A 57,671-nucleotide genomic window follows, 5' to 3' on the forward strand; every position below is an offset into this window, starting at 1 on the left:
GCCGTGATCACGGCCCAGACAGGGCTGAACCGCTCGACCGTGTCCGACCTCGTCGCGACCCTGGTCACGGCCGGCCTCGTCGAGGAGCGGGATCCGGATCCGACCCGCCGCGTCGGCCGTCCGTCGCCGATCGTCGCGCCGTCCGAAGACGTGGTGACGATCGCCGTCAACCCCGAGGTCGATGCGCTGGAGGTCGGGGCGGTCACCCTCGGCGGCCGGGTGCGCGTGCGGATGCGCGCGGCCGTCGGCCTGTCGGTCGACGAGGTCGTCGCCGCGGTGGCGCGCATCGTCGACGAGTGGCGCACGGGAGTGCTCAGAGACTGCCGGATCGTGGGCGGCGGCGTCGCGGTGCCCGGTCTCGTGCGCGCCTCGGACGGTGTCGTGCGCCTCGCCCCGCATCTCGGCTGGCGCGATGAGGACGTCACGGTGCGCCTGACGGAGGCCACGGGGATCCCGTTCGTCATCGGCAACGACGCGTCGCTGGGCGCCCGCGCGGAGCGTCTGTTCGGCGCCGCGATCGACCACGCCGACGTCATCTACCTCAACGGAGGCGCCTCGGGCATCGGAGGCGGCCTCGTGCTGCAGGGCATGGCCATCGGCGGGGCCGACGGCTACGCGGGCGAGTGGGGCCAGAGCCGGCCGGGCATCGCGCGGGAATCGGATCGCCGCACGCAGAACGGCGTGCTCGAGGACGAGGTCAACCGCGCCCGCCTGCTCGGCGCCGTGGGCCTGACGGCGGCCGACGACGCGGAGCTCGCCGCCGCGCTCGCGGCGGTGACCGCGCCCGACGCCCTGGAGGAGATCGCGCGTCAGCGCCGCATCCTCGCCGCCGCGCTGGCCAACGCCGTGAACGCGCTCAATCCGTCGGCGATCGTGCTCGGCGGCTTCCTGGCGCTCCTGCTGGAGCACGACCCCGACGGCCTGCTCGAGCTGGTGCGCGAGCTGGCTCTCGCGGCCCCGGGCGAGCACCTGCGCATCCTGCCCGCGGCCCTCGGCGCCGATCGCCTGCTCATCGGCGCGGCCGAGGCCGCCCTCGAGCCGCTCCTGGCTGATCCGCTGGCCTGAGCCGGTCGCCGCGCCTCTGAAAACACGCAGAGGACGTGTTTTCAGAGGGAGGGCAGGTGGCCCGCAGGCCTACGGCAGCACGAGCACGCCGTCGACGCGGCGCGGGATGCCCAGGGGATTGTCCTCGCGCAGAGCGGCGGGGAGCAGCGAGGCCGGCGCGTCCTGGTAGGCGACGGGCCGCTGGAAACGGCGCACGGCGGTTGCGCCGACGGACGTGAAGTTCGCGTTGGTCGAGGGCCAGGGGCCACCGTGATGCTGCGCCCAGCTGACCGCGACGCCCGTGGGCCAGCCCGCGAACAGCACACGACCGGCGAGGCCTTCCAGCGTGCCGACGAGGCCCTCGACGTCCTCGGACTCCTCGTGGTGCACCGTGGCCGTGAGGTTGCCGGGCAGGGCGGCGATCACGGCGTCGCGCTCGGCCTCGTCCCGGTATCGCACGAGCAGGGTGAAGGGGCCGAAGACCTCCTCGAGCAGCTCGTCGGCGTGCTCCAGGAGGTTGGCGGCCGTCGTCGCGGCGACGAGCGGGGCGGTGCCGTCGGGCGCCGCGTCGCCCGCGACGACCTCGACACCCGGCACACCCGAGACGCGATCGACGCCCGACGAGAAGCCGGCGGAGATGGCCTCGGTCAGCAGGCGGCTCTGCGGTGCCAGCAGACCGGGGAGGGCGGACTCGACGGCGGAGCCCTCGGGAACCAGCACCACGCCCGGCTTGGTGCAGAACTGACCGGCACCGAGCTGGAAGGATCCGGCCAGGCCCTCCGCCAGCGCGCCGCCGCGCGCCGCGTCGGCTCCCGGCGTGATGACCACGGGGTTCAGCGAGCCGAGCTCGCCATAGAAGGGGATCGGCTCGGGCCGCGCCGCCGCGCGGTCGAGCAGCGCACGGCCGCCGCGGACGGATCCGGTGAAGCCGACCGCGCGGATCGCCGGGTGATCGACCAGCGCGAGTCCGGCCTCGAATCCCTCGATGAGTGCGAACGTGCCCTCGGGTGCCCCGGCCGCGGCCAGGGCTTCCGCCACCACGGCGGCCATACGGCGAGAGGTCTCGGGGTGGCCCGGGTGGGCCTTCACGACGACGGGACAGCCGACGGCCAGCGCCGAGGCGGTGTCGCCGCCGGCGACCGAGAACGCGAACGGGAAGTTCGACGCCGCGAACACCGCCACGGGACCGATCGGGCGCAGCACACGACGCAGATCCGGGATCGGGGGAGTCGCCGTGGCGTCGGGGTGGTCGATCGTCGCCTCGAGGTACGAGCCCTCCTCGATCACCTTCGCGAACAGGCGCAGCTGCGCCGTGGTGCGCGCGAGCTCGCCGCCCAGGCGCGGCGACGCGGGCAGCGCGGTCTCGGCGGCGGCCAGCTCGATCAGGCCGGCCGCATCGGCGTCGATGGCGTCGGCGACGCCGCGCAGCCATGCGGCGCGCGTGGTGTCATCCGTCTTCGAGACGAGCGCGAACGCGTCCTTCGCGGCGCGCGCGATCGCATCGACCTGATCCACGGTCGTATCCGTCATGAGGGGTCCTTTCGGGAGAGTCAGGCGAACTGCATGCCGAGGCCGAGGGAGGGGCCGCCGCTGACGACGCCGTCGGCGACGGAGACGCCCGTGGCTGCGACCAGCGCACCCAGCGCGCCGAAGCCGGCGTCCTCGACGTCTTCGATCCATACCGTCTCGGGAAGCGTATACGCCAGCTGGGCCGACAGCTCCGGAAGCAGATGGGGAGCGAGCTCGACACCGCGCTCGCGGGCCAGATCGGCGATCTCCCGGAACGGCGTGATGCCTCCCACGCGCACGATGTTCGGCTGCACGACCTGCAGCGCCCCCGCGTCGAGGAAGTCGCGGAAGCGGTGCACCGTGTGCAGGTTCTCGCCCGCCGCGATCGGCACACCGAGCGGCTCGAGGCGAGAGGCGAGCTCGCGGTATCCGGCGAGGTCGTCGGCGCGCAGGGGCTCCTCGATCCAGCCGATGTCGTATGCGGCGAGGGCCTCGATCGCCGTCGTCGCGGTGGCGAGGTCCCAGCGCTGGTTGGCGTCCACGAGCAGGCGGCGCTCCGGTCCCAGCACCGCACGCACGGCGGCGACGCGCTCGAGGTCGCGGGCGAGGTCGGCAGATCCGACCTTCATCTTGATCGCACCGAATCCCGCCGCGACCCAGCGCTCGGCCTGCGCGACGAGCTCGTCGAGCGTGTAGTGCAGGTTGACGCCGCTGCCGTACGCGGGCAGCCGCGTGTGGCGACGGCCGATGAGATCGGTCACGGAGCAGCCGCTGCGGCGGGCGCGCAGGTCCCACAGCGCGAGGTCGAGGCCGGCCAGCGCGATCGTCGTGATCCCGCCGCCGCCTGCCTCATGCACATGGCGCCACAGATCGATCCAGATGGACGGATCCGCGGGGCGGCCGATGGCTGCAGGGATCACGTCCTCGTCGAGCAGGGCCTTCACCGCCGCCCCGCCGATCGACGGCGTCCACGAGAACCCGTGCCCCTCGCCGCCCTCGGCATCGCGCACCGTGACCGCGACGACCCGGATGTCGGTGACATCCGGTCCCCACGGACGCGTGAGCGGGATCCGGATCAGCCGGGTCGCGACCGATTCGATCGCCGGGGCGTCGAGGGGGGCGGTCACTTGATCAGCTCGCGGCCCGCGGCGAGCAGCGCCTCGAGACGACCGACCTGCTCGGAGGTGGGGTCCATCAGCGGCGCGCGCACGGATCCGACGGGCAGACCGCCGAGGCGCACTCCCGCCTTGACGAGCGACACGGCGAAGCCCGGCGTCTCGTCGCGCAGGTCGACCAGCGGTGCGTAGAAGCCCTCGAGCAGGCGCGCCTGCGTCTGCGCGTCGCCCGCGCGGTGCGCCGCGAAGAACGCCACGGCGATGTCGGGCGCCATGGCGAACACGGCGGACGAGTAGAGCGGCACGCCGATCGCCGTGTAGGCCGCCTGGGTCATCTCGGCCGTCAGCAGCCCGTTGAAGAACAGGATGTCGCGACCGGAGCGAGCGGCGGCGTGCACAAAGCGCTGCGCGACGGCGAGGTCGCCCGCGCCGTCCTTGATGCCCACAACGCTCGGGATCTCGAGCACCTTCTCGATGGACGCCGGCGTGAACTGCGCGTTGCCGCGGTGGTACACGATGAGCGGCAGCTCGGTCGCCGCGGCGATGGCCTCGACATAGGCGATGAGCCCGGCCTGCGGACCCTGCACGAGGTAGGGCGGCATCACGAGCAGCCCCTCGGCGCCGAGGCGCTCGGCGGCGCGCGCCGAGGCGATCGCGTGACCGAGCGGGCCGCCGACGCCGGTGAGCACCGGCACGCGGCCGGCGGTGCCCCGGATGGAGGCCTCCACGACCGTCGAGTACTCGTCGATCCCGAGCGCGTGGTACTCGCCCGTGCCGCACGCCGCGAAGACGGCGCCCGGCTCGAACTCGATGCGCTCGGCGACGTGCTGCTCGACGAGCTCGGCGTCGACGCGCCCCGCCGCATCGAATGCCGTGACGGGGAAGAAGAGGACGCGATCGGGGATGGTGAGAGCGGACATCAGGCCTCCTGGTCGGCGGGGACAGCGGTGGACGGGACGAGGGTCCGCAGCTCGGTGCGCCAGGACCGCTGCGCCCGCCAGCCGAGCAGGCGCTCGGCGAGGGCGCTCGAGAACACGGGAGCGTCACCCTCGAGCGACGGTGCCGCGGCGGCCGCCTCGGGCACGTGCTCGGCGAGCAGCCCGGCGGTGGGTGCGTCGGCCAGCGCGTCGGCCGCGCCGACGAAGAACACCGTGCCGTTGGGCACGTCGCTGTCGGCGGGGGCGGCACGTTCGAGCCAGGCCGCCACGAACTCGCCGGCGTCGCGGGCATCGAGGTAGTTGAACAGGGCCACGGCCGAGAGGGAGGGATCGGCGATGCGCTCGGCGAGCGTGTGCCCCTGCTGGGTCGGTGCGCCCTCCCACTCCTCGGGGGCGATCACGAAGCACGGGCGGAACGCTCCGAGCCGCAGGCGATCGCCGTGCTTGCGCACGGCCATCTTCACGATCTCCTCGACCGCGACCTTCGACGCCGAGTAGCCGTTCCAGGGAGCGACAGGGTGATCCTCGTCGAGCGGCAGATAGGCGGGGGCCCAGCCCGACGGAGAGCCGTAGCCGATCACGGTCGGGCTCGACGCCACCAGGAGCGCGCCCGCGCCGGATCCGAGCGAGGCCTCGAGCACGTTCCAGACCAGACGCGTGTTGATGTCGAAGATCTCCGGATCCGGCAGCGCGCCCGGCACCGCGACGGCCGCCAGGTGCACCACCGCGTCGGGGCGGATCTCGGAGAACGCCGCCGCGGCCGCCGCGGCGTCGAGCAGGTCGATCGACAGCTGGCGCGCGGGGGATCCGACGATCTCGCCGCGGTCGATCGAGACGACCTCGTGGCCCGCGGCGGCGAGGGTCTCGACGACCGAGCGGCCGAGGCGGCCGGCGCCGCCGGTGACGACGACGCGGCTCACGACGAGACTCCCGCGAGCGCCGAGCCGGCCGATCCGAGCTCGAGATCGGCGATCCGCACGGCCTGACCCGTCTCGAGCGAACGGTTGCCCGCGAGGCCGACGACCATCGAGCGCACACCGTCCGACCAGTCGGCGGTGCGTCCGAGCGGATCGGGCTGCGCGCCGATGAAGACGTCGCGCAGCAGCACGGCGTCGCCGCCGCCGTGACCACCGACGCCCTCGGGGATCGGCACCTCGACGGCGGGCCGGAAGTGCTTCTGCACCACCAGGCGCTCGCCGACCGGACGCTCGGAGTCATCCGCGACGAGGTCGGGGCGCGCGCTCGGGTCGACGACGGTGCGTCCCTGCTCGTCCACCAGCACCGAGCCGCGCTCGATGACCGTGAGCTCGGCGCGGCCGAGTGTGCCGTTGACCGCGACCGTGTAGCCCTCCCACGGGGAGTGCGCGTTCAGCGAGTACGACATGGTCGCCCCCCGCGCGTAGTCGACGACCAGCGCGAGGTTGTCCTCGATCGTGATGCCCGGATCGAACACGTCGCGATCGCGCAGGTAGCCGTCGTGCTGCTCCTGGTCGAGGTAGAGGCCCTTCCAGGTGGGGTCGCTGCGCAGATCGAGGCTGAAGCTGTCGCGCAGCGGCGAGTCGGTCGTGCCCCGCTCGGGGCGCGGGCCGATGCCGCGGCGGGCCGCGTTCTCCGCGCCGTAGAAGCGCAGGCCGCCCGACGCGTACACGCGCGTGGGCACATCCGCGATCCACCAGCCGACGAGGTCGAAGTGGTGGCTCGCCTTGTGGATGAGCAGGCCGCCCGACTTGTCCTTGTACCGGTGCCACCGGCGGAAGTAGTCGGCGCCGTGCGCCGTGTCGAGCACCCACTCGAAGTGCACGCTCGTGACCTCTCCGATCTCGCCGGACGCGATCACGCGCTTGAGCTCGCTGTTGCGGGGCGAGTAACGGTAGTTGAACGTGATGGTCACGTCGCCGCCCGTGCGCTCGGCGGCGTCCGCGATGCGGCGCACGCCCTCCTCGTTCACCGTGAGCGGCTTCTCCACCACGACGTCGGCGCCGGCCTCGAGCGAGGTGACGATGTAGTCGGCGTGCGTGAAGTCGGGCGAGGTGATGATCACGCGGTCGATCGCGTGCTCCGCGATCGCCTGGCCCAGCTGATCCGGTTCGAACCGCACCGGCGAGCCCAGTCCCGCGTGCTGCGCGAGCGACCAGTCCTGGCGACCGGTGTTGGTGTCGGTCCAGGCGACGAGCTGGGCGACGTCCGAGTGGGTCTCGGCGATCGCGGTGAGGTACATCTGCGCACGGGATCCGGATCCCACGAGCGCGTAGCGGAGTCGAGTCATGACGGGGAGCCGATCACTTGATGCCGGACGTCGCGGATCCCTTGATGAGGAAGCGCTGGCCGAACAGGAAGACGAGGAACAGGGGGACGAGCGAGACGACGCTCATCGCGAACATGGAACCGTAGTCCGAGGAGGACTGCGCGTCGAGGAAGCCCTTCAGAGCCAGCGACGCGGGGAACAGCTCGGGGAGGCGCAGGTAGATCAGCGGGCCGAAGAAGTCGCCCCACGTCCAGATGAACGTGAAGATCGACGTGGTCGCGAGCGACGGGACGATCAGGGGCAGCGTGATCTGGAAGTAGCTGCGCACCTGACCCGCGCCGTCGATGCGGGCCGCCTCGAACAGCTCCTTCGGCAGGCCGCGGATGAACTGCACCATCAGGAAGATGAAGAAGGCCTCGGTGGCGAGGAACTTCGGCGCGATCAGCGGCAGGAAGGTGTTCAGCCAGTCCAGCTCCTTGTAGATCAGGAACTGGGGGACCAGCAGCACCTGGAAGGGCAGCATGATCGAGCCGAGCATCAGCGCGAACGTGAGGTTCTTGAACCGGAACTTCAGCCGGGCGAACGCGTACGCGGCCATCGAGCACGAGACCAGGTTGCCCAGGATCGCACCGAACGCGATGAGCGCCGAGTTGAGCAGGAAGGTGCCGAACGGGTGCTGCAGGTCGTTCCAGCCGTTGACGTAGTTCTCGGTCGTGAGGTTGGTGGTGAAGATGCTGAGGTCGCGGAAGATGTCGGCGTTCGGCTTGAACGAGGACACCACCAGCCAGATCAACGGGTAGAGCATCACGATCGCGGCGGCCGACAGCAGGATGTGCTTGCCGATCGAGCGCAGCGTGCTCAGTCCGGCGCCGGCACGGCGGCGGGGGAGCGGGCGCTTCCCAGCGCGCAGCAGGGTCTCGGTCTCAGTCGTCATAGTGCACCCAGAACTTGGAAAGCCAGAAGTTGAACGCGGTGAAGGCGCCGATCACGACGACGAGGAACCAGGCCATCGCCGAGGCGTAGCCCATGTCGAGCTCGGTGAACGCCTCCTTGTAGAGGAGGAGCGTGAAGAACATGGTCGAGTCGCCCGGACCGCCGGTGCCGCCGGAGACGACGTAGGCCTGCGTGAACGACTGGAACGCGAAGATGATCTGCAGCACGAGGTTGAAGAAGATCACGGGGGTGAGCAGCGGGAACGTGATCGAGAAGAACTGGCGCACCTTGCCGGCGCCGTCGATCGACGCGGCCTCGTAGTACATGTCGGGGATCTGGCGCAGACCGGCCAGGAAGATGACCATCGGGGATCCGAACGTCCACACGTGCAGGATGATGATCGTCCCGAGCGCGTAGTCGGGGTGTCCGATCCAGCCGGGCAGGTCGTGGAGGCCGAACATGCCCAGGAAGGCGTTGACCAGGCCCTCCTTGCCGAACACCTGGCGCCACAGGATCGCCACGGCGACGGATCCGCCCAGCAGCGAGGGCAGATAGAAGACCGAGCGATAGAAGGGGAGGCCCTTCATCCCCTTGTCGAGCAGCACGGCCAGCGCGAGGGCCAGCGCGAGCTGCAGGGGCACCGACACGACGACGTACGTGATGGTGACGCGGAAGGAGTTCCAGAAGCGCGGATCGGCGAACATCTTCTGGAAGTTCTCGAGGCCCGACCAGACCGGCGGCTGAAGCAGGTTGTAGTCCGTGAACGCCAGGTAGAGGGACGCCACGATCGGGCCGATCGTCAGACCGAGAATGCCCAGGATCCACGGCAGCAGGAAGACCAGCGCTGCCTTGTTGTCCGGGTACTTCTCCTTCAGACGCGGCCCGCCCTTCTTGCGCGACAGCGCAATGGTGCGGAGCTCGCTGATGCTGCTCACGTGACCTCCTCGTCAGTGGAAAGGCCAGCCCAACGTCGGGTCGAGGGCCTTTGGCGTGAAAGCGGTTTCACGGGTGACATGATTATGATCACGTCGTGGGGCGTTCGTCAAATGCTTCCGCGACCGCCGGATCCGTCGGGTCCGGCGCACTGACTCGAGGATGAGGAAGCATGGCGGCTAAGCGCAGCGGCGCGACGATCGCGGACGTGGCCCGCGCTGCGGGTGTGTCACCCGCGACGGTGTCGCGTGTGATGAACGACCGGTTCGCCGGCGAGCCCGAGATCGAGCAGCGCGTGCGCGCGGCCGCGGCCGACCTGCGCTACGCGCCCAGTCCGCTGGCCCGGAGCCTCGCCCTCGGCCAGACGCACGCGATCGCCTTCGTGGTGCCCGACCTCGGCAACCCCGCGTTCCAATCGGTGCTGGCCGGGCTCAGCAAGACGGCCGCGCATGACGGCTACCGCGTGCTCGTGGCCGACTCGGGCGAGTCGCCGGCCGACGAGCCCCTGCTCGCCGCAGAGATCCGCCGCCGCTGCGACGCGATCGTGCTCTGTGCCCCGCGTATGGCCGAGGAGGATCTCGTCGCGCTCACCGCCCAGCTGCAGCCGCTTGTGCTCATCAACCGCAACCTCCCCGTCGGCGCGACGCCGTCCCCGTCGCTGTCGATCGACTACCGGCGAGGGATCTTCGCCCTGGCCTCCCACCTGCATGGCCTCGGCCACCGGCGCTTCGCGTACGTGTACGGCCCCGAGCGGAGCGCCTCGAACGCCTTCCGCGAGCGGGGCCTCGACGACTTCGCTCGCGAGCACCCGGATGTGCAGATCGACCGGATCGCCGCCGGTGCGGCGTCCGAGGACGGCCGGGCGGCGGCTCCGCTCGTCGCGCGGTCGGGGGCCACGGCCGCGCTCGCCTTCAACGACCTGGTCGCCATCGGCCTCATCGGCGGACTGCGGGAGCAGGGCCTGCGCGTGCCGGACGACATCTCGGTCACGGGCTTCGACGACATCCCGCTCGCGCAGTATCTGGATCCCGCGCTGACGACCGCCTCGGTGCCGCACGGTGAGCTGGGCGTTGTCGCCTGGAACCGCATGCACGCGCTCATCAGGGGCGAGGACCCGGGGCACGACGTCGTCTTCCAGCCGCGCCTCGAGCTGCGCGCCTCCGCCGCGGCGCCCCGCGCCTGACGCGCCCCGAAGCGGCGGTCGGCCACCGTCGGAAAACGTTTCGCAACGGCCTGATCACGGCTTCCGATGAACGCATGATCCGCGTTGACACGATTCAGTCTGGATGCTACTTTCCCGTGAAAGCGGTTTCACCGGAAAATCGGAAAACTGCCCGGACGGTAACCCTGCGCCGTCCTGCACCGAGATCACGCGGCCCAGGGGGCCGCCTTCCCGAAACGAGGCGCAATGATGCGTATCACCCGGTCGCGCGCGACCCTGACTGCCGCGGGCGGGCTCGCCGCGGCGACCGCCCTGGTGCTGACCGGCTGCGCCGGCTCGAACCCGGCCGGCGGAAAAGCCGAGCCCGCGGGCGATGAGCCCGTCACCCTCGAGATGTCCTGGTGGGGTGACGACCAGCGTGCTGCGCTGTTCGGCGAGGTCATCGACCTCTTCGAAGAGGAGCACCCGAACATCACGGTGAAGCAGACGCCCGTCGGCGCCCCCGACGACCTGTTCAACCGACTCGCGACCGACTTCGGCGCCGGCGGCGACACCGCTCCCGACGTGTTCGCCCTCGGCGGGGCCAAGCCGCAGGAGTACGGCGAGCTCGGCGCGCTGCTCGACCTCTCCACGGTCTCCGACCAGCTCGACACGTCGGGGTACCCCGACTTCTCGCTCACCAACGCGACCGTGGACGACACGCTCTACGGTTTGCCGACCGGCGGCAACGCGACCGCCGCCTTCGTCAACACCGACATCCTCGAGCAGGCGGGCATCGAGAAGCCGGCCGAGGGCTGGAACTGGGACGACCTCGTCGAGATCGCCAACACGGTCGGATCCGCCGGCCTGACGAACGCGCAGGGGCAGCCCGTCTACGGCATCGATCTGCGCATCCACGACATCCTCGGCACCTACACCGGTCAGCTCACCGAGACCGGCATGTACGATTGGGATGGCCAGCTGGGCGTCGACGCCGACGACATCGCCTCGTGGTTCGAGATCGAGAAGGAGCTGCAGGACGGCAAGGGCCTGCCGGACGCCTCGGTCGTCACCGCCAACTGGGCCCTCCCGCCGGACCAGCAGCCGTTCACGCTGGGCCAGGCCGCCATCACCTTCGGCTACTCGAACCTGATGGCCGCCTACTCGGCCGCGGGCGAGGTCGAGATGATGCTCCCGCCGACCGACACCGACCTCTCGGGCGTCGCGCTGCTGCCGTCGGCCTTCTGGTCGATCAACGCCGCGTCGAAGCACCCCGCCGAGGCCGCGATGCTCATCGACTGGTTCCTGCACGAGCCGGCCGCGCTCGAGCTGATCAAGGACACCCGCGGTGTGCCGTTCAGCCCGGACGCGCTCGCCGCCGTGACCCCGGCTCTCGAGGGCCCCAACAAGATCGCGGCCGAGTACGTCGACGTGGTGCTCGACGGCGGCGTCGTCGCACCGCCCCAGCCCGCCGGCGGCTCGATGATGAACGAGCTCTCTCAGCGCATGGAGTCCGAGGTGCTCTTCGGCACCAAGACGCCCAAGGAGGCCGCGGAGCAGTGGATCTCCGAGCTGGACGCCGCTCTGCAGTAAGCCCTCGGTGAGTGCGCCCGAGCGCGCTCTCCCGCGTCCTCCGGACGCATCGGACGGGCGGCCCCTTTCTTTCGGGGCCGCCCGTCCTCACTTCCGCCGACGTCCTCCCGAGGAGAACCGCATGACCACCCCCGCCTCCGAGGCGCTCGCCCGCCTTCGCGCCGCCGCGCCGACCGACCGGATCGCCGGATCGCCGCTGGCGGACGGCATCGCCCGCGAGGGCGTGCGCTTCGCCGCGGTGGGCGGCCCGCTCGAGGATCGCTGGCACGACGCGCTGGCCGACCTGGCCCAGTGCATCTGGACCCTGGACGAGGGGCATCCGGGTGGGGGCGCGCCGGTGCTGAACGAGGGAGGCGTCTACCGCGGATCCTGGATCGAGTCGACGGGAACCATCAACACCGAGATCCTCGCTCGGTTCGCCCCGCAGGTCGCCCGCGACACCCTCCTGCTGTTCGCTCGGCACCAGCGCGAAGACGGAATGATCCCGTACAAGGTGACCGCCGACGGGCCGGCGTTCTCGCAGATCCAGATCGTCACGCCCCTGGCGCGTGTGGTCTGGAATCACTACCTGCTCACCGGGCACGAGGGCGGCCGCGACCGCGAGTTCCTGACCACCATGCAGTCGGCGATCGAGCGCATGGACTCGTGGCTTGCCGAGTACCGCGACACCCTCGGCACCGGCGGGGTCGAGGCCTTCTGCACCTTCGACACGGGCCATGACCTCTCGCCGCGGTTCTGGTTCGCCCCGGACCGCGCGTTCGGGAACGACGCGCGATTCGTCGATCCGGATCACCCGCTGCTGCCCTACGTGGCACCGGATCTGACGGCGAACGTCGCCGCGCAGCGCGCTTATCTCGGGCGGATCGCCGAGGAGCTCGGGGGAGACGCCGCCGTGTGGCAGTCCGCCGCCGAGCGCACGCTCGACGCCCTGTACACCCAGTGCTTCGACGAGGCCGACGGCTTCTTCTACGATCGCGACCGCAACGGCGACCTGCACCGCCTGCAGGGCGACGTGCTCGCGCGGGTGCTCGCGAACGAGGTGGGCGACGAGCAGTTCTTCGCGGCGTCGCTGCGGCGTTACCTGATGAACACGCGCAAGTTCCTGGCGCACTACGGCTTCACGACCATCGCCATGGACGATCCGCGCTTCGACCACGACGCCTCGCGCAACTCGTGGGGCGGGCCGGTGAACTTCCTCGCGCAGCTGCGGGCACCGCACGCGTTCGAGCGGCACGGCCATGTCGCCGAGCTCGCGCTCGCCTCTCAGCCCGTCATCGCCGCGCTGGCCGTCGCCGATCGCTTCCCGCAGTGCCTGGACCCCTGGTCGGGCGAGGCGGGATTCACGGAGGTCTACTCGCCGTCGATCCTGTGGTTCCTCGATGCGATCGAGCGGTACGCGGGCATCCTGCCCCGGCCCGACGGCGAGGTCTGGTTCACCGGCCTGGCCCCCACGCGCCTCGACCACGGCGCCGCCGCGCGCGCCGTGGCGTATGGGCGCCGTGTGGGCGGAGCCGACTTCGAGCTGGTCGCCGACGACGCGCGGGTGGAGGTGCGCCGCGACGGCGAGGTGCTCTTCGGGTTCCCGCGCGGCTGGCGCGTCATCGCCGACCGCACGGGCGCGCTGCAGGCCGTGGTCGGGGTGGGTGCGCGTCCCGTGCGAGGAACGCTGTCGCTGCCCGGCGGGGACATCGAACTCGAGGTCGCGCCCAACGAGCGGGTGGTCATCGCGGACGGAGCGGTGACGTCGCGCGCGAGCGTGGAGTTCGTCGCGCCGGTGTTCTGACAGGCTGAGCCCATGAGCACAGCGCTTCCGATGAACCCGCTCGGCTCGACCGGGCTCCGCGTCACGTCCCTCACCCTCGGCGGCGGCCCGCTCGGCTCGATGCCGGCGCTGTTCGGCGAGGTGGCCGAGGGGCGCGCGATCGAGACCGTGGCCGCCGCCCTCGACGCCGGCATCCGGACGATCGACACCTCGAACGGCTACAGCGACGGCGAGAGTGAGCGCCGGATCGGGCGGGCGCTCGCCGAGTACGGATCGCTGCCGCCCGAGACGCTCGTCATCACCAAGGTGGATCCGCGGGACGGCGACTATTCGGGCGAGCGCGTGCGTCGATCCCTCGCGGAGTCGTCGGACAGGCTCGGCATCTCACCCCTGCCGGTTGTGCACCTGCACGACCCCGAGTTCCACGACTTCGAGATGATGACGGCCCCGGGCGGAGCGGTCGACCAGCTCGTGGCGGCTCGGGAACGCGGGGAGATCGGGCACATCGGTCTGGCGGGCGGCGATACCCGCATCACCTCGCGGTACTGGGAGCTCGGGGTCTTCGAGCTGCTGCTTGTGCACAACCGCTGGACGCTGGCGGATCGCTCCGCGCGGGAGCTGCTCGCGCGTGCCGAGGCGGATGGCGCGGGGCTCATCAACGCGGCCGTGCTGGGCGGCGGTGCGCTCACCGACCCCGCGCGGGTGCCGGGCTCCTACGCGTACGGGCCGGCGGCGGCCGAGACCCTTGAGGCGATCGATCGGATGCGCGATGTCTGCCGGCGCTACGGCACCATGCTCGACGTCGCGGCGATCCGGTTCTCCACGCGCGACCCGCGTATGGCCACCACCGTCGTCGGCATGGCCTCGCCCGAGCGTGTCGCGCCGAACGTGGCCGCGGCCACGGCGGAGCTGCCGGATGCCCTTTTCGAGGAGCTGGAGGCGCTGACCCCGCCGGAGGACCTCTGGCTCGACCGCCGTTGACGGGGTCCGGGTCAGAACGCGCCGCGTGGCGTTCCGCCCGCGCGGCGCTTCCTGACCGCTCGCTCAGCCCCCGGTCGAGGCCCGCACCACGAGCTCGGGATCGAAGAGCACGTCCCGCGGCTCGCGGGCCGGATCGGCGGCCTCGTCGGCGAGGATCGCGAGGGCCGTCGCGCCCATCGTCAGACTCGGCTGGCGGATCGATGAGAGGGGCACGGCCGCCGCGGCGGCGAAGTCGATGTCGTCGTAGCCGATGAGGGCCACGTCCTCCGGCACCGAGATGCCGGCGCGGGTGAGCGCCTGCAGCAGGCCGAGCGCGATCAGGTCGTTGGCCGCGAACACGGCCTCGGGGCGCTGCGCCGGATCGAGGGCCGCGATGCGCTCGCCGGCCGCGATGCCCTCGGCGACCGTGAGCGATTCGACGGGCAGGATGTCGAGGGTCGCGCCTTCGACCGACGCGACCTCGGCGCGCGCGCCCTCCGCGCGATCCGCCACCTGGCGCAGCTCGGCGGGCCCGCCCGCGTACGCGAGGCGTCGATGCCCCGCATCGAGCAGGTGCCGGGCGGCGAGCCGTCCACCCCGCACGTCGTCGACGGCCACCGACGAGAAGCCGGATCCGGGCGCGGTGCGGTCGACGAGGACGACGGGGATGCCGCGTTCGCGCAGTTCGCGCAGGCGCTCGAGCTCGTCGCCGATGGGGGAGATGAGCACGCCGTGCGCGCGCTGCTCCTCGAACAGCGACAGCAGTCGCAGCTCTCGATCGAGCTGCTCGTCGCTGTTGCCGATCAGCACCGACAGGCCGTGCTTGGCGGCCTCGTCGTCGGCGCCGCGCGCCAGATCGGAGAAGAACGGGTTGCGCGCGTCGAGCACCACCAGTCCCACGGTGGTCGAGCGGCCTGCCCGCAGCTGGCGAGCGGCGTCGTTGCGCACGTAGCCGAGTTCCGCGATGGCTGCGCGCACGCGGTCGAGCGTCGTCTCCGGCACCGAGTCGGGTCGGTTCAGCACGTTCGACACCGTGCCCACCGACACTCCGGCCGTCGCCGCCACGTCGCGGATGCTCACGCCCATCTCGAACCCTCTCGATCGGTTCTGACCGACGTTACCCGGATCTGAGTCTGAAACGTCTCAGCGCGCGTCGTCCCCACCCGGATCCACGTTATCTTCGTGTCGGAGCGGTGAGGACGCCGCCATGAAGGAGACACGGATGGCCCTGTTCGACCTGCCCCTGGAAGCTCTGCGCGAGTATCGCTCTTCGGTGCGCGAGCCCCACGACTTCGACGCCTTCTGGGAGGCGACGATCGCCGAGACGCGCGAGGCCGCCTGGGCGGCGCGTGTGGAGCCGGTCGACACGGGGCTGACGCTGGTGAACGTGTCGGATGTGACGTTCTCCGGCTTCGCGGGGGACGAGATCCGGGCGTGGTGGACGGTTCCGGCCGATCGCGAGCCCACGGCGGTGATCGTGGAGTTCATCGGCTACAGCGGTGGCCGCGGCCTCGCGCACGAGGTGTCGAACTGGCCCCTCGCCGGTTACGCCCACCTCACCGTCGACACCCGCGGTCAGGGATGGGGCCACTGGCGGTCGGGACACACCGCCGACCCGCACGGATCCGGATCGGCTGTCCCCGGCGTGATGACCCGTGGCATCGAGGATCCGTCGACGTACTACTACCGACGCGTGTACGCGGATGCGCTCCGCGCCCTCGAGACCGCGCGCGAGCTCGCGCCCGGACTGCCGCTGCTCATCACGGGCGTCAGCCAGGGTGGTGGCCTGACGATCGCGGCCGCGGGACTTGCGGCGATGAACGGGATCGACGTGGTCGGTGCGCTGCCCGACGTGCCCTTCCTATGCGACTTCCCCCGCGCCACCACGATCACCGACAACAACCCGTACCGCGAGATCGCGACCTACCTCGCGGGGCACCGAGGGCGCGTCGAGCAGACCTACGCCACGCTCGCCTACTTCGACGGCGTCAACTTCGCCCGCCGTGCCTCCGCCCCCACGCTCTTCTCGACCGCGCTGATGGACCCGACCTGCCCGCCGTCCACGGTCTTCGGCGCCTTCAACGCCTGGGGTTCGGACGAGAAGGACATCGAGGTCTATCCGTTCAACGACCACGAGGGCGGCGGCTCGTACCAGCGGGCCGTGCAGCTGGGATGGGTGGCGCAGCGCCTGGCGTAGTCCGGGGCGTCTCGACGCGGCCGTAACTCGTCGGTCGACAAGCGCGGGGGATGATCGCCCCGCGATCGACGTGGTGGCGGCCCGGCGTACGCCTGTGGTACAAATGAAACGATTCAATTGACCCATGACGGAGGGGGCTCGACGATGAGCCAGCGCATCTGCTTCACGCTGCGCGTGAAGCCGGAGCTTATGGACGAGTACATCGCCCGCCACAGCCCCGTCTGGCCCGACATGCTCGAGGAGATCGCCGCGTCCGGGCGTCGCGACTACTCGATCTTCCACCTCGGCGACGGACTGCTCGTGGGCACGTACACCACCGACGACGATGCCGCCGCGCAGGCGTATCTCGCCGGGTCGGCGGTCGCCGCCCGCTGGGAGGAATCCATGGCGACCTTCTTCCTCGACCTCGACGGCCGCCCCGACCAGGCGGCGCAGACCCACCCCGAGGTGTTCCACCTCGAGACCCAGCTCGACAACTCACGAAAGGCTCGCTGATGAGCATCCTCACGTCCGAGATCCAGGCCGCCCTCGAGAAGCAGGCGATCGAGCTGCCGTCGTGGGCCTTCGGCAATTCCGGCACCCGCTTCAAGGTCTTCGGCACCCCGGGTACCCCGCGCGATCCGTTCGAGAAGATCGCCGACGCCGCCCGCGTGCACGAGCTCACGGGGCTCGCCCCGAGCGTCGCCCTGCACATCCCGTGGGACAAGGTCGACGACTACAGCGCCCTGCGGGACCACGCCGAGAGCCTCGGCGTGACGCTCGGCACGATCAACTCGAACACGTTCCAGGACGACGAGTACAAGTTCGGATCCCTCACCCACGAGGACGAGTCGATCCGCCGCCGGGCGATCGACCACCACCTCGAGTGCATCGACGTCATGGATGCGACCGGATCCCGTGACCTCAAGATCTGGCTCGCCGACGGCTCGAACTACCCCGGGCAGGCCGACCTGCGCGGACGCCAGGACCGCCTGAACGACTCGCTGCGGGAGATCTACGCGCGTCTCACGGGCGAGCAGCGCCTGGTGCTCGAGTACAAGTTCTTCGAGCCCGCGTTCTACCACACCGACGTCCCGGACTGGGGCACCTCCTACGCGCAGGTGGCCACGCTCGGCGAGCGCGCCATGGTCTGCCTCGACACCGGCCACCACGCGCCCGGCACCAACATCGAGTTCATCGTGATGCAGCTGCTGCGCCTCGGGAAGCTCGGATCCTTCGACTTCAACTCGCGCTTCTACGCCGACGACGACCTCATCGTGGGCGCCGCCGATCCGTTCCAGCTGTTCCGCATCCTCTTCGAGGTGATCCGCGGCGGCGGCCTGAACAACCCGGACGTGGCGTTCATGCTCGACCAGTGCCACAACGTCGAGAACAAGATCCTCGGCCAGATCCGCTCCGTGCTGAACGTGCAGGAGATGACCGCGCGTGCCCTGCTGGTGGATGCGGATGCCCTGCGCGCCGCGCAGGTGGCGGGCGACGTGCTCGCCGCCAACGCCGTGCTGATGGACGCGTTCTACACCGACGTGCGCCCCGCGCTCGCCGAGTGGCGAGAGGGCCGGGGCCTGCCCGCCGACCCGATGAAGGCCCAGCTCGAGTCGGGCCACCAGGCCCGCATCGAGGCCGAGCGCGTCGGCGGCACCCAGGCCGGCTGGGGCGCCTGAGCGCCGCACGAGAACCCGCAGACACACACCCCGAACGAGGACTGACATGACCAACCCCACCGTCGCCGACCTTCTGGCGCGTTCGAACCGTCTCGGATCCGATCCGGTCAACACCAACTACGCCGGCGGCAACACCTCCGCCAAGGGCACCGACATCGATCCGGTCACGGGCGAGCCGGTCGAGCTGCTGTGGGTGAAGGGCTCGGGCGGGGATCTCGGCACCCTGACCGAGGCGGGGCTCGCGGCCCTGCGTCTGGACCGCATGCGTGCGCTCGTGAACGTGTATCCCGGCATCGACCGCGAGGACGAGATGGTCGCGGCGTTCGATTACTGCCTGCACGGCAAGGGCGGGGCGGCTCCCTCGATCGACACGGCTATGCACGGCCTGGTCGATGCCGCGCACGTCGATCACCTGCACCCCGACAGCGGCATCGCCATCGCGACCGCGGCCGACGGCGAGGAGCTGACCGCGAAGATCTTCGGCGACAAGGTCGTGTGGGTGCCGTGGCGTCGCCCCGGCTTCCAGCTGGGCCTCGACATCGCCGAGATCAAGAAGGCGAACCCGCAGGCCATCGGCACGATCCTGGGCGGGCACGGCATCACGGCGTGGGGCGACACGTCCGACGAGTCCGAGGCGAACTCGCTGTGGATCATCCAGACCGCGGCCGACTACATCGCCGCGAACGGCAAGGCCTCGCCGTTCGGCGGTGTGCGGGCAGGCTTCGAGGCGCTGCCCGAGGCGGAGCGCCGGGCCAAGGCCGCCGCGCTGGCCGCGACGATCCGCGGCCTCGCCTCGCATGACAAGCCGATGGTCGGACACTTCACGGACAGCGATGTGGTGCTCGACTTCCTGGCGTCCGAGCGCGCGCCGGAGCTGGCGGCCCTGGGCACCAGCTGCCCGGATCACTTCCTGCGCACCAAGGTCAAGCCGATGATCCTGGATCTGCCGGCGACGGCCCCGGTGGAGGATCAGATCGCGCGCCTCAGGGAGCTGCACGCCGCGTACCGCGCCGACTACACGGCGTACTACGAGGCCCACGCGACGGCGGACTCGCCCGCGATGCGCGGCGCGGATCCGCTGATCGTCCTCGTGCCGGGCGTGGGGATGTTCTCGTACGGCGCGAACAAGCAGACCGCCCGCGTGGCCGGCGAGTTCTACGTCAACGCGATCAACGTGATGCGCGGCGCCGAGGCGCTGTCCACCTACACGCCGATCTCGGACGCCGAGAAGTTCCGGATCGAGTACTGGGCGCTGGAGGAGGCGAAGCTGCAGCGGATGCCGAAGCCCAAGACACACCAGGGTCGCATCGCCTTCGTCACGGGCGCCGCCAGCGGCATCGGCAAGGCCATCGCCACGCGCCTCGCGGCGGAGGGTGCCTGCGTGGTCGTCGCCGACCTCGACCTCGCCAAGGCGCAGGCGGCCGCGGCCGAGCTCGGATCGACCGACGTCGCGATCGGTGTGGCCGCGAACGTCGCCGACGCCGAGGGCGTGCAGGCCGCGATCGATGCGACGCTGCTGGCGTTCGGCGGCATCGACCTCGTGGTGAACAACGCGGGCCTGTCGCTCTCCAAGCCGCTGCTGGAGACGACGGAGAAGGATTGGGATCTGCAGCACGACGTGATGGCGAAGGGCTCGTTCCTCGTCTCCAAGGCCGCGGCCAAGGCGCTCATCGAGCAGGGGATGGGCGGGGATGTCATCTACATCTCGTCCAAGAACAGCGTCTTCGCGGGCCCGAACAACATCGCGTACTCGGCGACCAAGGCCGATCAGGCCCACCAGGTGCGTCTGCTCGCAGTCGAGCTCGGCGAGCACGGCGTGCGCGTCAACGGCATCAACCCCGACGGCGTCGTGCGCGGATCGGGCATCTTCGCCTCGGGCTGGGGCGCCAACCGCGCCGCCACCTACGGCGTGGCGGAGGAGGACCTCGGCCAGTTCTACGCGAACCGCACGATCCTCAAGCGCGAGGTCGTGCCCGAGAACGTCGCCGACGCCGTCTTCGTGCTGACGGGTCCCGAGCTCAGCCGCACGACCGGCCTGCACATCCCGGTCGACTCGGGCGTCGCCGCGGCGTTCCTGCGATGACCGGCGGCGCCGTCGCCGCGGTCGATCTCGGCGCGACCAGCGGCCGGGTGATCATCGGGCGCTTCGACGGATCCGGATCCATCTCGATGGAGACCGTCGGGCGCTTCGCGAACACCCCGGTGCGTCAGCCGGACGGCCTGCACTGGGATCTGCTCGGCCTGTATCGCGGGGCGCTCGACGGGCTGCGCGGCGCCTTCCGGGCCGAGCCCGGGCTGGCATCGATCGGCATCGACTCGTGGGCCGTGGACTACGCCCTGCTGCGGGGCGACCGCATGCTGGGCGTGCCGTTCCACTATCGCGATGAGCGCACGAGCGCGGGCGTCGAGGCCGTGCACGCGCGTGTGCCCTTCGAGCAGCTCTACCGCCGCAACGGCCTGCAGTTCCTGCCCTTCAACACGCTCTATCAGCTCGCCACCGAGGGCGACTGGCTCGCGCAGGCGGAGCAGCTGCTGCTGATCCCGGATCTGCTGGGCTGGATGCTGACGGGGGCACGGGTCGCGGAGCGCACCAACGCGTCGACGACGGGGCTGCTGGATGTCACCTCGCGAGCCTGGGATCTCGACCTCGCCTCGCGGCTGGAGATCCCCGCGGGTCTCCTCCCGTCGCTCGTGGATCCGGGCGCCACGCTCGGGGGGCTGCGTCCCGAGGTCGCGGGGGAGCTGGGCGGGCAGGCCCCGGTCGTCGCCGTCGGATCGCACGACACCGCCTCCGCGGTGGTCGCGGTGCCGATGCGGGCCGATCGCGCCGCGTACATCTCGTGCGGCACCTGGGGACTTGTCGGCGTCGAGACCGAGCACCCCGTGCTGACGGATGCCGCGCGCGAGGCGAACTTCACCAACGAGGGCGGCGTCGACGGGCGCGTGCGCTTCCTGCACAACGTCATGGGGCTGTGGCTGCTGAGCGAGTCGGTGCGCACGTGGGAGGCCGCGGGGCTTTCGGTCGACCTGCCGTCGCTGCTCGCCGCGGCGGGCAAGGTGACCGGGCCGATCGGGCTGTTCGACGCGAACGACCCCGTGTTCCTGGCGCCGGGTGACATGCCGGCGCGCATCGCGGCGTGGCTGCGCGCACACGATCAGCCCGTGCCGTCGTCGCCGGCGGAGTTCGCGCGATCGATCGTCGAGAGCCTCGCCGAGGCGTTCGCGGTGGCGGTGCGCAGCGCGTCGGAGCTGTCCGGCGTGCCGGTCGAGACCATCCATGTGGTGGGCGGAGGGGCGCTGAACACCCTGCTCTGCCAGCGTCTCGCCGACCGCTCGGGACTGCCCGTGGCGGCCGGTCCGGTGGAGGCCACGGCGATCGGGAACCTGCTCATCCAGGCCCGCACGGCGGGTCTCGTCTCGGGCGACCTCGAGTCGCTGCGTGCCGTCGTCGCGGCGGCATTCGACGTCGTGACCTACCTTCCCGCCCGCGCTCGCTGAGCCGCCTCGCCCCTCGCGCGCTCAGCGAGCGATGATGGACTCATGACCAACGCGCTGCGCTTCCTTCTCGGGCTCCTCATCGGCGCGTGCGTCACGGTCGCCGTGTTCGCCGCACGCGGGCTCCGCGTCACCCCGGTCTTCGACCTGCGCCGTGCGCCGGAGCCCGACGAGCCCGACGAGCCCGACCTGGTCGACGTCCCCGACGAGGTGCGCGCGCTCGCCGAGCGGCTGCTCGGTGCCACCGAGCAGTACGGCGCCCCCGAGCTGCGGGCGCAGCTGAGCGAGGCCCGCGCGACGCTGTTCGCGGGGCCGAGCATCGGCTTCGACGTGCCTGCGGGCACGGCCCTCGCGGTGCCGGGAGATGCGAACTTCCCGGTCGTCGGCGTCTACCGCGCGCTCGACGATCGCACCTTCGAGGTCTACCTCGGCGTGCTCGGCGGCCACCTCTCGACCCTGTCGGTGAGCGAGGCGCGCGACTGGACCGAGGCCCAGCAGGAGGAGTGGTTCGAAGGCGGCCGCGGCGTGCACGAGCTGCCGGGCTGGCCGGATCCGGCCTCGCTGGAGCTCTTCATCGAGACGCCGCAGGGCCTCCGGCCGCTCAGCTGAGCCGCAGACCCTCCGCGGTCTCCTCGAGCGGGAAGAAGCGGGCGCGCTCATCCGGGGTGCTGTTCGGCGTGTGCAGGGTGAGGAGAAGCCGCCCCTCGGCGTCGGCGAAGATCATGCCGTGGCCGCCGTCGGCGGGCCAGAGGGGCTCGGCCGACTGCGTCCAGGGGCCCGCGATCGTGCCCGACTGCGACGTGGCGACGCCCATCGCGTAGCCGGTGTCGCCGAAGCTCGACCACAGCATGAGCAGGCGGCCGTCTGCCGTGCGGTGCAGGAACGGCCCGTCCGTCACGAACACCTGCGGGAACTCCGGTCGCGGAATCGAGCGGGCCCAGGAGGCCTCCGATGCACGGAACAGCAGGATCGGATCGCCCGCGACCCCGCGCAGGTCCGGGGTCAGCCGGATGGCCTGCACCTCGCCGTCGCCCACGTCCTTCCACTCGTGGCAGAAGACCAGGTACGGCGTGCCGTCCTCGACGTGGAGGGTGCCGTCGAGGCACTCCCATTCGCGGGGGGTGAGCGGGCCGTCCGACCACGGTTCGTAGGGCCCCTCGGGGCCGCCCGACGAACGCAGGACCTGCGTGCCGCGGCGTTCCCCGTCGGCGGTGAACGTCGCGAACAGGTAGAAGGCCCCCTCGTGCCGGTGCACCTCGGGCGCCCAGTACTGGGTGTGCGACCAGAAGTCGGGTGAGGGGCGGAACGCCGCCGTCGGTCCGTGCCACTCGACGAGGTCGTCGCTCCAATAGGTGTCGAACCCGGTCGCGGGTCCCGACCAGATGTTCTCGTCGGTGCTGCCGAACAGGTGATAGCGGCGGGTGTCCGCGTCGAACAGCACAAACGGGTCGCGGATCTGGATGTGGTCGAGTCGCATGAGGGTGCTCCGGATCAGAACAGGTCGAGGGCCGCGGGGCGGGCAACGCCGCGGATGTCGAGGGTGGGCCAGGCGGGATCGGCGGACAGCACCACAACGGATCCGCCTGCGTCGATCACCACGGTGTCCTCGCTCTTTCCTCCGACGCCGCGGTCGAACGCCCAGGGGTTCCAGGCGAACGCCTGCCCGGCCTGCACGACGTCGCGCAGCCCCGGCGCGGCCTTGGGATCGCGGCCGTTGTAGCCGGTGGGTCCGCCCTGGTGGTGCTTGCGCCACGCGTCGTCACCGAAACCGTGGCGTGCGTAGGCCTGGCGGATGTCGCCGAGCACCTCGTCGAGGGTGCGGTCGGGCCTGGTCGCTGCCCACACGTCGGCCTCGACCTCGAACAGACGGCGCTCGGTCTCGACGACCTGTGCGGAGGGCCGTGAGAACTGCACCCATCGGGTGGCGCTCACGTGAAGGCCGTGCCGGCGTCCGGTGATCACGCCCATCGCGCGCGAGCCGAGCGGGGCGTCGGTGGGGAGCGGATGCTGCACGTGCGCGCGGGAGGCGCCCGCGACGAGGGTGACCGCGGGCTCGGCGCCGGCCTCGTAGATCGCACGGGAGAGGGCGCCGGCGAGCTCGCGCTCGGTCATGGTGGGGGTCGCGGCCGAGAGCACGCGGGTGAGGGCGGTCGCCATGTCGCGGCCGAGGGCGGCGTAGCGCGCTCGTTCGACGGGCAGAAGCGCGGCCCGCGCGGCCCGCAGCTCGGATGCGACCTCGGTATCGCGCAGCACGCCGGGCTCGGAGGCCTGGAGGTCGCCGAACCAGTCGATGACCTCGAACTCGGCGCCGCCGATCTCCTCCTCGGCGAGGCGCTGCGCCTCGTTCGCGAGGGCGCGGATCACGGCGGTGCCGTCGCGATGGACGGTCGCCGAGAACACCGGGGCGCCGCCCAGGGGCACGCCGGTTCGCGGACCGTCGAAGTACCAGGCGAGCGCTTCGGGAGTGCCGAGGTGGATGCGGTCGGCGCCGCGGGCGTCGAGGAGCTGGACCAGGCGAGCGTGCTTCAGCTGCCGATCGGCGGTGGGCTCGGGCAAGAGCGTGCTCCTCATCGTCGAGGCGGGCGTGACGCTCTCACCCTACCCGAGAAACCGCTTTCACGATGACGGCGCCGACTCGAGACGGGGCCTGCCGGGGTCTACTTCAGGCGCACGAGGCGCTCGTGCCCGTTCTCGCGCACCTCGGCGAAGTCACGCGAGGTGACGAAGTCGTTGAAGGATCGGAAGCCGAGCGTCTTCTCGCTGAAGGAGGGATCCATCCGGCGCATGTGCTGCTTGACCGCGGAGGTGTGCAGCCACTCGGCGTCATCGTCGTTGCCCTTGCCGAGGCGCAGCGCGCGCTCGAGCAGCCGCGAGGCGGCGGAATGCAGGTCTTCCGGCGGGATCTCATCGAAGGGGACGAGGGTGTCGTTCTCCTCGGTGACGGTGGGAGCGCTCGGCGCCTTTGCTCGCGACGACCTGCGGCTGCGGGCCGTGCCGGGGGCCGCCTCGGCGGCGGGTTCGGGCTCGGGCGTCTCCGGCGCCTCGGGCGACTTCGCCGCGGGTCGTGTCTTCTTGCTCGGCGCGGTGACGCCCGGGAGGGTGTCGTATGCCTCGAACTCGTCGCAGGCGGCGGCCAGCGACTTGGCGGTCGAGCCCGCCACGCCCATGCCGACGACGTAGCGGCCGAGGCGGCGGCAGCGCTGTGCGAGGGGCACATAGTCGGAATCGCCGGCGACGATCACCACGTGCGTCAGGTCGGGAAGGCGGAACATGTCCTCGACCGTGTCGACGGCGAGGCGGATGTCGGCCCCGTTCTTCGCGTAGGCCGCCGCAGGGAACAGCTGCACGAGATCAACCGCGCGCCCGACCAGCTGCTGACGATAGGTCGCGTTGACGGGGGAGGACCAGTCGGCGTAGGCGCGCGTGAGCACGAGTGTGCCGAACGAGGCGGCGTAGTCGATGATCGCCCCCACGTCGATGGTGGCCTCGGCCAGTCGCGCGGCGAACTCGGGATCATCGGCGAGCTTCTGCTTGTCGCGGCTGTACGAGTTGCGTCCGTGTACGCGGTCGTACCAGCTCATCACGATGTTGTCGAAGTCGAGGTAGACCGCGACGCGGCCAGACGATTCAGGCATGTTCAGACTCCCGCCCTGGTCTCGGAGGGGTACTCGACGCCGATCTGGCGGCGGATCTCGTCGAGCGTGCCCATGATGGCGACGGACTCGTCGATGGTGAGCTCGCGCCCGCCGAGCGAGCCCTCGGCCACAAAGCGCTCGGCCGCGAGTGCCTGGTACTGCATGCCGCGCCCCTCGATGTGCGACTCGTAGCGCTCGATCACCGAGCCGTCGGGGGCCGTCACGGTGAAGGAGGTGGGCGTGTACCAGACGCGATCGATGTCGATCCGCGCCTCGGTGCCGACGATGTGCGCGCTGTTCGGACCCGATCCGCGCGCCGAGGAGACCGTGGTCGAGAGGGCGCCCGAGCCGTGCACCATCAGCGTGGCGACCTCCGCGTCGGCACCGGTCTCGCCGAGGCGGGCGGCGGCGTGCACCGTGGTCGGCTCGCCCAGGATGTCCCATGCGAACGACACGGGGTAGATGCCGAGGTCGAGCAGCGCGCCGCCGCCGAGAGGCAGCGCGTTGAGGCGATGCGAGGGGTCGGAGGTGATCTTCTGCGTGTGGTCGGCGAAGACCGTGCGGATCTCGCCGAGCGTGCCCGCATCGAGGATCTCGTGGATGCGGGTCATGTGGGGCAGGTAGCGCGTCCACATCGCCTCCATCACGAGCAGGCCCTTCTCGGCGGCGAGGTCGCGCAGGCTCTCGGCCTCGGCGCGGTTCACCGTGAACGACTTCTCGACGAGGGCGTGCTTGCCGGCCTCGAGCGCGAGGCGGGCGTTCTCGGCGTGCATCGGGTGCGGCGTCGACACGTACACGATGTCGACCTCCGGGTCGGCGACGAGCTGCTCGTACGATCCATGCGCGCGCGGGATGTCGAACTCGGACGCGAAGGCGTCCGCGCTCTCCTGAGAGCGTGAGCCCACGGCGACGAGGTCGAGCCCCGCGGTGCGCAGATCGCGCGCGAAAGAGTGGGCGATGCCGCCCGTAGCGAGAATGCCCCAGCGCAGTCCGGTCATGATCCGAGCCTAGGCGGTGCCGCCGACATCGGTGGGCGCTGGCGGCCGCCGATCAGAGATCGACGCGACGCGCAAAGGTGCGCGGGGGACGCGGGCGGGGGGAGCAGAACGCGTGGGCCTGCAGACGCACGGCCTCGTGCGGCTGGAGCCCCGCGGTGCGCGCGAAGTCCTCGAGCGATGCGAAGCCCCCTCGGCGATCGCGCTCGGCGACCACGGTGCGTGCCCTCTCCCGATCCATACCGGGGAGCTTCGCGAGGTCGCGACGCGACGCCTTGTTCACATCGACCGTCGGGGCCGCCGGCGCGGCGGCCGACCGGTCCACGAGCGCGTCGCGGGTGCGCTCGCCCGCCGCGGCGAGTCCGCGTGCCTCCTCCGGCACGGGCGCGGGCGCGGGCCGGGCCGGCGCGCCGCGGCGCCTCCCGCCGCCCGACCGGGCGCCCCCGGCCGTGCTCGCGGTGCGCGCCCCGCCCGGGGCATCCGCCCGCTCCCGGCGCGCTCGATCGGCGCTCCGCCGCCTCTCCTGCGCGGTCTGGATCGCGCCGTTCCCCTCGGCCACGCGCCGCAGCACGCGGGGCAGCACCACCAGTCCGTGCACGATGCAGGCGACCCACGCGAGGGTGCGGATGATCGTGGCGAGGTCGTCGAGGGAGAGCTCGTCCTCCAGCGGGAGAGTGATGAAGCCGACCGTCGTGTACGCGATAGCGGGCCACCACAGTCGCGGATCGGCGGCGATGAGGGCGGCGATGCCGAATCCCATCCACGACCAGCCCGGTCCGCCCAGCACGGGGACGATCCACAGGGTCGCAAGCAGCAGCCCCATCCAGGAGGCGCGCTGCGGCAGGGCGGGGGTGGTCACGTCAGAGCCGGTCCTTCACGGTCAGGGTCATCGTGACGGTGTCGCCCTCGCGCTGCTCCGACGCGAGCTCGAAGCCGGCCGCGTCCGCGCGCTCGCGGATGCGCTGCGCGACCGCCTGCTGCACCCGCAGCGCGTACGCGGCGTCGAGCTCGGCGAGCAGCTCGGTGCCGCGCTCGGTCAGCTCGCCATCCGAGTGCTCGCCCGTGACATGCGCCTGCCAGATGCCGTCGTCATCCTGCGCCATCTCGATGCGGATGTCGCCGAAGGCCGCCGCGACCTCCTCGCCCACGGTGATGTCCGTCGCGCCGATGTCGGCCAGCGCATGCTCGAGCAGACCGCGGTCCTTGAGTCGCGTGCGCAGTCCGACCGCGCGCTCGCCGCGGGTGGTGCGGGAGGCGAGGGCGTCGCCGGCGTGGGCCGCGGTGCCGGCGGTCAGCAGGCCCGCCGCAGCGAGGGCGAGGGGGATCAGCGAGATCGTGACGCTCACAGTGTGGGCTCCGTTCGGTTCGCGAGGTGGGCGGGGGCGTCATCGCGGGCGCCCAGATCGTGCAGCAGCGACTCGAGCGACGCGTCGTCCGCCCAGCCGTTGACCTCGACGCGCCCGTCGGGCCCCACCCGGATCTCGAGCCGGTCGCGCGCTCCCGCGCCCTTCTCGATGCGCAGGATGTCATCCCGGTGAGCGGGTGTGAGTGCGGTGAGCCCCTGGTTGCGGGAGCCGATCCACGGACGATCCGGATCCGGATGGTCGCGCAGGTATGGTCCGTCGGCGAGCAGATCGGTCGCCGCGAGCAGGCGTGCGATGTCGGGACGCGCCGGCTCCCAGGCACGCAGCTGGGCGTGGGTGTAGCCCGTGAAGGTCATGACCGTGAGCCCCTCCGCCCGGAAGGCCTCCGCGATCGTCGCCGCCGCCCCGGCCTGGTCGAACGGCTCGCCGCCGAGAAGCGTGAGGCCTGTCGAGCCGGCCTCCCGCGCCTCGCGCACGAAGCGCGTCGCGAGGTGCTCTGCGGCCTCGAGCCGCGCGCCGCGGTGGGCCCACAGCTGCGGATTGAAGCATCCTGGGCAGCGCACGTCGCAGCCCTGCAGCCAGAGCGCCGCGCGGAGCCCCGGCCCTTCGGCCTCGGTCGCCGGCACGAACCGCGACCAGCGCGCATACGCGCCGTCGCGCGGCACGGGAGCCGCATCGCGCAGCGTGGGGGCGGCGACAGAGGTCATGAGCCCTCCGCGTGGGAGTGGTCGTGGTCGACATCGGCCCACTGCTCCTCGGCGGAGACCGCGTCGTAGTCGGCGGTGTATGCCGACGACGAGGTCTCGGCGTCGAGCAGGTCCTCGAGAGTTGCGAAGTAGTCGAGGCACTCGGCTCCGTGCATGCCCACCGTCTCCGCGTCGATCGTGCCGTCCTTGCGCACCCGCACGATGATCTGCTTGGTCATCTCCGCTCCGATCCGGTTCTAGAAGTCCACGGTGCGGCCCCCGCGGCCGGCGCCGACGGGGGCGAGCAGGGGAGCGGCCACCTCGGGCCGCTCCGCGGCGGACAGATCCTCCGCGGCGGTCGCGCGCACCGCGCGCACGGCCGCCCAGTCGCGGATGGCCTGCACATCCTCCGATTGGGTCACCGCCAGCGGGATCATGTTCTCGACCGCGTGCACCAGGTCGTCGGCCGTGGCGGGGCGACTCGCCGCGAACGCCTCGTACAGCGCCGCGATCACGGCCTGCTCGATCTCGGCGCCCGAGTAGTTCTCGCTCGCGGCGGCGAGTCGCTCGATCGCCGCCGGGTCGGCTGCGACCTCGTCGAGCCCGTTCCCGCGGCGGGCGCGGGACGCGAGCTGGATGCCCCAGATCACCCGTCGCTCCGACAGGGAGGGAAGGTCGACGAAGAAGATCTCGTCGAAGCGGCCCTTGCGCAGGAACTCGGGCGGGAGCTGGTCGATGTTGTTCGCGGTCGCCACGACGAACACGGGCTTCGTCTTCTCCTGCAGCCACGTGAGGAAGTATCCGAATACGCGGGCCGACGTGCCGGAGTCGGTGGAGCCCGACACCCCCGAGAAGCCCTTCTCGATCTCGTCGACCCAGAGGATGCACGGCGAGACCGCCTCGGCGGTCGCGATCGCCGTGCGCAGGTTCTGCTCGCTCGACCCCACGAGGCCGGAGAAGATGCGGCCCACGTCGAGGCGCAGCAGCGGCAGTCCCCACGACGCGGCGGTCGCCTTCGCCGTGAGCGACTTGCCGCAGCCGGGCACGCCCGTGATGAGCACGCCCTTCGGCGAGGGCAGGCCGAACTCGCGCGCCCTGGCGAGCCACGAGCCCTGGCGACGGCCGAGCCAGCGCTTGAGGTTGCCGAGGCCGCCGACGCCGTCGAGGTCGAGCCCGGGCTCCAGGAAGTCGAGAAGGCCCGACTTGCGCACCGCCTGGCGCTTCTCGTCGTGCACGACCTCGACGTCGAGGGTCGTGAGCCGGCCGTCATCGACCATCGCGCGGGCGTAGGCGTTCTCCGCCTCGTGCATCGTGAGCCCCAGCGCCGCATGAACCAGCCGCTCGCGATCGTCGGGGGTGGCCTCGACCTCGACCTTGCGGTTGGTGGCGATCATGTCGTCGAGCAGCACGCGCAGCTCTTCCGCGGACGGCAGCGGGAACTCGATCAGGGTCGTCAACGTGTCGAGCTCGGGAGGGATCACCCGCACCGGCGAGGTGAGCACGAGCATGCGCGCCGCCTCACCATGGCGGAAGTCGACCGCGGTCTCACGCGTCTTGCGGATGATGGCCGGATCGCCGGGGCGGCCCTCGCCGCCGAAGTGCAGGTGGAGGTCATGGAACACGAAGACCCCGGCGTCGAGTTGATGCGCCGCGTGGTCGAGCGCCCGGACCGGGCTCGTGGTGCCCTCGACCGCGCCCTCGGTGGGATGCACGAGACCGGTCGCGGTGCTCCACGTCCACACCGGCCGCTTCGTCTTCTGCCGATCCGCTGCGGAGGTGAGCGCCTGCACGGCGCGCACCTCCTCGCTGGACTCGAGGTAGATCAGCGGCAGTCGCGCCTTGAAGGCCTGATCGAGCGTCGTCGCGAAGTCCATGTGCTCTCCTGCGTCCTGTTCTGGGCGGGCCGGATCAGCCGGCCGTCTCCCCGTCGATCTCGATGGTCCACGCGCCATCCGTCTCGATCCGGATGAGGATCGGTCCTTCGTCCCACGAGAAGCGCTGATCGATCGATCCGCTCTCGGTGACGGACGGGCCGTCGCCCGCGGGGGTGAAGGTGTCCACGAAGAAGATGCCGTCGCCGCGGTGCACAACGCGCGCGCTGAGGTGGTCGCCCTCGTACAGCAGCAGGGCGTCGCCCTCGCCCGACGAGGCCGCGGTGAGGCGGCGGGCGTCGATCGGGTCGAGCCGCAGGACGGCATCCTCGTCGGCCTCGATCCACACCTCGAGCTCGGCCGCATCCGCGCGCGGAAGGAGGAAGACCTGATCTCCGGCCGACGACATGTACCCGATGGAGTCGGGCCAGAAGTACTCGTCGTTCTCGGGGCTCTCGCCGGGCGGAGTGAGCGACACGTCGATCCAGCCGTCGAATCCCTCGCCCGCGACGAGCTGCTGGATGCGGCCCTCGCGGTCGGTGGGCACGTGGATCACCCCGCCGCCCGCGGGCACCTCGATCGCGCCGTCGTCGGCGATCGCAAGCTCGCGGGGCTCGGCCCGCTCCCACGGGTAGGCATCCGGGTCATCGGGCCGGAACAGCTCGATCGGGGTGCCCTCGAGCACGCCGAGGTCATCGAGCGCGCCCCACGCGGTGAACACGGCGACGAGCGCCCCCGCCATCCAGGCGAGCACCGTGAGCACGCGGATGCGGCGCACCACCGGCGCGTCGAGCGGCGTTCCCCCGTTGCTCACGGGATCGATCCTAGGACCGTGCGCCGACATGCCCCCGCTGTGCGCGGGGGCAGCGGTGCCCGGACGCCGCGGGCTAAGGGAGGACGAGCAGCTTCCCGTCCGCGCCCTCGGACGCGGCCTGCTGCGCGTCGCCCGCGCGCTCGAGCGGGTAGCGCTCGCCGAGCTCGACGTGGAACCGGCCGGTGGCGATCAGGGCGAGCGCGACGGGGATGGCCTCGAGGCGCCACGCCTGCTGCTGAGCGGACAGCGGCGTGGGCGATCCGCCGCTGAAGGCGCGGATGCCGAAGGACGCCGCGTCGGGTCCGCGCACGATGGTCGCGATCCGCGAGCGGTCCTCGAGCAGTTCGAGCGACGCCTCGATCGCCTCATCGGTGCCCGCGCAGTCGAGGATGGCGGTCACGCCGTCGGGGGCCGCCTGACGCACGCGCTCGACGAGCCCGTCGCCGTACGCGAGCGGCTCCCCACCGAGCGCGATCACCCGATCCGCCCGCCGATCGCTCGTGGTGCCCAGCACGCGGGCTCCGGCGAGCGCCGCGAACTGGATCGCGGCCTGGCCCACCGATCCCGAGGCGCCGTGGATGAGCAGGGTGTCGCCGCCCCGGATGCCCAGCGAGCGAACGGTCTGATAGGCCGTGCCGAAGGGCACGCCCAGGGCCGCGCCGACGGCGGCGGAGACCCCGGCGGGTCGCACGAAGACCTTGTGCGCCGGCACGACGACGTCGGTCGCGTACGAGCCGACGATGCCCGTGAAGACCACGGGATCGCCGATCCGGAAGCCGTCGACATCCGAGCCCACGGCCGTCACGTGGCCCGCGCCGTCGATTCCTGTGCCCCGCGGCTCGGTGATCGGAGGCGTCGGGCGCAGGCCGGAGCGCTGCTTGGCGTCGATGGGGTTCACGCCCGCCGCCTCGACGCGCACGGCGACTTCGCCGGGAGCCGGGACGGGAACGGGCACCTCGTTCAGGGCGAGCACTTCGGGTCCGCCGAGCTCGCTGTACTGGATCGCCTTCGCCATGCGGCCAGGCTAGCGCCGGGTCAGACGGCGTGTGCGGGCAGCACGTGGTGGCGCCCGCGCGGCAGCACCATCGGCGCACCCGACACCGGATCCGGGATGACGGTGGCATCGAGGGCGAACACCTCGGAGATGAGCTCGCTCGTCATGACGTCCGCGGGGGCGCCGGATGCGATGAGCTCGCCCGCGCGCATCGCGAAGATGTGATCGGCGTAGCGCGCGGCGAGATTCATGTCGTGCAGCACCATCACGATCGTTGTGCCCTTCGACCGGTTGAGGTCGGTGAGCAGGTCGAGCACCTCGATCTGGTGCGCGACGTCGAGGAACGTGGTGGGCTCATCGAGCAGCAGCACGCCGGTCTCCTGCGCCAGCGCCATCGCGATCCACACCCGCTGGCGCTGACCCCCCGAGAGCTCGTCCACCGAGCGGTCGGCGAGGTCGGTGATGCCCGTCACCTCGAGGGCGTCGGCCACGGCGGCGTCGTCCTGGGGCGACCACGAGCGGAACAGCTTCTGGTGGGGATGACGGCCTCGTCCGACGAGATCCGACACCACGATGCCCTCGGGCGCGATCGGCGACTGCGGGAGCAGGCCGAGGGAGCGCGCGAGCTCCTTCGTGGGAAGCGAGCCGATGCTCTGGCCGTCCAGCAGCACGGCACCCGACTGGGGGGTGAGGAGCCGCGCGAGCGTCTTCAGCAGGGTGGACTTGCCGCAGGCGTTCGCGCCGACGATGACGCTGATCCGGCCGCTCGGGATCGTCAGGTCGACGCCCTTCACGATCGGCGTCGCGCTGTAACCGGAGACGAGGCCGGTCGCCTGCAGGGAGATGCCTTCGGTCACGACGAGCCTCCGGAGCGGTTGGTGCGGATGAGCAGGTAGAGCAGATACGGCGCGCCGAGCACGCCGGTGATCACCCCGACGGGGAAGGAGATGTCGAAGGCGAACTGGCCGATCAGGTCGGCCGCGAGCACCAGGATGGCGCCCATCAGCGCGGCCGGGATCGTGAGCGTTGTGCCGGGGCCCACGATGCGAGCGGCGATGGGGCCCGCGAGGAACGCGACGAACGCGATCGGTCCGGTGGTGGCGGTCGCGAAGCAGGCCAGGGCGACCGCGGCGACGATGAGCAGCAGGCGCGTGCGGTCGACCCGGACGCCGAGCGCGCGCGCGGAGGCGTCGCCGAGCTCCAGGGCGCGCAGCTCGCGCGACAGCAGCAGGATCAGCGGCAGCAGCACCGCCGCGGCGAGCGCGAGCGGGGGCAGGTTGTCCCACTTCGAGCCGTTGAGGCTGCCGGTGAGCCAGCGCATCGCCGTGGAGATGTCCGCATCGCTCGCGCGCTGGATCAGATAGGCCACGACCGCGTCGAGCATCGCGCCGATGCCGATGCCGATCAGGATGAGCCGGCCGCCGGTCGACTCCCCGCCGCGTGCGGCGATGTAGATGAGGGCGGCGGTGACGATGCCCGCGATCAGCGCGAACGCCGTGGTGGCTCCGACGCTCCAGTGCAGGATCACGAGGCTGAGGACAGCGGCGGCGCTCGCGCCGGAGGTGATGCCGATGACGTCGGGGCTCGCGAGCGGGTTGCGCAGCATCGTCTGGAAGGTGGTGCCGGCGACGCCGAAGGCGATGCCCGCGAGCACTCCCGTGATCATCCGGGGGATGCGGAGCGAGCCGACGGTGAAGGAGGCGCCGGCGACCTTCTCGCCGAGGATCACACGGATCACGTCGTCGACGGGATAGATCGTGTTCCCGAGCATGACGCACGCGCCCATGAGCACAAGCAGCACGGCGACGAGGGAGCCGAGGGCGATGCCGCGGCGACGCGTGCGGCGGCGGCGGCCCAGGTGAACGAGCGCGGTGGCGTCGGTCGGAGCCGCCGTGGCGGCGCCGAGCGCGGTGTCGCTGAGGGAGAGCGCCATCAGAGGGCCCTCATCCGGGTGCGGCGGGCGATGATGACGAGGATCGGTGCGCCGACGAACGCCGTCACGATTCCCGCCTCGACCTCGCCGGGGGAGCCGATGAGGCGCCCGATCGTGTCGGACACGGTGAGCAGCGCGGCCCCGCCGAGTGCGCAGATGGGCAGCAGCCACCGCTGATCCGGACCGAAGATGAGGCGCGCGACGTGGGGGATCATCAGGCCCACGAAGGCGATGGGTCCGGCGATCGCCGTCACGGCGGCGCACAGGATGACACCCGCAGCCGAGGCGATGAGGCGACCCGCGGTGACGTTGACGCCCAGACCGGTGGCGACCTCGTCGCCGAGAGCGAGGGCGTTCAGCGTGGGCGCGCAGAGGAAGGCGACGGCCGCGGCGACGACGAGGAGGGGCGTGATGAGACCGAGTGAGCTCCAGTCGGCGCCGGCGACGCCGCCGACCTGCCAGAACCGGAACGCGTCCATGGCCGCGATGCGCGGCAGCAGGACGGCGCTCACGAGCGAGGAGAGCGCGGCGGTGGTGGCCGCGCCCGCGAGCGCGAGCTTGATGGGGGTGGATCCGCCCGGGCCGAGCGACCCGACGACGTACACGAAGACCGCCGCCAGGGTGCCGCCGACGAGGGCGAGCACCAGGTACTGCCACGTCGCGTTGATGCCGAGGAACGCGATGCCGCAGACCACGAAGAGCGCGGCGCCGGTGTTGACACCCAGGATGCCCGGATCGGCGATGGGGTTGCGCGTCACCGCCTGCATGACGGCACCGGAGAGCCCGAGCGCGGCGCCGGCGATGAGGGCGAGCACCGTGCGGGGGATGCGCTCCTGCACCGCGATCGCGCCGATCTGCTGTGCGGTTCGCCCCTCGAACCAGGCGCTGAGCCCGTCGAGGACTTCCTGGAGCGTGACCCAGCGCGATCCGAGGGCGAGGGAGAGCACGACGGAGAGGGCCACGACCGCGATCGTCGCCAGAAGGAACGCGCCGCGACGGCGTGCGGCCGGCGCAGGGCCGACCGCACGCCGTCGCGTCTCGGCGAGAGAGGTCACTTGACCTTCGAGGCCGCGTCGTCGAGGAGACCGACGTACTCGTCGAGCATCCACGGGATCGACAGGGCCGTCGGGGAGACGGCGCCGCTGAGGTCGTCGCCGGCTCCGACCGGCACGACCGCGCCGTTCTGGACGGCGGGAAGCGTGCTCCACAGGGGGTCGGCCTGAAGCGCCGGAAGAAGCGTCTCGTCGCCGTAGGCCACGATCACATCGACGTCGGCGAGCTTGTCGACGTTCTCCGCCGCGATGTCGAGGTAGAAGGTCCCGGCGTCGTCGGCCTCCTTGGCGGCCTCGGGCACTTCGAAGCCGAGGTCGGACAGGAACGCGGCGCGCGAGTCGCCCGTGGCGTAGACCGACGTGGTCGACAGGTCGGCCGGGTTCAGGTAGAGGAAGGCGGCGGACTTGCCTGCGAAGTCGGCGTCGGCCGTCGCGTCGGCGATCTGCTGCTCCAGATCGGCCACGAGGTCCTCGCCCTCGGCGGCCAGGCCGAGGCCCTTGGCGTTGGTCAGGATGCTGTCGCGCCACGGCGTGTACCAGGCGACGCCCGGGTAGGCCACCGTCGGGGCGATCTCGCTGAGCGTGGCGTACTCCTCCTCGGTCGGGCCCGAGTAGGCCGCGAGGATGACATCGGGCTGCGTGTCGGCGATGGCCTCGAAGTCGATGCCGTCTGCGGTCGAGAAGACCACCGGCTGCTCGGCGCCCAGCTTCTCGTACGCGTCGGCGGTCCACTCGTAGACGCCGAGGCCGTCCGATCCGTCCATCGACCAGGTCTGGTCGTCGACGCCCACGGGCGCGACGCCGAGCGCGAGAGCCACGTCCATGTTGCCCCAGCCGATCGTGGCGACGCGCTCCGGCGCCTTCTCGATCACGGTGGTGCCGAGAGTGTGCTTGACCTCGACCGGGAAGGTGCCCTTCCCGCCGGCGGCGGTCGTCGACTCGGCGGCGGGCGCCTCGGACGAGCTCGCGCAGGCGGCGAGTGAGACGGTCAGGGCGGCGGTAGCGACGGTCGCGCCGAGGATGCGGGTGATGCGCAAGGGAGATCCCTTCGAAAGCGTGTGCGGGGACGTCCTCACCCGATGCTGTGGCGGTGAGGCATGCCTAACTTAGCATCCCCTAACTACCGTTTCGAACCGGATCCGTCACAGAGCTTCGCGGTCGAAGGACAGCGGCCCCGGTCCTCCAGTGAGGACCGGGGCCGCCGCGCGGGCGAGCGCCTTACAGGGCGTCGATGGCCGCGTTGAACGTGGCGGACGGACGCATCACGGCCGCGGTCTTCTCGGCATCCGGGCGGTAGTAGCCGCCGATGTCGGCGGGCTTGCCCTGCACCGCGATGAGCTCCTCGACGATCGTCTTCTCGTCGGCCGCGAGCTTCTCGGCGAGCGGGCCGAAGGCCGCGGCGAGGTCGGCGTCCTCCGTCTGCTTCGCGAGCTCCTGCGCCCAGTAGAAGGCGAGGTAGAAGTGCGAGCCGCGGTTGTCGATCGAGCCGAGCTTGCGGCCCGGCGAGCGGTCCTCGTCGAGGAACGTGCCGGTGGCGCGGTCGAGCGTGTCGGCCAGCACCTGCGCCTTGGCGTTGTCGGTGGTCTGCGCGAGGTGCTCGAACGAGGCCGCCAGCGCGAAGAACTCGCCCAGCGAGTCCCAGCGGAGGTAGTCCTCCTCGACCAGCTGCTGCACGTGCTTGGGGGCCGAGCCGCCCGCGCCCGTCTCGAACAGGCCGCCGCCCGCCATCAGCGGGACGATCGACAGCATCTTCGCCGACGTTCCGACCTCGAGGATCGGGAACAGGTCGGTGTTGTAGTCACGCAGCACGTTGCCCGTCACCGAGATGGTGTCGAGGCCCTGGCGGATGCGGGCGAGCGAGAACGCCGTCGCCTCGGCCGGGGCCATGATGTGGATCTCGAGGCCCTCGGTGTCGTGCTCGGGCAGGTACTGCTCGAGCTTGGCGATGAGGTTGTTGTCGTGCGCGCGGTTCACGTCGAGCCAGAACACCGCCGGGGTGTTCGACAGGCGGGCGCGCGTGACGGCGAGCTTCACCCAGTCGCGGATCGGGGCGTCCTTGGTCTGGCAGGCGCGCCAGATGTCGCCGGCCTCGACCTCGTGCTGCAGCAGGGTCTCGCCCGCGCCGTTCACGACGCGGACGGTGCCCGCCTCGGCGATCTCGAACGTCTTGTTGTGCGAGCCGTACTCCTCGGCCGCCTGCGCCATCAGGCCCACGTTGGGGACCGTGCCCATGGTCGCCGGGTTCAGCGCGCCGTTGGCCTTGCAGTCGTCGATCGCGGCCTGGTAGACGCCCGCGTACGACGAGTCGGGGATGACCGCGAGGGTGTCCGCCTCCTTGCCGTCGGGACCCCACATGTGGCCGCCGATGCGGATCATGGCGGGCATCGAGGCGTCGACGATGACGTCGCTGGGCACGTGCAGGTTGGTGATGCCCTTGTCCGAGTTGACCATCGCCAGGGCGGGGCCCTCGGCCTGCGCGGCCTCGAAGGCGGCCTTGATCTCGGCGCCGTTGGGCAGGTCGGCAAGGCCGGCGTAGATCGCGCCGAGGCCGTCGTTGGCCGACAGCCCGGCGGCGGCGAGGTCGGCGCCGTACTTCTCGAAGACCGGCTTGAAGAACGCCTTCACGACGTGACCGAAAAGGATCGGGTCGGAGACCTTCATCATGGTGGCCTTGAGGTGCACCGAGAAGAGCACGCCCTCGGCCTTCGCCCGCGCGACCTGCTCGGCGAGGAACGCGTCGAGCGCCTTCGCCGACATGAACGTGGCGTCGACGACCTCGCCCTCGAGCACCTTCAGGTCGCTCTTGAGGACCGTGACGGATCCGTCCTGCGAGACGTGCTCGATCCGGAGGGTGTCGGCGGCGGGGATGACGACCGACTGCTCGTTCGAGAAGAAGTCGTTCTCGCCCATCGTGGCGACGTTCGTCTTCGAGTCAGCCGACCAGGCGCCCATCGAGTGGGGGTGCTTCTGGGCGTAGGCCTTGACCGACGCGGGAGCGCGGCGGTCGGAGTTGCCCTGGCGCAGGACGGGGTTGACGGCCGAGCCCTTGACCTTGTCGTAGCGCGCGGCGAAGTCCTTCTCCTCGTCGGTCTCCGGGTTCGCGGGCAGGTCGGGCACGTCGAAGCCCTGGGCCTGCAGCTCGGCGATGGCCGCCTCGAGCTGGGGCACGGAGGCCGAGATGTTCGGCAGCTTGATGATGTTAGCGGCCGGGTCGTGGGCCAGCTCGCCGAGCTCGGCGAGGGCGTCGCCGATGCGCTGCTCCTCGGTGAGGCGCTCGGGGAACTGGGCCAGGATGCGTCCGGCGAGCGAGATGTCGCGGGTCTCCAGCTCGATGCCCGCCTTGGCCGCGTAGCTCGCGACGATCGGCAGGAACGAGTACGTCGCCAGCAGCGGCGCCTCGTCGGTGTGCGTGTAGATGATCTTCGACATGCGGAAGAAGCTCCTGTGGTCGGCGCGAATTCTCTCGACTTCAAGATACCTGAGCGGGGGTGCGCCCCTTCAATCCGCCTCCGCGCATTGACCATGACCTACAACCCCCTGGGCATCCGCGCGCCGGCGTGAGACGCTCCGGGCATGACCGACGCCTCGATGACGACGCCCGCCGCCCCGCGCGATGCCTACGTGGTGGGCGGAAACAGGATTCCGTTCGCTCGCGCCGGCAGGCGGTATGCGGACGCCTCCAACCAGGAGATGTTCACGGCCGCCCTCGAAGGACTCGTCGCGCGGTTCGGCCTCGAGGGCGAACGGCTCGGCGAGGTCGCGGGCGGTGCCGTGCTGAAGCACTCGCGCGACTTCAACCTGATCCGCGAGAGCGTGCTGGGATCCTCGCTGTCGCCGCAGACGCCGGCGTACGACCTGCAGCAGGCGTGCGCGACGGGTCTCGAGGCCGCGATCGCGGTGTCGAACAAGATCCGCCTCGGCCAGATCGAGTCGGGCGTCGCAGGAGGCGCCGACTCGATCTCGGATGCGCCGATCGCCGTCAGCGAGGGGCTGCGCCGGGTGCTCCTGAAGGTGTCGCACGCGAAGACCCTGGGGGAGCGGCTGAAGGCGCTCGCCGCCCTGCGTCCCGCCGACCTCAAGCCGCTGTCGCCCTCGACCGACGAGCCGCGCACGGGCCTGTCGATGGGCGAGCACCAGGCGATCACCACCGCGAAGTGGCGCATCACACGCGAGGCCCAGGACGAGATCGCCCTCCGCAGCCACCAGGGTCTCGCCGCCGCCTGGGAGAGCGGGTTCTTCGACGACCTCGTCACGCCGTTCCGGGGGCTGACCCGAGACGACAATCTGCGCGCCGACACCTCGATGGACAAGCTCGCGGCGCTGTCGCCCGTGTTCGGGCGGCGGCTGCTCGAGGCGCGGCCGACCATGACCGCGGGCAACTCGACGCCCCTCACCGACGGCGCCTCGGCCGTGCTGCTGGCGTCGCGGGAGTGGGCCGCCGAGCGTGACCTGCCGGTGCTGGCCCGTGTGGTGGACGCCGAGACCGCCGCGGTCGACTTCGTCGGCGGACACGAGGGTCTGCTGATGGCGCCGGCCCACGCCGTGCCCCGCCTTCTCGATCGCAACGGGCTGACGTTCGACGACATCCACTTCTTCGAGATCCACGAGGCCTTCGCCTCCACGGTGCTCACCACCCTGGCCGCGTGGGAGGACGCCGAATGGTGCCGCACCGAACTCGGTCGCGAGGCACCGCTCGGATCCATCGACCGATCGCGTCTGAACGTCAACGGCTCCTCGCTCGCGGCCGGCCACCCGTTCGCCGCCACCGGCGGGCGCATCCTGGCCACCGCCGCCAAGCTCGTCGCGCAGCGCGCCGCCGAGACTGGTGGCCCCGTGCGTGCGCTCATCTCGATCTGCGCGGCCGGCGGGCTCGGAGCCACCGCCATCCTCGAATCGGTCTGACGCCGCGGGCCCACGACGGGCGCACATCCTTCTTCGCGGCCACCCATCCACAGCGCGAGCGCACATCCTGCGGGATGTGCGCTCGCGACGTGCATGCGCCCCGACGCGTCGTCCGGTGGGGGTGGGACTCGATGGGGTTGGATCGAGGAATGACCTGGAGCCTGCGACGGAGCACAGCCGCGGACGCCGCGTGGATCGCCGAGCTGCGGGCCGCGGTGATGCGGGCCGACCTGGAGCGACTCGGCGTCTTCGACGCTGGGCGGGTACGTGAACGGTTCCTCGGCGCATTCGAGCCGAAGGACACTCGCGTGATCGTGGTGGACGGCCGGGATGCGGGATCCATCGCGCTCCGCTCCGCAGACGACGGCTGGTGGATCGAGCACTTCTACCTGCGGAGCGATCTGCAAGGGAGGGGAATCGGATCGGCCGTTTTCGCGACGATACTCGCCGAGGTTCCGGCCGGCGACCCGATCCGCATCAACGTGCTGCAGGGCAGTCCCGCTCGCGGCCTCTACGACCGACACGGCTTTGTGTCGGAGCGTCAGGATCCGGTCGATGTCTTCCTGGTGCGCGTGGCGCGCGCGACGGAGGCCCCCCGGCGAACGACGAGTCGCTGACCGGCACCGCACTCTGCGGGCAGGTGGCGGCCCACGACGGGCGTCAGCCGCGCAGCGCCTTCTGGATGCGCTGCACGGAGACCGGCTCGGCCGTGCCGAGGCGCTGCGCGAACAGGCCCACGCGCAGCTCCTCGAGGAGCCAGCGGGCGCTCACGAGGCGCTCGGGCGCGCCCTCGGGCAGCGGAACGGCTCCGCCGGCCTCGGTGAACGCGGCGGTGGCCTTCTCGAGCTCGGTCATCCACGCGCGGTCGCGGCCCGGGTTGTCGGGCAGCGCCTCGACGCGCAGGCGCGCGCCCTCGAGGTAGCGCGGCAGATGCTGCAGGCGGGCAAGCCCCGTGTCCGAGACGAAGCCGGGCCGGATGAGTCCCGCGAGCTGCGAGCGGATGTCCGCGAGCGGCCCGAGGAGGGCCATGGAGTTCGCGCTCTTAATGCCGCGCTCGACCTCGCGCGCCGCGGTGAGGATGCGCGCCGCGAGCGAGACGGTCGCGAACACGTCGTCGACGGATCCGCGGGTCACCTCGGCCTTGAGGGCGTCGAAGGCCGCGCGCGAGCGGGGGAGTGTCCTCGCGCGCTCGATCGCGGCGTCCGCCACGGCGGCGCGGCAGTCCTCGATGAGCGCCTTGGCCGACGGATACGGCGACGCGGCGAGCGCGAGCTTCTCGTTGGAGGTGAGGTGCTCCTGCACGTACGACACGGGGGAGGGCACCGTCAGCAGGAGCAGGCGGCGCACACCCTTGCGCGTGTGTTGCAAAGCGGCCTCGGGGGTGGCCTCCACGCGGAGCGCGACCGAGGAGCCCTCATCGACGAGAGCCGGGTAGCCGCGCACGACGCCGCCCGCGACCTTCGTGTCGACGACCTCGGGCAGCTCGTCGACGTCCCAGTCCACCAGTCCGGTGCGCTCGAGTGACACGGGGGCGGTGCCCGCGACCACGGCCGGTGCGGCGCGGCGTGCCTCGCGGTCGAGCGAGCGCGCGACCGACTGTCGGGCGCGGCCGGCGAGCCGATCCTGTAGGGCTCTGAGGTCGCGGTCGGAGCCGAGCGCGCGACCGCGCTCGTCGACCGCGCGGAACGACATCATGAGGTGGCCGGGCACACGCTCGAGCTCGAAGGCATCGGCCGTGACGGGCTGGTTGGCCACGCGCTGGATGCGCTGGGCGAGAGCGGCTCGCAGCGTCTGCGGCGGGCGTCCGCCATGATCCTCGGGGCCCGCGCCCTCGAGCTCGGCCGCGAGCTTCTCGGCCCAGTCGGCGGCGGGCACGACATGGCGCCGGATGGCCTTGGGCAGCGCGCGGAGCAGGGCCGTGATGAGCTCGGCGCGCATCCCGGGCACCTGCCAGTCGAAGCCCGCCGGCTCGACCGAGGCGAGCAGCGCGAGCGGCACCACCACGGTGACGCCGTCGTCGTCGGCTCCCGGCTCGAAGCGGTAGGCGAGGTTCAGCGTCTGGTCGCCCTGCGTCCAGCGGCTCGGGAAGTCGCGCGCATCGGATGTCGCCGACCCCTCCACGAGGTCGGCTTCGCGCATGGTGAGCAGCTTGGGGGTGCGGGAGAGAGCGTCGCGCCACCACTTCTCGAACGAGCGCACATCGAACACCTCGGGCGGGATGCGCGCGTCGTAGAACGCGAACACGGCCTCGTCGCCGGCGAGGATGTCGCGCCGGCGCTCGCGCTCCTCGAGCTTCTCGAGGCGTCGGCGCAGCTCGTGGTTCTGACGCAGGAACGCGGTGAGGTTCTGCGGCAGGCGGCTCGGATCCCACTCACCCTCCACCAGCGCGTGGCGCACGAACAGCTCGCGCGCGCTCGGGCGATCGACGCGAGCGAACTGGATGCGGCGGCGCGGGATGATCTCGACGCCGTACAGCGTGACCTTCTCGTACGCCATCGCCGCGCCCTGGTCCTTCGACCAGTGGGGCTCTGTGACCTGGCGCTTGGCCAGATCGCCGGCGAGCTCCTCGGCCCACGCCGGGTCGATCTGCGCGGCGGTCCGCGCGAACAGGCGGGAGGTCTCGACGAGCTCGGCGGCCATCACGGCCTTCGGGCGGCGCTTGCGCAGCACCGATCCGGGGAACACGGAGAAGCGCACGCCGCGGGCGCCGCGGTACTCGGCGCCGCGTGCAGCGCGCGGATCCTTCGCCTTCTCGCGCTCGTCGAGGATGCCGATCTGGGAGAGCAGCCCGGCGAGCAGCGCCCGGTGGATCGCGTCTGCTCTGGCGCCCGCCTCCCGCACACCCGCCCCGCCGCTCGACGAGCGAACGCCGGCCAGACTCCGGAGCTGGCGGTGCACGTCGAACCACTCGCGCACCCGCACGTAGTTCAGGAACTCCGCACGGCACAGGCGACGGAACGCGCTCGATCCGAGCTCCTTCTGCTTCTCCTGCAGGTGGTTCCAGAGGTTCAGCAGCGTGAGGAAGTCGGAGGTCGGATCGGCGAAGCGCGCGTGGGCCTGATCGGCCTGCTCCCGCTGCTCCTCCGGGCGCTCGCGCACATCCTGGATCGACATGCCCGAGACGATCGCGAGCACCTCCTCGGACGTGCCCGTCTTGTGCGCCTCGATGAGCATGCGGGCGAAGCGGGGGTCGATGGGAAGGCGCGCGATCTCGCGGCCGGTGCGCGTGAGGCGGGGGGAGCCGTCGCGGATCAGCGCCACCGCGCCCAGCTCGACGAGCAGATCCAGCGCGGCCTTCACACCCCGCGAGTCGGGAGGCGTGAGGAACGGGAAGCGCTCGATGTCGCCGAAGTCGAGGGCCAGGGCCTGCAGGATCACCGCGGCGAGGGAGGTGCGCAGGATCTCCGGCTCGGTGAACTCGGGCCGCCGGGCGAAGTCGTCCTCGCCGTAGAGACGGATCGCGATGCCGTCGCTGGTGCGACCTGCGCGACCCGAGCGCTGCTGTGCGGACGCCTGCGAGATGGCCTCGATGGGCAGTCGCTGCACCTTGGCGCGGTTGCTGTAGCGCGAGATGCGGGCCGTGCCCGTGTCGATCACGTACTTGATGCCGGGCACCGTCAGCGACGTCTCGGCGACGTTCGTCGCGAGGATGACGCGGCGCTTGAGCCCCGCGACGGTCGAGCGCTCGAAGACCCGGTGCTGCTCGGCCGCGCTCAGGCGGCCGTACAGCGGCAGCACCTCGGTGGGGGCGCGCTGGTCGCGGTATGCGCCCCGGACGGCATCGGCCGCATCGCGGATCTCCGCCTCCCCGGGCAGGAACACCAGCACGTCACCGGGCGCCTCGCGCTCCAGCTCGCGCAGGGCGAGCACGATGGATCCGACCTCGTCCTCGGCGTCGTACGCCGCCACGTCCGCATCCGCGTCGGGATCGACATCGGCCACCAGCGGCCGGTACCGGATCTCCACGGGGTACGTGCGGCCGGACACCTCGATGATCGGCGCCGGGGTGCCGTCGGCGTCCGCGAAGTGCTTCGCGAAGGACTCCGGATCGATCGTGGCCGAGGTGATGATCACCTTCAGGTCGGGGCGCTGGGGGAGCAGCTGCTTCAGATAGCCCAGCAGGAAGTCGACGTTGAGCGACCGCTCGTGCGCCTCGTCGACGACGATCGTGTCGTAGCGCGACAGCTTGCGATCGCGGTGGATCTCGTTGAGCAGGATGCCGTCGGTCATCAGCGCGATGCGCGTCGCGTCGGACACCTTGTCGGTGAAGCGCACCTTGTAGCCCACGACGTCGCCGAGCGGCACCTCGAGCTCCTCCGCGATGCGCTCGGCGATCGTGCGCGCGGCGAGGCGGCGCGGCTGCGTATGCGCGATGCGCTCCCGCCCGAGCTCGAGCGCGATCTTGGGCAGCTGGGTCGTCTTGCCGGAGCCGGTGGCGCCGGCCACGATGACCACCTGGTGGTCGCGGATCGCGGCCGCGATCTCGTCGCGCGCGCCGCTGACGGGCAGCTCGGGCGGGTAGGAGATCCGCCAGGTGGGGGTGGGCGCGTCAGGCATAGCCCTTCAGTCTAGATCCGGATACGCGTCCGACGTTCTTCGTCAAGCCCGCCCTCGATGTCCCCGCACGCTCGTAGGCTCGGGGACATGACCGTTCCCCGAATCGCACTCAACGACGGACACGACATCCCCCAGCTCGGCTTCGGCGTCTTCAAGGTGCCGGCCGACGAAGCCGAGCAGGCCGTCACGGCCGCGCTCGAGGCGGGCTACCGGCACATCGACACCGCCGCCATCTACGGCAACGAGGAGGGCGTCGGCGCCGCGATCCGCAAGAGCGGCATCCCGCGCGACGAGCTCTTCATCACGACCAAGCTCTGGAACGACCGCCAGGGCGGCGAGGCCCCCAAGGCAGCGATCACCGAGAGCCTCTCGAAGCTGGGTCTCGACTACGTCGACCTCTACCTGACGCACTGGCCCGCCCCGGCGAACGGTCAGTACGTCAACGCGTGGCAGAAGCTCATCGAGATCCGCGACGCCGGTCTCGCACGCTCGATCGGCGTCTCGAACCACCTGGTCGAGCACCTCGATCGCCTCGTCGAGGAGACGGGTGTGGTGCCGGCGGTGAACCAGATCGAGCTGCACCCCGCCTACCAGCAGCGCGAGATCACGGAGTGGGCCGCCGAGAACGGCATGCACATCGAGTCGTGGGGTCCGCTCGGCCAGGGCAAGTACGACCTCTTCCAGGAGAAGCCGGTCGCCGAGGCCGCCGCCGCCCACGGCAAGACCCCCGCACAGGTCGTCATCCGCTGGCACCTGCAGAAGGGCTTCATCGTCTTCCCGAAGTCGGTGCGTCCCGAGCGCATGGTCGAGAACATCAGCGTCTTCGACTTCGAGCTCACCGATGCCGAGGTCGCCGAGATCGACGCGCTCGACCCGCTCGACGGCTCCGGACGCGTGGGCGCGCACCCCACCGAGCTGAACTGACGGGCACCTGACCCGCACACCACAGCGCCCCGGCCGCCACGGACGGGGCGCTGTGGTGTGCCGGGGTCAGTCCGCCCGCGGAAGCAGCACGGTCTTGCCCGGCGCCGCCGGCCGGTCGTCGCGGTCATACGCGGCGCGCCCCGCAGCCAGCGGCATCCGGCGCGCGATGGCGATGTGCAAGCGTCCCTCGGCGAGCACCCCGGCGAGGTCCGCGAGCGCCTGCGCTTCGGCATGCACGATGAAGAACCGGGCGTCGACGCGGTACGCGTCAGCGAGCTCGGCCGACGGTGGCTCTTGCAGGGTGATCACCCGACCGCCCTCGCGCACCGCGCGGTACATCCACTCGGGAGTCCCGGCGCCCACGGTGTCGATCGAGGCGTCGAAAGCCGCCGAGGCGAGCGCCTCCGGCTCGTCGCCGATGAGTGCCGCCGCGGCCCCCAGATCGAAGGCGCGCGCGGCGGACTGCTCCCTGCGCACGGTCGCCGTGACCTCGATGCCTCGCTGGGCGGCGAGCTGGATGATGAGCATCCCGACCGCACCGCTGCCTCCGCGCACGAGCAGTCGCCCGCCCGGTGGGACGTCCAGGTGCGCGCTCAGTGCCTCCCACGCCGTCAGGCCCGGCAGCACAGCCGCGGCCGCCACCTCGTCTGCGACGCCCGCGGGCAGCACGGCGAGCGAGGACACGGGCACCACCGTGTACTCCGCTGCGGCCCCGTCGCGGTCGAAGGGCACGAGCCCGTAGACGCGATCACCCACGGCCAGGCCGCGCACGTCGTCGCCGATCGCCGCGACGGTGCCGGCGAACTCGTGCGACGGGATGATCGGGGTGCGATCCTGGCCGTTCGACTCCCAGGTCTCGGGCCATGTCAGCTCGTCGAGGGTCACCGCCGCCGCGGTGACGCGCACGAGCACCTCGTCGGGGCCGCGCAGCGCCGGCACGGGTGCCGTCTCGAGCACCAGCTGCTCGGCGCCGCCGCGTGCGTGCGCGCGCAGCGCCGTCATCTCGGTCGCGGCGGTCATCGCGTCCACCCCGAGTGCAGCACGCGCTCGATCAGATCGGGCTGTGGGACATCCGGTGAGAAACGCGACAGCACGTCGGCGTTGATCGTTCCGTACGCGGTCTCCGGGCGGTGGCGGATGCCCTCGTGCAGCGCGTGCAGGAATCCGGTCTCGAACTCCTCGCGCGGATGCGCGGCGAGGATCTCGGCTCGCGCCGCGGCCGGGACATCCTGCAGACCGAGGCCGACGACATCCGTCACGATCCCGGCGTGAGTGAGCGCGATCTCGGGAGCCAGCCGGTCCGGGATGCCCGGGGTGGTGTGGAGGGCGATCGCCATCCAGACGGTCTCGATCTCGGCGTCGGAGGCGCCGTGCTCGCGCAGGAAGGCACGGGCATGGTCAGCGCCGTCGAGCTCGAAGCGCTGGGGCGTCGCGCCGGCCGGCTGCGAGAGACCGATGTCGTGGAAGAGCGATGCGATATAGAGCAGCTCGTGGTCGACCGGGGTGCCGAGCCGCCGCGCGTGGAGCGCGGCGAACAGAAAAGTGCGGCGGGAATGGTGGAAGAGCAGCGGGCTGACGGCCTCGGAGACCTTCCGCGCGGCGGCGTTCGCAATCGCGGAGTCCGGGATCGCGACGCCTGCGATGATCTCAGTCATGGGTGCTTCGCTTTCTGGGCGGTGGATGGGGGACGGATCGTCCTGCTTCCACACTCCACCCCCGCCGCGGACCGGCGCCGCCCGACGGCGGCCGGGAATCACATGATTCCGGACATCGCCCGCGCCCCGCATCGAGTGGCGATCCTGGTGTTCGACGGCGTGAAGCTGCTCGACGTCGCCGGCCCCGCCGACGCGTTCTCGGAGGCCAATCGGCTTGGTGCCGCCTACCAGGTGGAGCTCGTCTCGCCGGATGGCGCCGACGTCGTCACCTCGTCCGGAATCGCGCTCTCCGTGCGCCGGGCGGCGTCCGAGGTGACGGACGCGCAGACGGTGCTCATCGCCGGCGGCGACGTGTACCCGCGCACCGAGGTGCCCGCGTCGCTGTCAGCAGCCGCGGCCTCGCTCGCCGGGCGGGCGTCCCGCGTGGCCTCCATCTGCACCGGGGCGTTCGTTCTCGCGGCCGCGGGTGCGCTCGACGGCAAGCGCGCCACGACGCACTGGCGCGTCGCCTCGACACTCGCGTCGCGGCACCCGGCGGTGACCGTCGAGCCCGACGCGATCTGGATCCGCGACGGCAGCACGTATTCGTCGGCCGGGGTGACAGCCGGCATCGACCTGGCTCTCGCGCTGATCCAGGCCGATCATGGCGCCGAGCTGACCCGCGACGTCGCGCGGCTGCTGGTTGTCTATCTCCAACGCGCCGGAGGGCAGTCGCAGTTCTCCGTGCCACTCGCCGGCGATCCGCCGAGGACCCCCGCGCTGCGGCGTGTGGTCGAGATGATCACGGCCGATCCGACCGCCGACTTCTCGGCGTCGGCTCTGTCGACGCGACTCAATGTGAGCGCTCGTCACCTCAGCCGCCTGTTTCACGAGGAGCTCGCGACGACCCCGGCCCGCTATGTCGAGTCGGTGCGATTCGACATCGCCCGGGCGCTGCTGGCGCAGGGCCACACGGCGACCGAAGCGGCCGACCTGGCCGGCTTCCCGAGCTACGAGTCGCTGCGCCGCGTCTTCACGCGGGAACTGCGGATCTCCCCGGCCGCGTACCAGCGGCGGTTCCGCAGCGCGCTCCGCGAGGGCGAGTCCTCGCCGTGATCAGGATGAGCGGCACCTGCACGCGCCCATAAGCTGACCCGGTGAGGATCGCCCTGAGTCGCGTCTTGAGCTCGCCGCGCACCGAGTGGATCGCGCCCCTCGCGCTGACCTTCGTCGCGGCGCTGGTGCGCTTCATCGGCCTCGGGCACCCGCAGGAGCTGGTCTTCGACGAGACCTACTACGTCAAGGACGCCTGGACGCTGCTCCACCTCGGCTACGAGGCGACCTGGCCCGAGAACGCCAACGCGCAGTTCGCCGCCGGGAACACGGGGGTCTTCGCGACCGACGCGGCCTACGTTGTGCATCCGCCGCTCGGCAAGTGGCTGATCGCGTTGGGGCTCGCGCTCTTCGGCGCCGAGAACGCGTTCGGATGGCGATTCTCGGCCGCGTTGTTCGGCACGCTTCTCGTGCCGCTTGTGTACCTGATCACGCGCCGGCTGTCCGGATCGATCGGGGTCGCGCTGATCGCGGGAGGACTGCTCGCGATCGACGGGCTCGCCGTCGCGCTCAGCAGGGTGAGCCTGCTCGACGGCTTCCTCACGTTCTTCATCGTGCTGGCCTTCTGGTTCCTGCTGATCGATCGCGACCGCACCGGTCGGCTGATCGCCGAGAGCGAGCGCTCCGCGGGCGCCGTCGTCTGGAACCGGCCGTGGATCCTTGCCGCCGGCGCGTCCCTCGGTGCCGCCTGCGCAATCAAGTGGTCGGGCCTGTACGTGCTCGCCGGGGTCGGCGTCTACCTCGTCGTCTGGGACGCGCTCCAGCGGCGCAGGTCGGGCTCGCGCGAGTGGTACGCCGCCGCACTGCTGAAGCAGGCGCCGGTGACGTTCCTGCAGCTCGTGCCGATCGTGTTCGTCGTGTATCTCGTGTCCTGGACGGGCTGGCTGGTGACCAGCGGCGGCTACGACCGAGGATCGGATCCGAACCCCCTCCTCGCGCTGTGGAACTACCACCGCTCGATGTACCAGTTCCACGTCGGGCTGGGGACGAGCCACCCGTATGCGAGCCCCGCGTGGCAGTGGCCGTTCCTCACGCGGCCCACCGCGATGTGGCTGAACCGGCCCGAGGCGGGCACGGCGACCTGCGGCTGGGCAGGCGACTGCATCGCCGTGATCGGAAGCCACGCGAACCCGATCGCCTGGTACGGCGCCTGGGCCGCGGTGATTCTCGCGATCGTGCTGCTGATCCGGCGCCGGGCGGGGCGACTGACGTTCCCGTTCGCTCTCGCGCTCCTGGGTCTCGCGCTGACCTGGGGGCCCTGGCTGCTCTACCCGGAGCGCACGATCTTCCAGTTCTACACGGTGACGATGCTGCCCTTCCTGCTCATCCTGCTCGCCCTGGCGCTCGGCTGGCTGGCGCGCGAGCGTGAGCCGCTGGTGCTCGAGGGCGCCACGGTCTCCGAGAGGGCGTACGTCACCCGTCATGCGGCGACCGCGACCCGCGCGTGGCGCACATCTGTGGGCGTCTTCCTGCTGATCGCGGTGGTGGTGGGGCTGTTCTTCCTGCCGCTCGCCACCGGCCTGCTGCAGCCGTACGCGCTCTGGTACGCGCACATGTGGGTGCCCGGCTGGATCTGACGCGAGCCGCCCTCTCGATACGCTGAAGCCGTGATCATCCTCGCGGCGACGCCCATCGGCAATCTCGGAGACGCGTCCCGCCGGCTCATCGAGGTGCTCGAGTCGGCGACGGTCGTCGCGGCCGAGGACACCCGCACGACCCAGCGCTTGCTCGCCGCGCTCGGCATCGACAACCGCCCGCGTCTCATCGCGATGCACGACCACAACGAGCGCCAGAAGGCGGCCGAGCTCGTCGAGCTCGCCCGGGATCAGGATCTCGTGGTGCTGAGCGACGCCGGCATGCCGACCGTCAGCGATCCGGGATACGGCCTGGTCGCGGCGGCGGCCGAAGCGGGTGTGCAGGTCACGGCGATCCCCGGGCCGAGCGCCGTGCTGACGGCGCTCGCGGTCTCGGGCCTGCCGACCGACCGCTTCACCTTCGAGGGCTTCGTCGCCCGCAAGCCCGGAGACCGCCGCCGGGCGTTCGCCGCGCTCGCCGCGGAGCCGCGCACGATGGTGTTCTTCGAGGCGCCCACCCGCGTGGCGCAGACCCTCGCCGACATGGCGGGGGCCTTCGGCGCGGATCGCCGCGCCGCGGTCGCGCGCGAGCTCACGAAGCTGTACGAGGAGGTCGCGCGCGGCACCCTCGCGGAGCTCACCGCGTGGGCCGAGGAGGGTGTGCGCGGCGAGCTGGTCATCGTCGTGGCGGGCGCCGTCGCGCGCGAGGTGTCGGCTGACGACGCGCTCGCGCAGGTGCAGGCGCTCGTCGCCTCGGGCGTGCGCCTGAAGGATGCGGCCGCAGAGGTCGCGGCGCACTCGGGACTGTCCTCGCGCGACCTGTACCAGGCGGCCCTCGCCGCGAGGTCGTGACGCGCAGGGGCTGACGCCGTCGCGCCCGCGGCGGGTCAGGCGGGGGAGGCCTCGGCGATCTCGCTCCACACGCCCAGCAGGTGCGCGCGCGAGAGGCGCTCGGCGTCATCCGGCTCGCCCGCGGCGATCGCGAGCGCGACCGAGAGGTGCTCGTCGAGGGTTCCGGGGGCGGGCACCCGCGGGTGAAGCCCCAGTCGGGTGCGGCCGCGCAGCTCCTCGCTCACGGGCCCCTCCAGGGCGGCGAGCTGAGGGTTGCCGGATGCCCGCAGCAGCGCGCGGTGGAAGTCGACGTCGGCCTCCATGAACTCGTCGGAGTCGGCACGACCCGTGAGCCCCAGATCGCGCAGGCGCTCGGCCAGCGCGCGCAGCTCGTCGCGCTGCGCAGGCGTCGCGCGCGTCGCGGCGAGACGGGCGGCCGTGGGCTCGACGGCCACACGCAGCTCCATCAGCGCCTCGAGCTGCTGCCGTCGGCCGGGGCCCGCGAGATTCCAGCGGATCACCGCCGGCGCGAGCGCATCCCACTGCTCTCGCGGCTGCACGGTGATGCCCACGCGGCGCCGCGAGGTGAGGATCCCCAGGCTCTCGAGCACCCGCACGGCCTCCCGCACGACGGTGCGCGAGGCGCCGTGCTCGGCTTCGAGCTGGGCGAGGGTGAGGACGTCGCCGGGTGCGAGCGCCCCTGCCGCGGCGCGGCGCCCGATGGCGTCGAGCACGTCGCCGTGCATCCCCTGAACCATGCGACTCTCCTTCGGGCCCGAATGGTGATACTTTATCTCCCCGATAAGTACTACCTTTCGCGGATGTCGTGGATGACAACCCGCGTCCATCTCGATTTCAACGGAGAAACCCCCATGGAAGACTGGACCCAGACGCTCGGGGCGGGGCCGCTGCTCGGCATCGCTGCCGCCGCCGTCGCCCTGATCCTGTTCCTCGTCATCAAGGTGAGGCTGCACGCCTTCCTCGTGCTGATCGTGGTCTCGCTGCTCACGGCGCTCGCCACCGGCCTGCCGATGGGCGTGCTGGTGAACGACGTGCTGGTCGCCAACTTCGGCGGCACGCTCGGCAGCGTCGCGCTGCTGATCGGTCTCGGCGCGATCCTTGGCCGCCTCATCGAGTCGAGCGGCGGCGCGAAGGTGCTCGCCGACGGGATGGTCCGCATCTTCGGCGAGAAGCGCGCGGCGTTCGCGCTCGGCCTCACCTCGCTGATCCTGGGCTTCCCGATCTTCTTCGATGCGGGTCTCGTCGTGATGCTGCCGATCATCTTCGCGGTTGCCCGGCGCATCGGCGGCAAGAACCTGCTGCTGTTCGGCATCAGCGGCGCCGCGGCGTTCTCGGTGATGCACGTGTTCCTGCCGCCGCACCCCGGGCCGGTCTCGGCGACCGAGCTCTTCAAGGCCGACCTCGGCGTGGTCATGCTGCTCGGTCTCGTCGTCGCCTTCCCGGCCTGGTACCTGTCGGGCTACCTGTGGGGCAAGTTCGTCAACTCGCGCTACCCGATGATCGTCCCGGCGCTGTTCGGCGCCGCCGATGAGGATCAGCCCAAGAACCCGCCGAAGGCGAGCACGGTCATCCTGATCCTGCTGCTGCCGCTGGTGCTGATCTTCCTCAACACCGGTCTGAACGCGCTCTCCTCGATCAAGGTCGTCGACAAGACCGAGACCTGGGTGCAGGCACTGATGCTCATCGGCACCTCGCCGGTCGCGCTGCTCATCACCGCGCTCGTCGCGCTCCTCGTGCTCGGCAAGTTCCGCGGCGAGAACGGATCGGCGCTCGAGAAGCTCGTCGAGAACACGCTCGGCACGGTGGCGTCGGTCATTCTCATCACCGGCGCCGGCGGCATGTTCGGCGGTGTGCTGCGTGCCTCCGGCATCGGCGCGGCGCTGTCCGAGACGCTGGACGGCCTCGGTCTGCCGCTCATCTTCGCGGCGTACCTGGTCGCGGTCGCGCTGCGCGTGGCACAGGGCTCGGCCACTGTCGCGCTCGTCACGACCGCGGGTCTGCTCTCGCCGGCGGTCATCGCGGGCGGCTACAGCGTCATCGACACGGCCGCCATCACGCTCGCCGCGGCGGCGGGCTCGGTGTTCGCCAGCCACGTGAACGACTCCGGCTTCTGGCTCGTGGGCCGCCTGATGGGAATGGACGTCAAGACCACCCTGAAGACCTGGACCGTGCAGCAGGCGATCGAATCGGTCGTCGGCTTCGTGATCGTGCTCGCGATCTTCGCGATCTTCTGATCCGGCATACCATCCGCTGAAGACCAGAGAGAACGAGGCGCAGGCTGTGACAGCACGGGATGTCGTGATCGGCGTGGACATGGGCACCACCGCCACCAAGGTGGTCGCCTACCGGCCGGACGGCGCGCTGATCGCGAAGTGGCAGCGCGGCTATCCGCTGGAGGAGCCGCAGCCGGGCCACGCCGAGCAGGATCCGCAGCTGATCCTGGCCGCCGTGCTCGCGGGCGTCGCGGCTGTGGCCGCCGAGATCGGCCACGACCGCGTCGCCGGCCTGTCCTTCTCCACGGCGCTGCACAGCCTGATGGCGCTCGACGCCGACCTGCATCCGATCACCCCGGTCATCACGTGGGCCGACACCCGCGCCACCGCGCAGGCCGAGCGGATCCGTGCGGCGACGGGCGGCCTCGCGCTGCACCGCCGCACGGGCACGCCCGTGCATCCGATGTCGCCGCTGACGAAGCTCGCCTGGATCCGCGAACAGGATCCGGATCTCCACGCGCGTGCGTCGCGGTGGGTCGGCATCAAGGACTGGGTGCAGCTGCGGCTGACCGGCTCGCTCGTCACCGATCACTCGGTGGCGTCGGCGTCGGGCCTGATGGACATCCACCGGCTCGAATGGGATGCTGAGGCCCTGGAGATCGCGGGGATCACCGCCGATCAGCTGCCCGTGCTCGTGCGCACGACGGACGTGCTGCCGGGGCTCACGATCGAGACGGCCGCGGTGACGGGTCTGGCGGCATCCACGCCCGTGGTCGTGGGCGCCGGAGACGGCCCGCTGGCCAACCTCGGCGTCGGCGCGGTGCGCCCCGGCGTCGCCGCCTGCTCCATCGGCACGTCGGGCGCCCTGCGCGTGGCCGTGGATCGACCCGCGGTCGATCCGGCCGGAGGCGTGTTCTGCTACGCGCTCACCGAGGACCGCTGGGTGATCGGCGGCGCGATCAACAACGGCGGCGTGGCCCTCGAATGGCTGCGGGGAGAGATCGGATCCGACACCCCGACCGCCCTGCTGCTCGACGAGGCCGCGAGGACGCCCGTCGGCGCGGGCGGGCTGCTGATGCTGCCGCACCTGCTGGGCGAGCGCGCCCCGCGGTGGGCCGGCGGAGCCCGCGGCGCCTACATCGGCCTCACCCGCTCGCACCACCGCGGCCACCTCGTGCGCGCCGCGGTCGAGGGCGTGGCGATGCAGCTCGCGCTCGTCCTCGGCGCGATGCGCGGGGCCGGGTTCGACATCCACGAGATCCGCGCCACGGGCGGCGTGATGCAGCACCCGCTGTGGCCGACGACCCTCGCCGGCGCGTTCGCGACGCCCCTCGCGCTGCTCGACGACGGGGAGGGATCCGGGTTCGGCGCGGCACTGCTCGGCATGAAGGCCCTCGGGCTCATCGACTCGCTCGACGCGGCCGCCGACCTCGTGGAGGTGCGGACGCGGCTCGACCCGGATCCCGCGTCGTCGCAGACGTACGCGGCCCTGATCCCGCTGTTCGGCGGGCTCGCCGACACGCTGGCGCCCGCCAACCGCGTCCTGCGCGATCTGAACCTGCCGCTCGCGTAATGCCCCCAGGTCGCCCGCCTAGGATTGCAGGGTGACTTCCGGCCGTTCGTTCTACATCACCACGCCGATCTACTACCCCTCGGACGTGCCCCACATCGGGCACGGCTACACGACGGTGGCAGCGGACACGCTCGCGCGCTGGCACCGCCAGGCGGGCGACGACACGTGGATGCTGACCGGCACCGACGAGCACGGCCAGAAGATGATGCGCGCCGCCGCGGCCAACGGCCTGACGCCGCAGCAGTGGGCCGACAAGCTCGTGAACGAGGAGTGGCAGCCGCTGCTCGAGACCCTCGATGTCGCCAACGACGACTTCATCCGCACGACGCAGCCGCGCCACGAGGCATCGGTGCAGCGCTTCCTGCAGGACGTCTACGACCGCGGCCACATCTACGCGGGCGAGTACGAGGCGCTGTACTGCGTCGGCTGCGAGGAGTTCAAGCCGGCCTCCGAGATCGTCGACGGCACCGGCCCCTTCGAGGGGCTCAAGGTCTGCGCGATCCACTCGAAGCCGCTCGAGCTGCTGCAGGAGAAGAACTACTTCTTCAAGCTCAGCGACTTCCAGGAGCGACTGCTGCAGCTCTACCGCGACCGCCCCGACTTCGTGCAGCCCGAGTCGGCGCGCAACGAGGTCGTCGCCTTCGTGCAGCAGGGCCTGCAGGATCTGTCGATCTCGCGTTCGGCCTTCGACTGGGGCATCCCGGTGCCGTGGGACGAGTCGCACGTCATCTACGTGTGGTTCGACGCCCTCCTCAACTACGCCACGGCCGTCGGGTATGGCGCCGACGACGAGAACTTCGCGCGTCGCTGGCCGGCCCGCCACATCGTGGGCAAGGACATCCTGCGCTTCCACGCCGTCATCTGGCCCGCCATGCTGATGGCAGCGGGCATCGACGTGCCGCACAACGTGTTCGCGCACGGCTGGCTGCTGGTCGGCGGCGAGAAGATGTCGAAGTCGAAGCTCACGGGCATCGCTCCGCACGCCATCACCGACGTGTTCGGATCCGACGCCTACCGTTTCTACTTCCTGTCGGCGATCGCCTTCGGCCAGGACGGCTCGTTCTCGTGGGAGGACCTGTCGGCCCGGTACCAGGCGGAGCTCGCCAACGGATTCGGCAACCTCGCCTCGCGCACGATCGCCATGATCGGCAAGTACTTCGGCGGATCCGTGCCCGAGCCGGGGGAGTACACCGAGAGCGACCTGGCGATCCAGAAGGTCGTGGCCGACGCCGCCGCGTCCGCCGATGAGGCGATCGACCGCTTCCGCATCGACGAGGCGATCCGCAGCATCTGGACCATCGTCGACGAGCTCAACGGCTACATCACGGTGAACGAGCCCTGGGCGCTGGCGAAGGACGACGCGCAGCGCGAGCGCCTGGCGACCGTGCTCTACACGTGCGCCGAGGCGCTGCGTGCGCTCGCTGTGCTGCTGTCTCCCGTGATGCCGCAGGCGACCGCCAAGCTGTGGGCCGCGCTCGGCACGGAGGGCTCGCTCGGTGCGCTGGCGGATCAGCCCGTGCGCGACACCGGCCGCTGGGGTCAGCTGCCCGCGGGCACCGTCACCCAGGCGCTGCAGCCCCTGTTCCCGCGCATCGAGCAGGCCGACGGATCGTGACCGAGGCACAGGTCCCCGAGACCTACGTCCGCGAGCGGCCTCGGGAGGGACGCAAGGAGCTGCGGTATCCCGAGGCTCCCGCGCCCCTGGCGATCCCGGTCTACGACAACCACTGCCACCTCGAGATCACCGACGGCGACGACCCGCTCACCCTCACGGAGCACCTGGATCGCGCCGCCGATGTCGGCATCGCCGGCGTGGTGCAGGCCTCCGGCGACATCGATTCCTCGCGCTGGGCGGTCGCGGCGGCCGAGGCCGACTCGCGGGTGCTCGCGGCCGTGGCGATCCACCCGAACGACGCGCCCGTGTACGACCAGGCGGGGCGCCTCGACGAGGCCATCGCGGTCATGGACGAACTCGCCGCGCACCCGCGGGTGCGCGCGATCGGCGAGACCGGACTCGACTACTTCCGCACGGGCGAGGACGGGCGCGAGGCCCAGCACCGCTCCTTCGAGGCGCACATCGATCTCGCCAAGAAGCACGGCATCGCCCTGCAGATCCACGACCGCGACGCGCATCGGGACGTGCTCGACACCCTCCGCCGCGTGGGCGCTCCCGAGCGCACGGTGTTCCACTGCTTCTCGGGCGATGCGGACATGGCGCGCGAGGCCGCCGACAACGACTACTTCCTGTCGTTCGCGGGCAACGTGACGTTCAAGAACGCGCAGAACCTGCGCGATGCGCTCGCGGTGACGCCGCGCCACCGGATCCTCGTCGAGACGGATGCGCCGTTCCTCACGCCCGTGCCGCACCGCGGCCGCCCGAACGCCCCCTACCTCGTGCCGATGACGGTGCGCTTCATGGCCGACGAGCTCGGCGTCGAGGTCGACGAGCTGTGCGCGCAGATCGCCGCGAACACCCTCGCCGTGTACGGCGACTTCGGCCAGAGCGCCTGACGCGCACGCCTGAGAGAGAAGAACCATGGTCACCCTGCTCGGCCCCACCGAGATCCGCTCGCTCGCGGCATCCCTCGATGTCACCCCCACCAAGAAGCTGGGGCAGAACTTCGTGGTCGACGCCAACACGGTGCGCAAGATCGTGTCGGTCGCGGGCGTCCAGGCGACCGACCGCGTCGTCGAGGTGGGACCGGGCCTCGGATCCCTCACGCTCGCGATCCTGGAGACGGGAGCGAGCGTCACGGCGGTCGAGATCGATCACCGCCTCGCCGAGCGCCTGCCCACCACGGCCGCAGAGCACGGCGTGCCGGACGGCGCGCTCACGGTCGTCGACGCCGATGCGCTGCGCGTGACCGAGCTGCCCGGCGACCCCACCGTGCTGGTGGCCAACCTGCCCTACAACGTGTCGGTTCCGGTGCTGCTGCACTTCATGGAGACGTTCCCGTTCCTCGACCGCGGCGTCGTGATGGTGCAGGCCGAGGTGGGGGAGCGCCTCGCGGCCCCTCCCGGCAGCAAGGTCTACGGCGCCCCGAGCGCGAAGGCGGCCTGGTACGGCCGCTGGCGCCTGGCGGGCGTCGTCTCGCGTCAGGTGTTCTGGCCCGTGCCGAACGTCGACAGCGTGCTCGTCGGCTTCCAGCGCGACGCGGAGCCGCGCGGCACGGAGGACGAGCGCCGCGCCACCTTCCAGATCATCGACGCCGCGTTCCAGCAGCGCCGCAAGATGCTGCGCCAGGCCCTGGCCGGTGTGCTGGGCGGCACGGCCGCCGGGGCCTCGGAGATCCTCGAGGCGGCGGGTGTGAAGCCGACGGCGCGCGGCGAGGAGCTGGGCATCGACGATTTCGTGCGGATCGCGCGCGCCATCCGGTGATCTGCGGGCACCCGTCGAAACATTTCGCTCGGGCCGCCGCCGTGGTCTTGAGGCCCTCTCGGCATAGGTAGCCTGGGGAT

Annotated in this window: 50 protein-coding genes (1 of these 50 only partly in view); 22 read left to right on the plus strand and 28 right to left on the minus strand. The window is 71.4% G+C overall.

Annotated features, from left to right (window positions below; translation table 11 throughout):
* Positions 1 to 1,065, plus strand: partial view of an ROK family transcriptional regulator gene (locus J5V96_RS01045; RefSeq protein ID WP_307793083.1) — the 3' portion only. It extends 87 nt beyond the left edge of the window; the window shows 1,065 of its 1,152 coding nt (coding positions 88–1,152); the start codon falls outside the window, past its left edge; the stop codon is at positions 1,063 to 1,065.
* A gap of 69 nt (positions 1,066 to 1,134) precedes the next feature.
* On the opposite strand, the gene J5V96_RS01050 is transcribed toward J5V96_RS01045, so the two are convergent.
* From J5V96_RS01050 to J5V96_RS01080, 7 genes are read right to left on the minus strand one after another with little or no spacing between them, the layout of a single operon-like run.
* Positions 1,135 to 2,574: an aldehyde dehydrogenase (NADP(+)) gene (locus tag J5V96_RS01050; RefSeq protein WP_208499623.1), complete on the minus strand. Its 1,440-nt coding sequence runs from the start codon at positions 2,572 to 2,574 to the stop codon at positions 1,135 to 1,137.
* 20 nt (positions 2,575 to 2,594) lie between these two features.
* Positions 2,595 to 3,680, minus strand: a complete 1,086-nt coding sequence (locus J5V96_RS01055) for a mandelate racemase/muconate lactonizing enzyme family protein (protein ID WP_307793084.1) — start codon at positions 3,678 to 3,680, stop codon at positions 2,595 to 2,597.
* On the minus strand, positions 3,677 to 4,588 hold the full coding sequence (locus J5V96_RS01060) for a 5-dehydro-4-deoxyglucarate dehydratase (RefSeq protein ID WP_208499625.1): 912 nt from the start codon (positions 4,586 to 4,588) through the stop codon (positions 3,677 to 3,679). Before J5V96_RS01060 ends, J5V96_RS01055 begins: the two co-directional genes overlap by 4 nt.
* The gene (locus J5V96_RS01065; RefSeq protein WP_208499627.1) at positions 4,588 to 5,526 is read right to left on the minus strand and encodes an NAD-dependent epimerase/dehydratase family protein; all 939 of its coding nucleotides are present in this window, start codon (positions 5,524 to 5,526) and stop codon (positions 4,588 to 4,590) included. Before J5V96_RS01065 ends, J5V96_RS01060 begins: the two co-directional genes overlap by 1 nt.
* Complete coding sequence (locus J5V96_RS01070) at positions 5,523 to 6,872, minus strand: Gfo/Idh/MocA family protein (RefSeq protein WP_208499628.1); 1,350 nt, start codon at positions 6,870 to 6,872, stop codon at positions 5,523 to 5,525. Before J5V96_RS01070 ends, J5V96_RS01065 begins: the two co-directional genes overlap by 4 nt.
* Positions 6,873 to 6,885: 13 nt before the next feature.
* Entirely contained in the window at positions 6,886 to 7,785 is a 900-nt protein-coding gene (locus tag J5V96_RS01075) for a carbohydrate ABC transporter permease (protein WP_208499632.1), read from the minus strand.
* Positions 7,775 to 8,719: a carbohydrate ABC transporter permease gene (locus J5V96_RS01080; protein WP_208499633.1), complete on the minus strand. Its 945-nt coding sequence runs from the start codon at positions 8,717 to 8,719 to the stop codon at positions 7,775 to 7,777. Before J5V96_RS01080 ends, J5V96_RS01075 begins: the two co-directional genes overlap by 11 nt.
* A 170-nt stretch (positions 8,720 to 8,889) precedes the next feature.
* Here J5V96_RS01080 and J5V96_RS01085 point away from each other — a divergent pair, with 170 nt between their 5' ends.
* The 4 genes from J5V96_RS01085 to J5V96_RS01100 all read left to right on the plus strand — a co-directional run bounded on the left by J5V96_RS01085 (position 8,890) and on the right by J5V96_RS01100 (position 14,194).
* Positions 8,890 to 9,900, plus strand: coding sequence for a LacI family DNA-binding transcriptional regulator (locus J5V96_RS01085; RefSeq protein ID WP_208499636.1), 1,011 nt, complete (start codon positions 8,890 to 8,892; stop codon positions 9,898 to 9,900).
* 225 nt (positions 9,901 to 10,125) lie between these two features.
* A complete protein-coding gene (locus J5V96_RS01090; protein WP_208499639.1) occupies positions 10,126 to 11,451 on the plus strand; it encodes an ABC transporter substrate-binding protein in 1,326 nt (441 codons plus the stop codon).
* A gap of 121 nt (positions 11,452 to 11,572) precedes the next feature.
* Positions 11,573 to 13,234, plus strand: a complete 1,662-nt coding sequence (locus J5V96_RS01095; protein ID WP_208499643.1) for an MGH1-like glycoside hydrolase domain-containing protein — start codon at positions 11,573 to 11,575, stop codon at positions 13,232 to 13,234.
* Between the two features lie 12 nt (positions 13,235 to 13,246).
* Complete coding sequence (locus tag J5V96_RS01100; protein WP_208499645.1) at positions 13,247 to 14,194, plus strand: aldo/keto reductase; 948 nt, start codon at positions 13,247 to 13,249, stop codon at positions 14,192 to 14,194.
* 63 nt (positions 14,195 to 14,257) lie between these two features.
* Here the strand turns inward: J5V96_RS01100 and J5V96_RS01105 are convergent, their stop codons facing one another.
* Positions 14,258 to 15,259, minus strand: a complete 1,002-nt coding sequence (locus J5V96_RS01105) for a LacI family DNA-binding transcriptional regulator (RefSeq protein WP_208499648.1) — start codon at positions 15,257 to 15,259, stop codon at positions 14,258 to 14,260.
* 136 nt (positions 15,260 to 15,395) lie between these two features.
* Between J5V96_RS01105 and J5V96_RS01110 the strand changes: the two genes are divergently transcribed.
* From J5V96_RS01110 to J5V96_RS01135, 6 genes are all read left to right on the plus strand, one after another.
* Entirely contained in the window at positions 15,396 to 16,370 is a 975-nt protein-coding gene (locus J5V96_RS01110) for an acetylxylan esterase (RefSeq protein WP_208499651.1), read from the plus strand.
* Positions 16,371 to 16,514: 144 nt separating this feature from the next.
* Positions 16,515 to 16,865 (plus strand): L-rhamnose mutarotase, encoded by a 351-nt coding sequence (locus J5V96_RS01115; RefSeq protein WP_208499654.1) that lies wholly within the window; start codon positions 16,515 to 16,517, stop codon positions 16,863 to 16,865.
* Positions 16,865 to 18,031 carry an L-rhamnose isomerase gene (rhaI, locus tag J5V96_RS01120; RefSeq protein ID WP_208499657.1) on the plus strand — a complete coding sequence of 389 codons (1,167 nt, stop codon included), beginning with the start codon at positions 16,865 to 16,867 and terminating at the stop codon, positions 18,029 to 18,031. Before J5V96_RS01115 ends, rhaI begins: the two co-directional genes overlap by 1 nt.
* 46 nt (positions 18,032 to 18,077) lie before the next feature.
* Complete coding sequence (locus tag J5V96_RS01125) at positions 18,078 to 20,114, plus strand: bifunctional aldolase/short-chain dehydrogenase (RefSeq protein WP_208499659.1); 2,037 nt, start codon at positions 18,078 to 18,080, stop codon at positions 20,112 to 20,114.
* A complete protein-coding gene (locus J5V96_RS01130) occupies positions 20,111 to 21,529 on the plus strand; it encodes a rhamnulokinase (RefSeq protein WP_208499662.1) in 1,419 nt (472 codons plus the stop codon). The genes J5V96_RS01125 and J5V96_RS01130 overlap by 4 nt, the downstream gene beginning before the upstream one ends.
* A gap of 42 nt (positions 21,530 to 21,571) precedes the next feature.
* Positions 21,572 to 22,135, plus strand: coding sequence for a hypothetical protein (locus J5V96_RS01135; RefSeq protein WP_208499665.1), 564 nt, complete (start codon positions 21,572 to 21,574; stop codon positions 22,133 to 22,135).
* On the opposite strand, the gene J5V96_RS01140 is transcribed toward J5V96_RS01135, so the two are convergent.
* From J5V96_RS01140 to J5V96_RS01215, 16 genes are all read right to left on the minus strand, one after another.
* Entirely contained in the window at positions 22,128 to 23,003 is an 876-nt protein-coding gene (locus J5V96_RS01140) for a glycoside hydrolase family 43 protein (RefSeq protein WP_208499668.1), read from the minus strand. The two genes, J5V96_RS01135 and J5V96_RS01140, sit on opposite strands and share 8 nt — an antisense overlap.
* A 14-nt stretch (positions 23,004 to 23,017) precedes the next feature.
* On the minus strand, positions 23,018 to 24,082 hold the full coding sequence (locus J5V96_RS01145) for a M24 family metallopeptidase (RefSeq protein ID WP_236014353.1): 1,065 nt from the start codon (positions 24,080 to 24,082) through the stop codon (positions 23,018 to 23,020).
* A gap of 101 nt (positions 24,083 to 24,183) precedes the next feature.
* The gene (locus tag J5V96_RS01150; protein WP_208499673.1) at positions 24,184 to 25,161 is read right to left on the minus strand and encodes an NYN domain-containing protein; all 978 of its coding nucleotides are present in this window, start codon (positions 25,159 to 25,161) and stop codon (positions 24,184 to 24,186) included.
* 2 nt (positions 25,162 to 25,163) lie between these two features.
* On the minus strand, positions 25,164 to 26,159 hold the full coding sequence (locus tag J5V96_RS01155; protein WP_208499676.1) for a Gfo/Idh/MocA family protein: 996 nt from the start codon (positions 26,157 to 26,159) through the stop codon (positions 25,164 to 25,166).
* A 52-nt stretch (positions 26,160 to 26,211) separates the two neighbouring features.
* The gene (locus J5V96_RS01160) at positions 26,212 to 27,015 is read right to left on the minus strand and encodes a ComEA family DNA-binding protein (protein ID WP_208499678.1); all 804 of its coding nucleotides are present in this window, start codon (positions 27,013 to 27,015) and stop codon (positions 26,212 to 26,214) included.
* A 1-nt stretch (position 27,016) separates the two neighbouring features.
* A complete protein-coding gene (locus tag J5V96_RS01165) occupies positions 27,017 to 27,502 on the minus strand; it encodes a hypothetical protein (protein WP_208499681.1) in 486 nt (161 codons plus the stop codon).
* Entirely contained in the window at positions 27,499 to 28,227 is a 729-nt protein-coding gene (locus tag J5V96_RS01170) for a 4Fe-4S single cluster domain-containing protein (RefSeq protein ID WP_208499684.1), read from the minus strand. Before J5V96_RS01170 ends, J5V96_RS01165 begins: the two co-directional genes overlap by 4 nt.
* Positions 28,224 to 28,445, minus strand: a complete 222-nt coding sequence (locus J5V96_RS01175; protein ID WP_208499687.1) for a DUF2997 domain-containing protein — start codon at positions 28,443 to 28,445, stop codon at positions 28,224 to 28,226. Before J5V96_RS01175 ends, J5V96_RS01170 begins: the two co-directional genes overlap by 4 nt.
* A gap of 18 nt (positions 28,446 to 28,463) precedes the next feature.
* Positions 28,464 to 30,080 (minus strand): Ycf46 family AAA ATPase, encoded by a 1,617-nt coding sequence (locus tag J5V96_RS01180; RefSeq protein ID WP_208499690.1) that lies wholly within the window; start codon positions 30,078 to 30,080, stop codon positions 28,464 to 28,466.
* 34 nt (positions 30,081 to 30,114) lie between these two features.
* Positions 30,115 to 30,891 carry a hypothetical protein gene (locus J5V96_RS01185; RefSeq protein WP_208499693.1) on the minus strand — a complete coding sequence of 259 codons (777 nt, stop codon included), beginning with the start codon at positions 30,889 to 30,891 and terminating at the stop codon, positions 30,115 to 30,117.
* Positions 30,892 to 30,964: 73 nt separating this feature from the next.
* Positions 30,965 to 31,906, minus strand: coding sequence for a quinone oxidoreductase family protein (locus J5V96_RS01190; protein ID WP_208499696.1), 942 nt, complete (start codon positions 31,904 to 31,906; stop codon positions 30,965 to 30,967).
* Positions 31,907 to 31,926: 20 nt separating this feature from the next.
* A complete protein-coding gene (locus J5V96_RS01195) occupies positions 31,927 to 32,742 on the minus strand; it encodes an ABC transporter ATP-binding protein (protein ID WP_208499709.1) in 816 nt (271 codons plus the stop codon).
* Positions 32,739 to 33,818, minus strand: coding sequence for a FecCD family ABC transporter permease (locus J5V96_RS01200; RefSeq protein ID WP_208499711.1), 1,080 nt, complete (start codon positions 33,816 to 33,818; stop codon positions 32,739 to 32,741). The genes J5V96_RS01195 and J5V96_RS01200 overlap by 4 nt, the downstream gene beginning before the upstream one ends.
* Positions 33,818 to 34,873 (minus strand): FecCD family ABC transporter permease, encoded by a 1,056-nt coding sequence (locus tag J5V96_RS01205; protein WP_208499713.1) that lies wholly within the window; start codon positions 34,871 to 34,873, stop codon positions 33,818 to 33,820. The genes J5V96_RS01200 and J5V96_RS01205 overlap by 1 nt, the downstream gene beginning before the upstream one ends.
* A complete protein-coding gene (locus J5V96_RS01210) occupies positions 34,870 to 35,907 on the minus strand; it encodes an iron-siderophore ABC transporter substrate-binding protein (RefSeq protein ID WP_208499715.1) in 1,038 nt (345 codons plus the stop codon). Before J5V96_RS01210 ends, J5V96_RS01205 begins: the two co-directional genes overlap by 4 nt.
* A gap of 181 nt (positions 35,908 to 36,088) precedes the next feature.
* Positions 36,089 to 38,299 (minus strand): NADP-dependent isocitrate dehydrogenase, encoded by a 2,211-nt coding sequence (locus J5V96_RS01215; protein WP_208499717.1) that lies wholly within the window; start codon positions 38,297 to 38,299, stop codon positions 36,089 to 36,091.
* Positions 38,300 to 38,443: 144 nt separating this feature from the next.
* Between J5V96_RS01215 and J5V96_RS01220 the strand changes: the two genes are divergently transcribed.
* The gene (locus J5V96_RS01220) at positions 38,444 to 39,772 is read left to right on the plus strand and encodes an acetyl-CoA C-acetyltransferase (protein WP_208499719.1); all 1,329 of its coding nucleotides are present in this window, start codon (positions 38,444 to 38,446) and stop codon (positions 39,770 to 39,772) included.
* A gap of 149 nt (positions 39,773 to 39,921) precedes the next feature.
* Complete coding sequence (locus J5V96_RS01225; protein ID WP_208499721.1) at positions 39,922 to 40,389, plus strand: GNAT family N-acetyltransferase; 468 nt, start codon at positions 39,922 to 39,924, stop codon at positions 40,387 to 40,389.
* A gap of 43 nt (positions 40,390 to 40,432) precedes the next feature.
* On the opposite strand, the gene hrpA is transcribed toward J5V96_RS01225, so the two are convergent.
* Entirely contained in the window at positions 40,433 to 44,329 is a 3,897-nt protein-coding gene (gene hrpA, locus J5V96_RS01230; protein ID WP_208499735.1) for an ATP-dependent RNA helicase HrpA, read from the minus strand.
* A gap of 87 nt (positions 44,330 to 44,416) precedes the next feature.
* Here hrpA and J5V96_RS01235 point away from each other — a divergent pair, with 87 nt between their 5' ends.
* The gene (locus J5V96_RS01235) at positions 44,417 to 45,253 is read left to right on the plus strand and encodes an aldo/keto reductase (protein ID WP_208499744.1); all 837 of its coding nucleotides are present in this window, start codon (positions 44,417 to 44,419) and stop codon (positions 45,251 to 45,253) included.
* A gap of 66 nt (positions 45,254 to 45,319) precedes the next feature.
* Here the strand turns inward: J5V96_RS01235 and J5V96_RS01240 are convergent, their stop codons facing one another.
* A complete protein-coding gene (locus tag J5V96_RS01240; RefSeq protein WP_208499745.1) occupies positions 45,320 to 46,273 on the minus strand; it encodes an NADP-dependent oxidoreductase in 954 nt (317 codons plus the stop codon).
* Positions 46,270 to 46,908, minus strand: coding sequence for an HD domain-containing protein (locus J5V96_RS01245; protein ID WP_208499748.1), 639 nt, complete (start codon positions 46,906 to 46,908; stop codon positions 46,270 to 46,272). Before J5V96_RS01245 ends, J5V96_RS01240 begins: the two co-directional genes overlap by 4 nt.
* Before the next feature lie 102 nt (positions 46,909 to 47,010).
* Between J5V96_RS01245 and J5V96_RS01250 the strand changes: the two genes are divergently transcribed.
* The 3 genes from J5V96_RS01250 to rsmI are packed head-to-tail and all read left to right on the plus strand — an operon-like array spanning position 47,011 to position 50,426.
* On the plus strand, positions 47,011 to 48,003 hold the full coding sequence (locus J5V96_RS01250) for a GlxA family transcriptional regulator (RefSeq protein ID WP_208499758.1): 993 nt from the start codon (positions 47,011 to 47,013) through the stop codon (positions 48,001 to 48,003).
* A gap of 41 nt (positions 48,004 to 48,044) precedes the next feature.
* The gene (locus J5V96_RS01255) at positions 48,045 to 49,577 is read left to right on the plus strand and encodes a dolichyl-phosphate-mannose--protein mannosyltransferase (protein ID WP_208499766.1); all 1,533 of its coding nucleotides are present in this window, start codon (positions 48,045 to 48,047) and stop codon (positions 49,575 to 49,577) included.
* A gap of 30 nt (positions 49,578 to 49,607) precedes the next feature.
* Entirely contained in the window at positions 49,608 to 50,426 is an 819-nt protein-coding gene (gene rsmI, locus J5V96_RS01260; RefSeq protein WP_208499769.1) for a 16S rRNA (cytidine(1402)-2'-O)-methyltransferase, read from the plus strand.
* A gap of 35 nt (positions 50,427 to 50,461) precedes the next feature.
* Here the strand turns inward: rsmI and J5V96_RS01265 are convergent, their stop codons facing one another.
* Positions 50,462 to 51,163 (minus strand): FadR/GntR family transcriptional regulator, encoded by a 702-nt coding sequence (locus J5V96_RS01265; RefSeq protein ID WP_208499771.1) that lies wholly within the window; start codon positions 51,161 to 51,163, stop codon positions 50,462 to 50,464.
* 114 nt (positions 51,164 to 51,277) lie between these two features.
* Here J5V96_RS01265 and J5V96_RS01270 point away from each other — a divergent pair, with 114 nt between their 5' ends.
* The 5 genes from J5V96_RS01270 to rsmA are packed head-to-tail and all read left to right on the plus strand — an operon-like array spanning position 51,278 to position 57,591.
* On the plus strand, positions 51,278 to 52,660 hold the full coding sequence (locus tag J5V96_RS01270) for a GntP family permease (RefSeq protein ID WP_208499772.1): 1,383 nt from the start codon (positions 51,278 to 51,280) through the stop codon (positions 52,658 to 52,660).
* Between the two features lie 46 nt (positions 52,661 to 52,706).
* Complete coding sequence (locus J5V96_RS01275) at positions 52,707 to 54,212, plus strand: gluconokinase (RefSeq protein WP_307793135.1); 1,506 nt, start codon at positions 52,707 to 52,709, stop codon at positions 54,210 to 54,212.
* A gap of 31 nt (positions 54,213 to 54,243) precedes the next feature.
* The gene (metG, locus tag J5V96_RS01280; RefSeq protein ID WP_208499778.1) at positions 54,244 to 55,827 is read left to right on the plus strand and encodes a methionine--tRNA ligase; all 1,584 of its coding nucleotides are present in this window, start codon (positions 54,244 to 54,246) and stop codon (positions 55,825 to 55,827) included.
* Positions 55,824 to 56,723 (plus strand): TatD family hydrolase, encoded by a 900-nt coding sequence (locus J5V96_RS01285; RefSeq protein ID WP_208499779.1) that lies wholly within the window; start codon positions 55,824 to 55,826, stop codon positions 56,721 to 56,723. Before metG ends, J5V96_RS01285 begins: the two co-directional genes overlap by 4 nt.
* A gap of 25 nt (positions 56,724 to 56,748) precedes the next feature.
* Positions 56,749 to 57,591: a 16S rRNA (adenine(1518)-N(6)/adenine(1519)-N(6))-dimethyltransferase RsmA gene (gene rsmA, locus J5V96_RS01290; RefSeq protein WP_208499780.1), complete on the plus strand. Its 843-nt coding sequence runs from the start codon at positions 56,749 to 56,751 to the stop codon at positions 57,589 to 57,591.
* The last annotated feature ends 80 nt before the right edge of the window (positions 57,592 to 57,671 follow it).

Origin of the sequence: Microbacterium stercoris, assembly GCF_017592545.1 — a bacterium.
Taxonomy (GTDB): Bacteria; Actinomycetota; Actinomycetes; order Actinomycetales; family Microbacteriaceae; genus Microbacterium; species Microbacterium stercoris.

Coding starts and splice junctions, on each gene's coding strand:
- J5V96_RS01175 (WP_208499687.1), bottom strand. CDS start 28,445: ATGACCAAGCAGATCATCGTGCGGGTGCGCAAGGACGGCACGATCGAC.
- rhaI (WP_208499657.1), top strand. CDS start 16,865: ATGAGCATCCTCACGTCCGAGATCCAGGCCGCCCTCGAGAAGCAGGCG.
- J5V96_RS01150 (WP_208499673.1), bottom strand. CDS start 25,161: ATGCCTGAATCGTCTGGCCGCGTCGCGGTCTACCTCGACTTCGACAAC.
- J5V96_RS01225 (WP_208499721.1), top strand. CDS start 39,922: ATGACCTGGAGCCTGCGACGGAGCACAGCCGCGGACGCCGCGTGGATC.
- J5V96_RS01140 (WP_208499668.1), bottom strand. CDS start 23,003: ATGCGACTCGACCACATCCAGATCCGCGACCCGTTTGTGCTGTTCGAC.
- J5V96_RS01235 (WP_208499744.1), top strand. CDS start 44,417: ATGACCGTTCCCCGAATCGCACTCAACGACGGACACGACATCCCCCAG.
- J5V96_RS01170 (WP_208499684.1), bottom strand. CDS start 28,227: ATGACCTCTGTCGCCGCCCCCACGCTGCGCGATGCGGCTCCCGTGCCG.
- J5V96_RS01115 (WP_208499654.1), top strand. CDS start 16,515: ATGAGCCAGCGCATCTGCTTCACGCTGCGCGTGAAGCCGGAGCTTATG.
- J5V96_RS01070 (WP_208499628.1), bottom strand. CDS start 6,872: ATGACTCGACTCCGCTACGCGCTCGTGGGATCCGGATCCCGTGCGCAG.
- J5V96_RS01060 (WP_208499625.1), bottom strand. CDS start 4,588: ATGTCCGCTCTCACCATCCCCGATCGCGTCCTCTTCTTCCCCGTCACG.
- J5V96_RS01105 (WP_208499648.1), bottom strand. CDS start 15,259: ATGGGCGTGAGCATCCGCGACGTGGCGGCGACGGCCGGAGTGTCGGTG.
- J5V96_RS01220 (WP_208499719.1), top strand. CDS start 38,444: ATGACCGACGCCTCGATGACGACGCCCGCCGCCCCGCGCGATGCCTAC.
- J5V96_RS01085 (WP_208499636.1), top strand. CDS start 8,890: ATGGCGGCTAAGCGCAGCGGCGCGACGATCGCGGACGTGGCCCGCGCT.
- J5V96_RS01270 (WP_208499772.1), top strand. CDS start 51,278: ATGGAAGACTGGACCCAGACGCTCGGGGCGGGGCCGCTGCTCGGCATC.
- J5V96_RS01050 (WP_208499623.1), bottom strand. CDS start 2,574: ATGACGGATACGACCGTGGATCAGGTCGATGCGATCGCGCGCGCCGCG.
- J5V96_RS01245 (WP_208499748.1), bottom strand. CDS start 46,908: ATGACTGAGATCATCGCAGGCGTCGCGATCCCGGACTCCGCGATTGCG.
- J5V96_RS01135 (WP_208499665.1), top strand. CDS start 21,572: ATGACCAACGCGCTGCGCTTCCTTCTCGGGCTCCTCATCGGCGCGTGC.
- J5V96_RS01190 (WP_208499696.1), bottom strand. CDS start 31,906: ATGGCGAAGGCGATCCAGTACAGCGAGCTCGGCGGACCCGAAGTGCTC.
- J5V96_RS01100 (WP_208499645.1), top strand. CDS start 13,247: ATGAGCACAGCGCTTCCGATGAACCCGCTCGGCTCGACCGGGCTCCGC.
- J5V96_RS01215 (WP_208499717.1), bottom strand. CDS start 38,299: ATGTCGAAGATCATCTACACGCACACCGACGAGGCGCCGCTGCTGGCG.
- J5V96_RS01240 (WP_208499745.1), bottom strand. CDS start 46,273: ATGACCGCCGCGACCGAGATGACGGCGCTGCGCGCGCACGCACGCGGC.
- hrpA (WP_208499735.1), bottom strand. CDS start 44,329: ATGCCTGACGCGCCCACCCCCACCTGGCGGATCTCCTACCCGCCCGAG.
- J5V96_RS01110 (WP_208499651.1), top strand. CDS start 15,396: ATGGCCCTGTTCGACCTGCCCCTGGAAGCTCTGCGCGAGTATCGCTCT.
- J5V96_RS01125 (WP_208499659.1), top strand. CDS start 18,078: ATGACCAACCCCACCGTCGCCGACCTTCTGGCGCGTTCGAACCGTCTC.
- J5V96_RS01075 (WP_208499632.1), bottom strand. CDS start 7,785: ATGACGACTGAGACCGAGACCCTGCTGCGCGCTGGGAAGCGCCCGCTC.
- J5V96_RS01130 (WP_208499662.1), top strand. CDS start 20,111: ATGACCGGCGGCGCCGTCGCCGCGGTCGATCTCGGCGCGACCAGCGGC.
- J5V96_RS01250 (WP_208499758.1), top strand. CDS start 47,011: ATGATTCCGGACATCGCCCGCGCCCCGCATCGAGTGGCGATCCTGGTG.
- J5V96_RS01095 (WP_208499643.1), top strand. CDS start 11,573: ATGACCACCCCCGCCTCCGAGGCGCTCGCCCGCCTTCGCGCCGCCGCG.
- J5V96_RS01200 (WP_208499711.1), bottom strand. CDS start 33,818: ATGGCGCTCTCCCTCAGCGACACCGCGCTCGGCGCCGCCACGGCGGCT.
- J5V96_RS01180 (WP_208499690.1), bottom strand. CDS start 30,080: ATGGACTTCGCGACGACGCTCGATCAGGCCTTCAAGGCGCGACTGCCG.
- rsmA (WP_208499780.1), top strand. CDS start 56,749: ATGGTCACCCTGCTCGGCCCCACCGAGATCCGCTCGCTCGCGGCATCC.
- J5V96_RS01090 (WP_208499639.1), top strand. CDS start 10,126: ATGATGCGTATCACCCGGTCGCGCGCGACCCTGACTGCCGCGGGCGGG.
- J5V96_RS01155 (WP_208499676.1), bottom strand. CDS start 26,159: ATGACCGGACTGCGCTGGGGCATTCTCGCTACGGGCGGCATCGCCCAC.
- J5V96_RS01265 (WP_208499771.1), bottom strand. CDS start 51,163: ATGGTTCAGGGGATGCACGGCGACGTGCTCGACGCCATCGGGCGCCGC.